At 72.2% G+C, this 46972-nt stretch carries 40 protein-coding genes (1 of these 40 only partly in view); 18 read left to right on the forward strand and 22 right to left on the reverse strand.

What is annotated here, in order from left to right; translation table 11 throughout:
- Nucleotides 1–960, forward strand: the 3' portion of a protein-coding gene (locus ACZ4XX_RS09125; protein WP_468507288.1) for an NAD(P)-binding domain-containing protein. 330 nt of this gene lie to the left of the window's left edge; only the last 960 of its 1290 coding nucleotides appear in the window; its start codon lies off the left edge, out of view; it ends in the stop codon at nucleotides 958–960.
- A gap of 6 nt (nucleotides 961–966) precedes the next feature.
- Here ACZ4XX_RS09125 and mltG read toward each other — a convergent pair whose 3' ends face one another.
- Together mltG and ACZ4XX_RS09135 are read right to left on the reverse strand one after the other, a co-directional pair.
- Nucleotides 967–1830: an endolytic transglycosylase MltG gene (gene mltG, locus ACZ4XX_RS09130; protein WP_468507289.1), complete on the reverse strand. Its 864-nt coding sequence runs from the start codon at nucleotides 1828–1830 to the stop codon at nucleotides 967–969.
- 306 nt (nucleotides 1831–2136) lie between these two features.
- Nucleotides 2137–4029: an ABC transporter ATP-binding protein gene (locus tag ACZ4XX_RS09135; RefSeq protein ID WP_468507290.1), complete on the reverse strand. Its 1893-nt coding sequence runs from the start codon at nucleotides 4027–4029 to the stop codon at nucleotides 2137–2139.
- A gap of 90 nt (nucleotides 4030–4119) precedes the next feature.
- On the opposite strand from ACZ4XX_RS09135, the gene ACZ4XX_RS09140 reads away from it, so the two are divergent.
- The 3 genes from ACZ4XX_RS09140 to ACZ4XX_RS09150 all read left to right on the forward strand — a co-directional run bounded on the left by ACZ4XX_RS09140 (nucleotide 4120) and on the right by ACZ4XX_RS09150 (nucleotide 9229).
- The gene (locus ACZ4XX_RS09140; RefSeq protein WP_468507291.1) at nucleotides 4120–4617 is read left to right on the forward strand and encodes a MarR family winged helix-turn-helix transcriptional regulator; all 498 of its coding nucleotides are present in this window, start codon (nucleotides 4120–4122) and stop codon (nucleotides 4615–4617) included.
- A 37-nt stretch (nucleotides 4618–4654) separates the two neighbouring features.
- Nucleotides 4655–7579 carry an FAD-binding and (Fe-S)-binding domain-containing protein gene (locus tag ACZ4XX_RS09145; RefSeq protein WP_468507292.1) on the forward strand — a complete coding sequence of 975 codons (2925 nt, stop codon included), beginning with the start codon at nucleotides 4655–4657 and terminating at the stop codon, nucleotides 7577–7579.
- A gap of 225 nt (nucleotides 7580–7804) precedes the next feature.
- Nucleotides 7805–9229: a Gfo/Idh/MocA family protein gene (locus ACZ4XX_RS09150; protein WP_468507293.1), complete on the forward strand. Its 1425-nt coding sequence runs from the start codon at nucleotides 7805–7807 to the stop codon at nucleotides 9227–9229.
- A 124-nt stretch (nucleotides 9230–9353) separates the two neighbouring features.
- Here the strand turns inward: ACZ4XX_RS09150 and ACZ4XX_RS09155 are convergent, their stop codons facing one another.
- The gene (locus tag ACZ4XX_RS09155) at nucleotides 9354–10970 is read right to left on the reverse strand and encodes a peptide-N4-asparagine amidase (protein WP_468507294.1); all 1617 of its coding nucleotides are present in this window, start codon (nucleotides 10968–10970) and stop codon (nucleotides 9354–9356) included.
- A 193-nt stretch (nucleotides 10971–11163) separates the two neighbouring features.
- Here ACZ4XX_RS09155 and ACZ4XX_RS09160 point away from each other — a divergent pair, with 193 nt between their 5' ends.
- Both ACZ4XX_RS09160 and ACZ4XX_RS09165 read left to right on the forward strand, forming a co-directional pair.
- Nucleotides 11164–13050, forward strand: a complete 1887-nt coding sequence (locus ACZ4XX_RS09160) for an ABC transporter transmembrane domain-containing protein (RefSeq protein WP_468507295.1) — start codon at nucleotides 11164–11166, stop codon at nucleotides 13048–13050.
- Entirely contained in the window at nucleotides 13047–14828 is a 1782-nt protein-coding gene (locus ACZ4XX_RS09165; RefSeq protein ID WP_468507296.1) for an ABC transporter ATP-binding protein, read from the forward strand. The genes ACZ4XX_RS09160 and ACZ4XX_RS09165 overlap by 4 nt, the downstream gene beginning before the upstream one ends.
- A 167-nt stretch (nucleotides 14829–14995) precedes the next feature.
- Here ACZ4XX_RS09165 and ACZ4XX_RS09170 read toward each other — a convergent pair whose 3' ends face one another.
- Nucleotides 14996–15787: a metal-dependent hydrolase gene (locus tag ACZ4XX_RS09170; protein ID WP_468507297.1), complete on the reverse strand. Its 792-nt coding sequence runs from the start codon at nucleotides 15785–15787 to the stop codon at nucleotides 14996–14998.
- Between the two features lie 131 nt (nucleotides 15788–15918).
- Here ACZ4XX_RS09170 and ACZ4XX_RS09175 point away from each other — a divergent pair, with 131 nt between their 5' ends.
- Together ACZ4XX_RS09175 and ACZ4XX_RS09180 are read left to right on the forward strand one after the other, a co-directional pair.
- On the forward strand, nucleotides 15919–18432 hold the full coding sequence (locus tag ACZ4XX_RS09175) for a DEAD/DEAH box helicase (protein WP_468507298.1): 2514 nt from the start codon (nucleotides 15919–15921) through the stop codon (nucleotides 18430–18432).
- Between the two features lie 14 nt (nucleotides 18433–18446).
- Nucleotides 18447–19310, forward strand: a complete 864-nt coding sequence (locus tag ACZ4XX_RS09180; protein WP_468507299.1) for an acyl-CoA thioesterase — start codon at nucleotides 18447–18449, stop codon at nucleotides 19308–19310.
- 91 nt (nucleotides 19311–19401) lie between these two features.
- Here the strand turns inward: ACZ4XX_RS09180 and ACZ4XX_RS09185 are convergent, their stop codons facing one another.
- Both ACZ4XX_RS09185 and ACZ4XX_RS09190 read right to left on the reverse strand, forming a co-directional pair.
- On the reverse strand, nucleotides 19402–20472 hold the full coding sequence (locus tag ACZ4XX_RS09185; protein WP_468507300.1) for an RNA ligase (ATP): 1071 nt from the start codon (nucleotides 20470–20472) through the stop codon (nucleotides 19402–19404).
- A gap of 116 nt (nucleotides 20473–20588) precedes the next feature.
- Nucleotides 20589–20825, reverse strand: coding sequence for a DUF6011 domain-containing protein (locus ACZ4XX_RS09190; RefSeq protein ID WP_468507301.1), 237 nt, complete (start codon nucleotides 20823–20825; stop codon nucleotides 20589–20591).
- Nucleotides 20826–20861: 36 nt separating this feature from the next.
- Between ACZ4XX_RS09190 and ACZ4XX_RS09195 the strand changes: the two genes are divergently transcribed.
- Entirely contained in the window at nucleotides 20862–21344 is a 483-nt protein-coding gene (locus tag ACZ4XX_RS09195) for a glutathione peroxidase (protein ID WP_468507302.1), read from the forward strand.
- Nucleotides 21337–22119, forward strand: a complete 783-nt coding sequence (locus ACZ4XX_RS09200) for a putative protein N(5)-glutamine methyltransferase (protein WP_468507303.1) — start codon at nucleotides 21337–21339, stop codon at nucleotides 22117–22119. The genes ACZ4XX_RS09195 and ACZ4XX_RS09200 overlap by 8 nt, the downstream gene beginning before the upstream one ends.
- Nucleotides 22120–22170: 51 nt before the next feature.
- On the opposite strand, the gene ACZ4XX_RS09205 is transcribed toward ACZ4XX_RS09200, so the two are convergent.
- On the reverse strand, nucleotides 22171–23382 hold the full coding sequence (locus tag ACZ4XX_RS09205) for an MFS transporter (protein WP_468507304.1): 1212 nt from the start codon (nucleotides 23380–23382) through the stop codon (nucleotides 22171–22173).
- 146 nt (nucleotides 23383–23528) lie between these two features.
- Between ACZ4XX_RS09205 and ACZ4XX_RS09210 the strand changes: the two genes are divergently transcribed.
- Entirely contained in the window at nucleotides 23529–24059 is a 531-nt protein-coding gene (locus tag ACZ4XX_RS09210; protein ID WP_468507332.1) for a CGNR zinc finger domain-containing protein, read from the forward strand.
- A gap of 28 nt (nucleotides 24060–24087) precedes the next feature.
- Here ACZ4XX_RS09210 and ACZ4XX_RS09215 read toward each other — a convergent pair whose 3' ends face one another.
- From ACZ4XX_RS09215 to ACZ4XX_RS09275, 13 genes are read right to left on the reverse strand one after another with little or no spacing between them, the layout of a single operon-like run.
- Nucleotides 24088–24927: a hypothetical protein gene (locus ACZ4XX_RS09215; protein ID WP_468507305.1), complete on the reverse strand. Its 840-nt coding sequence runs from the start codon at nucleotides 24925–24927 to the stop codon at nucleotides 24088–24090.
- A gap of 46 nt (nucleotides 24928–24973) precedes the next feature.
- On the reverse strand, nucleotides 24974–25516 hold the full coding sequence (locus ACZ4XX_RS09220; RefSeq protein ID WP_468507306.1) for a nuclear transport factor 2 family protein: 543 nt from the start codon (nucleotides 25514–25516) through the stop codon (nucleotides 24974–24976).
- A gap of 26 nt (nucleotides 25517–25542) precedes the next feature.
- Complete coding sequence (locus ACZ4XX_RS09225) at nucleotides 25543–26355, reverse strand: hypothetical protein (protein WP_468507307.1); 813 nt, start codon at nucleotides 26353–26355, stop codon at nucleotides 25543–25545.
- The gene (locus tag ACZ4XX_RS09230) at nucleotides 26352–26867 is read right to left on the reverse strand and encodes a hypothetical protein (protein WP_468507308.1); all 516 of its coding nucleotides are present in this window, start codon (nucleotides 26865–26867) and stop codon (nucleotides 26352–26354) included. The genes ACZ4XX_RS09225 and ACZ4XX_RS09230 overlap by 4 nt, the downstream gene beginning before the upstream one ends.
- Complete coding sequence (locus ACZ4XX_RS09235) at nucleotides 26864–28138, reverse strand: MCE family protein (RefSeq protein WP_468507309.1); 1275 nt, start codon at nucleotides 28136–28138, stop codon at nucleotides 26864–26866. Before ACZ4XX_RS09235 ends, ACZ4XX_RS09230 begins: the two co-directional genes overlap by 4 nt.
- Nucleotides 28135–29340, reverse strand: coding sequence for an MCE family protein (locus ACZ4XX_RS09240; RefSeq protein ID WP_468507310.1), 1206 nt, complete (start codon nucleotides 29338–29340; stop codon nucleotides 28135–28137). Before ACZ4XX_RS09240 ends, ACZ4XX_RS09235 begins: the two co-directional genes overlap by 4 nt.
- Nucleotides 29337–30434 carry an MCE family protein gene (locus tag ACZ4XX_RS09245; protein WP_468507333.1) on the reverse strand — a complete coding sequence of 366 codons (1098 nt, stop codon included), beginning with the start codon at nucleotides 30432–30434 and terminating at the stop codon, nucleotides 29337–29339. Before ACZ4XX_RS09245 ends, ACZ4XX_RS09240 begins: the two co-directional genes overlap by 4 nt.
- Nucleotides 30434–31480, reverse strand: a complete 1047-nt coding sequence (locus tag ACZ4XX_RS09250) for an MCE family protein (RefSeq protein ID WP_468507311.1) — start codon at nucleotides 31478–31480, stop codon at nucleotides 30434–30436. The genes ACZ4XX_RS09245 and ACZ4XX_RS09250 overlap by 1 nt, the downstream gene beginning before the upstream one ends.
- On the reverse strand, nucleotides 31477–32532 hold the full coding sequence (locus ACZ4XX_RS09255) for an MCE family protein (RefSeq protein ID WP_468507312.1): 1056 nt from the start codon (nucleotides 32530–32532) through the stop codon (nucleotides 31477–31479). The genes ACZ4XX_RS09250 and ACZ4XX_RS09255 overlap by 4 nt, the downstream gene beginning before the upstream one ends.
- Nucleotides 32529–33782 carry an MCE family protein gene (locus ACZ4XX_RS09260; protein WP_468507313.1) on the reverse strand — a complete coding sequence of 418 codons (1254 nt, stop codon included), beginning with the start codon at nucleotides 33780–33782 and terminating at the stop codon, nucleotides 32529–32531. Before ACZ4XX_RS09260 ends, ACZ4XX_RS09255 begins: the two co-directional genes overlap by 4 nt.
- A gap of 1 nt (nucleotide 33783) precedes the next feature.
- The gene (locus ACZ4XX_RS09265) at nucleotides 33784–34590 is read right to left on the reverse strand and encodes an MlaE family ABC transporter permease (protein WP_073902099.1); all 807 of its coding nucleotides are present in this window, start codon (nucleotides 34588–34590) and stop codon (nucleotides 33784–33786) included.
- Nucleotides 34591–34595: 5 nt separating this feature from the next.
- Nucleotides 34596–35360: an MlaE family ABC transporter permease gene (locus ACZ4XX_RS09270; RefSeq protein ID WP_468507314.1), complete on the reverse strand. Its 765-nt coding sequence runs from the start codon at nucleotides 35358–35360 to the stop codon at nucleotides 34596–34598.
- On the reverse strand, nucleotides 35357–36370 hold the full coding sequence (locus ACZ4XX_RS09275) for an ABC transporter ATP-binding protein (RefSeq protein WP_468507315.1): 1014 nt from the start codon (nucleotides 36368–36370) through the stop codon (nucleotides 35357–35359). Before ACZ4XX_RS09275 ends, ACZ4XX_RS09270 begins: the two co-directional genes overlap by 4 nt.
- A gap of 580 nt (nucleotides 36371–36950) precedes the next feature.
- Here ACZ4XX_RS09275 and ACZ4XX_RS09280 point away from each other — a divergent pair.
- From ACZ4XX_RS09280 to ACZ4XX_RS09295, 4 genes are all read left to right on the forward strand, one after another.
- Nucleotides 36951–37586 (forward strand): hypothetical protein, encoded by a 636-nt coding sequence (locus ACZ4XX_RS09280; RefSeq protein ID WP_468507316.1) that lies wholly within the window; start codon nucleotides 36951–36953, stop codon nucleotides 37584–37586.
- Nucleotides 37587–37717: 131 nt separating this feature from the next.
- On the forward strand, nucleotides 37718–39370 hold the full coding sequence (locus ACZ4XX_RS09285) for a DUF6801 domain-containing protein (protein ID WP_468507317.1): 1653 nt from the start codon (nucleotides 37718–37720) through the stop codon (nucleotides 39368–39370).
- Between the two features lie 120 nt (nucleotides 39371–39490).
- Entirely contained in the window at nucleotides 39491–40435 is a 945-nt protein-coding gene (locus ACZ4XX_RS09290) for a hypothetical protein (RefSeq protein ID WP_468507318.1), read from the forward strand.
- Nucleotides 40436–40652: 217 nt separating this feature from the next.
- Entirely contained in the window at nucleotides 40653–41861 is a 1209-nt protein-coding gene (locus ACZ4XX_RS09295; RefSeq protein ID WP_468507319.1) for a PucR-like N-terminal domain-containing protein, read from the forward strand.
- A gap of 59 nt (nucleotides 41862–41920) precedes the next feature.
- Here ACZ4XX_RS09295 and ACZ4XX_RS09300 read toward each other — a convergent pair whose 3' ends face one another.
- Nucleotides 41921–43294: a cytochrome P450 gene (locus ACZ4XX_RS09300; protein WP_468507320.1), complete on the reverse strand. Its 1374-nt coding sequence runs from the start codon at nucleotides 43292–43294 to the stop codon at nucleotides 41921–41923.
- A 142-nt stretch (nucleotides 43295–43436) separates the two neighbouring features.
- Here ACZ4XX_RS09300 and ACZ4XX_RS09305 point away from each other — a divergent pair, with 142 nt between their 5' ends.
- Complete coding sequence (locus ACZ4XX_RS09305; RefSeq protein ID WP_468507321.1) at nucleotides 43437–43904, forward strand: VOC family protein; 468 nt, start codon at nucleotides 43437–43439, stop codon at nucleotides 43902–43904.
- Between the two features lie 68 nt (nucleotides 43905–43972).
- On the forward strand, nucleotides 43973–44644 hold the full coding sequence (locus tag ACZ4XX_RS09310; RefSeq protein WP_468507334.1) for a DNA alkylation repair protein: 672 nt from the start codon (nucleotides 43973–43975) through the stop codon (nucleotides 44642–44644).
- Between the two features lie 78 nt (nucleotides 44645–44722).
- On the opposite strand, the gene ACZ4XX_RS09315 is transcribed toward ACZ4XX_RS09310, so the two are convergent.
- Nucleotides 44723–45940: an acyl-CoA dehydrogenase family protein gene (locus tag ACZ4XX_RS09315; RefSeq protein ID WP_468507322.1), complete on the reverse strand. Its 1218-nt coding sequence runs from the start codon at nucleotides 45938–45940 to the stop codon at nucleotides 44723–44725.
- 162 nt (nucleotides 45941–46102) lie between these two features.
- Between ACZ4XX_RS09315 and ACZ4XX_RS09320 the strand changes: the two genes are divergently transcribed.
- Nucleotides 46103–46750 (forward strand): TetR/AcrR family transcriptional regulator, encoded by a 648-nt coding sequence (locus tag ACZ4XX_RS09320; RefSeq protein ID WP_030316718.1) that lies wholly within the window; start codon nucleotides 46103–46105, stop codon nucleotides 46748–46750.
- Nucleotides 46751–46972 lie beyond the last annotated feature (222 nt).

Here is a 46972-nt window from a genome sequence, read left to right on the forward strand (position 1 = left end):
CGGATCCATCGCCCCGTCGACGTCACGGCCGTCCGGGAGGGGGACGGCGGCCGGGAGGACCAGGCCGGACGGCTCCTGGTCGAGACCTCGGAGGGTACGTACGCCACCCGTGCCCTGATCAACGCCACGGGCACCTGGGACCGGCCCTTCTGGCCGCGCTACCCGGGCCAGGAGACCTTCCGCGGGCGCCAGCTGCACACCGCCGGCTACCCGGGACCGGAGGAGTTCGCCGGGAAGCGGGTCCTCGTCGTCGGCGGCGGCGCGTCCGGCACCCAGCACCTCATGGAGATCGCGGACGTCGCCGCCGACACCTTCTGGGTGACCCGGCGCGAGCCGGTCTGGCGCGAGGGCCCGTTCGGGGAGATGGAGGGACGGGCCGCCGTCGCGATGGTGGAGGAGCGAGTCCGGCAGGGGCTGCCCCCGAAGAGTGTCGTCTCGGTCACCGGGCTCCCCCTCAACGACGTGATCCGCGCCGCACGCGCGCGCGGGATCCTGGACCGCCTCCCCATGTTCGACCGGATCACCCCGACCGGGGTGGCCTGGGACGACGGCCGGACCGTCGACGTGGACGTGATCCTGTGGGCGACCGGCTTCCGGGCGGCGATCGACCATCTCACCCCGCTGCGGCTGCGCGAGCCTGGCGGCGGGATCCGGGTCGAGGGCACTCGCGCGGTCCGGGACGAGCGCGTCCACCTCGTGGGGTACGGACCGTCGGCGTCGACGATCGGTGCCAACCGGGCCGGACGGGCGGCGGTCTCGGACATCCGGCGCCTGCTGCGCCATGAGACGTCCACCGCAGCGACCGAGCCGGGTGCCGGGCCCGTGACCGGGCCGGAATCCGAGCCGGAAGCCGCCGTGAAGCCGGTCCCGGAGGCAGCCGCGGAGACGGTCTCGGGTGCGACCGCGGAAACCCTCCCGAGGGCTGTCCCGGGGGCGGTCCCCGTGGCCGCCGCCGTGTGATCCGGCTCAGCCCTTCTCGGCCCCCCGGTTGGCGTTGAACTCGGCCACGTTGACCTGGTGGGCGGCGTAGTCGGCGGTGAAGCGGGTGTCCCCCGGGGTCACCGTGACGAAGTAGAGCCAGTCGCCGTCCGCCGGACGGATGACCGCGTCCATGGCCTGGTCCCCCGGGTTGCCGATGGGCGTCGGCGGCAGGCCCTTGCGCTCATAGGTGTTGTACGGGCTCCGGAGCCGTGTGTCCTGGAGCGTGGTGTCCACGGTGGTGCGGCCGAGCGCGTAGTTGAGGGTCGAGTCCATCTGGAGGGCCATGCCCCGGGCGAGCCTGTTGTGGACGACCCGGGCGACCTTGGCCATGTCCTCCGGGTTGTCGGCCTCGGCCTGGACGATGCTGGCCGCGGTCACCGCCTGGTACACGCTCATGCCGTGGGCCCGCGCGCCCTCGGCGATCCGGGCGGCGCCGAAGCGCTTCCCCGCCGTGTCGACCATGAAGCGGAACAGCTCCTCGGGGGTGGTGGCGTCGAGGACGGGATACGTCGCCGGGAAGAGGTAGCCCTCTGGGTTGCCTCCGGCGGCCGCGGGCAGCGGGAGGGCGGTGGCGGACGCCGTCGCGGCCTTCCGGGCGGCGCCCTCGGGCAGGCCGAGCGCCCGGTCGACCGCCGTGTAGACCTGGCCGGCCCGCCAGCCCTCGGGAACCAGGAGCGCCCGGGGCTGTTCGACAGCCGGTTCGTCCCGCGTCAGGAGCAGCGGCAGGGTGACGGCGGCAGCCGCGGCCACGGCGAGGGCGGCTCCGAGCAGGAGAGCCAGCCGGCCGCGCCGGGTGAGCCGGGGGCGGCGGCGTGGGGGTGCGTACGGTGAGGGCGGCCGGTACGTCATGGCCGCACGCTAACCCGCTGCGTACGGGAATCCCGGGAACCCGCGCACACGGCGGCGCCGCCGGTCCCCTGGGACGGGGGGCCGACGGCGCCGGGGCACTGCGTTCGTCAGACGAGCCAGCCAAGGAAGTGGAGGACGCCGGCGAGCAGGTCGGTGATGACGTTCATGGTGGTGCTTCTCCTCGTACAGGTACATCAGTGGGACTGATGCTTCATTGGGACAGCACGGTCACGGTCTGCAGCCCGTCGATCGCGCACCGCAATCATCCGACGTCGTACGGGAGTTGAGCAACGGATCCTGGAACGATCACACGTTCTGGGGAACAACCGCTCCCACGTTCGCCTGTTCGGCTTCGGTGGCGGCGGTGACGCCGGCGGCACCCATGACGTCCGCGGTGCTCCGTGCGTCCCGCCGGACCAGGGCGGCGTACTTCCCGTCCCGGGCGAGCAGCTCGTCGTGCGTGCCGCGCTCCGCGATCCGGCCCTCCTCCAGGACGACGATCTGGTCGGCGTCCCGGACGGTGGAGAGCCGGTGGGCGATGGTGATCGTGGTCCGGCCGGCCGAGAGGGCGTCGATGGCCTGCTGCACGGCGTGCTCCGTGCGGGTGTCGAGGGCGCTGGTGGCCTCGTCGAGGATCAGTACGGGCGGGTCGCGCAGGATGGTGCGGGCGATGGCGAGGCGCTGCTTCTCGCCGCCCGAGAAGCGGTAGCCGCGCTCGCCGACCAGGGTGTCGTACCCCTCGGGCAGCGAGGCGATGTGGTCGTGGATCTGGGCGGCGCGGGCGGCCGCCTCGATCTCCTCGTCGGTGGCGTCCGGCTTGGCGAAGCGGAGGTTGTCGGCGACGGAGGCGTGGAAGAGGTACGTCTCCTGGGAGACGACGCCGACCGCGCGGGCGAGGGTGTCGAAGTCGAGGTCGCGCACGTCGGCCCCGTCGAGGGTGACGCGGCCGCCGGTGACGTCGTAGAGCCGGGGCACCAGGTAGCTGAGGGTGGACTTGCCGGAGCCGGTGGGGCCGACGACGGCCAGGCTGCCCCCGGCGGGCACGGCCAGGTCGACGGCGTCGAGCGTCGGACGTCCGGTGCCCTCGGGGTCGTAGCGGAACTCGACCTTCTCGAAGGCGAGCTCGCCGCGGACCCGGGCGAGCCGGACGGGCTCGGCGGGCTCGGTGATGTCCACGGGCAGGTCGAGGTACTCGAAGATGCGCTGGAAGAGCGCGAGGGACGTCTGCATCTGCACACCGGTGGAGAGCAGGCTCACGGCGGGCCGGAACAGGCCCTGCTGGAGCGAGACGAAGGCGACGAGGGTGCCGAGCGAGAGGGCGGCCCCTCCGGAACTCAGGGCGATGCCGGCGACCCAGTAGATCAGGGCGGGCATGGCGGCCATGACGATGCCGATGGTGGACATCCGCCACCGTCCTGCCATGGAGGAGCGCACTTCGAGGTCGACGAGGCGCTCGGACTCCTCGGCGAAGGACCTGGTCAGGGAGTCGGCGCGGCCCATGGTGCGGCCCAGCAGGATGCCGCTGACCGAGAGGGACTCGGTGACCGTCGCGGCCATCGCGGCCATCTGCTTCTGCCGCTGGGTGGTGATCCGCTTGCGCTCGTTGCCGACGCGGCGGCTGATCCAGACGAAGACCGGCAGCAGGAGCAGCGAGACGAGGGTGAGCCGCCAGTCGAGGGCGAGCATCGCGGCGACGGTCGCGACGACGGCGGTGAGGTTGGAGACGAGGGAGGTGGCCGTGGAGGTCACGGTCGCCTGCATGCCGCCGATGTCGTTGGCGATGCGGGACTGCACCTCGCCGGTACGCGTGCGCGTGAAGAAGGCGAGCGGCATCCGCTGGAGCTGCTCGTAGACCCCGGTGCGCAGGTCGTGCATGACGCGCTGGCCGACGGTGGTGGAGATGAGGGTCTGGAGCACGCCGAAGACGCTGGTCAGCACGGCCGTGGCGATCATGCCGAGGGCGAGCAGGGTGAGCAGCCCGGTGCGCCCCTGGGGGATCGCGGTGTCGAGGATCTCCCTGAGCAGGAAGGGTGAGGCGACGGTGACGAGCGAGGCGGCGCCGACCAGGAGGCCGACGAGCACCAGGCGGGCGCGGTAGGGGCGGAAGAGCCGCAGGATGCGCCGTAGCTGCGCGGGCTCCTTCGGCTGCGAGGAGTCGCGGGGCGGGGGCGTCCAGTCGGACTGGTCGTGGGGGCGCATGGGCTCCTTCGAGGGTTCGGCGATGTCGATGAGAGCTTAGCTCATTGTTACCTATACTCACAATGAACAAGGTCCTGATATTGTTCCCGCATGAGCACCTCCGCCGTCCCGACCGGAACCGGCCGTTCGAGGGAACCCGACACCGAGGGCGCCGAGGGCGCCGACGGACTCCTCGCCGAGCAGCTGCTGCGCCTCACCCGGCGTCTGCACCGCATCCAGAAGCGCCACCTGGAGCCGGTCGGCATCACACCCGCCCAGTCCAGGCTGCTCCGCACGGTCGCGCACTTCGGAGATCCGCCCCGGATGGCCGACCTCGCGGCCCGGCTCGAGGTCGTCCCGCGCGCGGTGACCAGTCTCGTCGACGGTCTCGAGGCCGTCGACCGGGTGCGCCGGGTTCCCGATCCGAACAACCGCCGGGTGGTGCGCATCGAGCTCACCGACGCGGGCCGCGCCACGCTGCGCGAGCTGCGCAGCGCGCGCCGGGCGGCCGCAGAGGACATCCTTGCTCCATTGACCGCCGCACAGCGCGAGGTGCTCGGAGGTCTGCTGTCCGCCCTGGTCGACCCCGGCCCGGAGGGCGGCTGCTGACCCCCGGGGACGCGGACGCGCGAAGGGGAGCCGTGACATGCCGCTGTTCGAGCCGAACCCGCAGGCCCTACGCCCCGGTACGAAGCGGAGTCCGGCCCCGGACCGCGTGCCGGAGCTCCAGGCCCGGGGGACGCCGAGGCGGCTGCGCGAGGAACTCACCGAGCTCCTCGGCCCGGAGAAGGTCCTCTCGAAGATCTCCGACCTCGTGCGGTACGCCTCCGACGCCAGCCCGTACCGCTTCGTCCCGCAGGTCGTCGTCGTCGCCGAGGACATCGACGACATCTCCACGATCCTGTCGTACGCGCACGGCAAGGGCCGCGAGGTCGTCTTCCGGGCCGCCGGGACCAGCCTCAACGGGCAGGCGCAGGGCGAGGACATCCTGGTCGACGTGCGCCGCCACTGGGCGGGCGTCGAGGTCCTGGACGGCGGGACCCGGGCCCGGATCCGCCCCGGCACCACCGTCGTACGGGCCAACGCGGCACTCGCCCCGCACGGGCGGGTCCTGGGTCCCGATCCGGCCAGCGCCATCGCGTGCACGATCGGCGGGGTCGTCGCCAACAACGCCTCCGGCATGACGGCCGGGACGACGCGGAACTCGTACCGGACGGTCGCCTCCCTCACCTTCGTGCTGCCGAGCGGGACCGTGGTCGACACGGCAGACCCGGCCGCCGACGAGGACCTGGCGCACGCCGAGCCGAGGCTGTGCGCGGAGCTGATGGAGCTCAAGGCGGAGATCGAGGCGGACACCGACCTCACCGGCCGGATCCGCGCCAAGTACGCGATCAAGAACACCAACGGCTACCGGCTCGACGCCTTCCTCGACGGCGACACCCCGGTGAGCATCCTGCGGGGCCTCATGGTGGGCTCCGAGGGCACCTTCGGCTTCATCTCCGAGGTCGTCTTCGACACGCTGCCGCTGGACCGCGAGGTGTCCTCCGCCCTGCTCTTCTTCCCCTCCCTGCCGGCGGCGGCCGAGGCCGTGCCCCTCTTCAACGCGGCGGGAGCGCTGGCCGTCGAGCTGATGGACGGCAACACCCTGCGGGCCTCGGTGAGCGTGGCCGGCGTCCCGGCGGACTGGGCGGAGCTGCCCAAGGAGACGGCCGCGCTCCTGGTCGAGTTCCGGGCTCCGGACGCCGCCGCGCGGGAGGCGTACGAGCGGGCGGCGGCGGAGGTCCTCGGCGGGCTCGACCTGGTGGCCCCGGTGGCCTCCGTGGAGAACGCGTTCACCACGGACCCGGGGCGGATCGGCGGCTACTGGAAGGCCCGCAAGGCGTTCGTGACGGCGGTCGGCGGCTCACGCCCCTCCGGTACGACCCTGATCACGGAGGACTTCGCGGTGCCCCCGGCACGGCTCGCGGAGGCCTGCGAGGCACTGCTCGACCTCCAGTCCCGGCACGGCTTCGACGCCGCCGTGGCCGGTCACGCCGCGCACGGCAACCTCCACTTCCTGCTCGCCTTCGACGCGGGCGACCCCACCGACGTCGAGCGGTACGCGGCCTTCATGGACGAGTTCTGCAAGCTGACCGTGGAACGCTTCGACGGCTCCCTGAAGGCGGAGCACGCCACCGGCCGCAACATCGCGCCGTTCCTGGAGCTGGAGTGGGGCACCCGGGCGACCGACCTGATGTGGCGGGTCAAGGAGGCCATCGACCCCGACGGGGTGCTCGCTCCGCGGATCGTCCTGGACCGCGACCCGCACGCCCATCTGCGGGGCCTCAAGACGATCCCCACGGTGGAGCGGATCGCCGACCCCTGCATCGAGTGCGGCTTCTGCGAACCGACCTGTCCCAGCCACGACCTGACGACCACTCCGCGCCAGCGGATCGTGCTGCGCCGGGAGATGATGCGACAGCGCGACGGGTCCCCGGTCGAGGCCCGCCTCCTGGAGTCGTACGGCTACGACGCCGTCGACACCTGCGCCGGTGACTCCACCTGCAAGCTGGCCTGCCCGGTCGGCATCGACACGGGCGCGCTGATGAAGGAGTTCCGGCACGAACGGCACACCTCGCGCGAGGAGCGGATCGCCGCCCTGGCCGCGAAGAACTTCCGGGCGGCGGAGGCCTCCGCGCGGCTCGCGGTCGCCGCGGCCGACCGGATCGGCGACCGGGTCCTGGGGTCGGTGACGGGCCTGGCGCGCCGGGCGATCAGCACCGACCTCGTACCGGAGTGGCTGCCGGAGATCCCGGGGGCGGCGGCGCGGCGGCTGCCGCGCACCCACCGTCCCGCGGCGGTCGCCGTCTACTACCCGGCCTGTGTGAACCGGATCTTCGGCAATCCGGACGGCGAGCGGGGCCCCTCCCTCCCCGAGGCCGTGGTCGCGCTGTCGGCGCGCGCGGGCAAGCCGGTGTGGATCCCCGACGACGTGGCCGGAACCTGCTGCGCGACGATCTGGCACTCCAAGGGGTACGAGCGGGGCAACGAGGTGATGGCGAACCGGATCGTCGAGGCGGCCTGGGGATGGACCGCGGGCGGGACGCTGCCGCTGGTGGTGGACGCCTCCTCGTGCACGCTGGGCCTCGCGCACGAGGTCGTGCCGTACCTGACGGAGGACAACCGGACGCTGCACGCCGAGATGACGGTGGTCGACTCGCTGGTGTGGGCGGCGGACGAGCTGCTCCCCCGGCTCGACGTACGCCGCCGGGTCGGCTCCGCCGTGGTCCATCCGACCTGCTCGATGCTGCATCTGGGCGACGCGGAGAAGCTGACGGAGCTCGCGCGGGCCTGCGCGGAGGAGGTCGTCGTCCCCGCCGACGCGGGCTGCTGCGCCTTCGCGGGCGACCGGGGCATGCTGCACCCGGAGCTGACGGCCTCGGCGACCGCCAGGGAGGCGGCCGAGGTGACGGCGCGGCCCTTCGACGCGCATCTCTCGGCCAACCGGATGTGCGAGATCGGGATGGACCGGGCGACGGGCCGCCGGTACGGATCGGTGCTCCTCGCCCTGGAGCACGCGACACGGCCCTGACGCCTTTCGTGTTCTTGACGGCCCCTCACCCCCTGTGGTGAGGGGTCTTTCGTACGTTCGGGTGAGGGTGGGTGCCCGGTACGGCTCGGTCCGAGATCCGGAACAGTAAAGTCCAACCACCCGTCGCAAGAGTCCTATCGGCGCCCTTGCGCACCATCGGTCACCGGGGCCAGGGTCCTGAGCGGGATTCATGAAACAGCCGTGCCCACAGCTCCGGGAGGTTCCATGAACGAGCAGTCACCGCACGACCCGAGCCGCCGCAAGGTCCTCAGGACCACCGCCGCCGCGGCCGGGGCGGGTCTCGGTATCGGCGCCCTCGGCGTCCCGTCCGCGGAGGCGGCGACCCCGGCGGTCGCTCCGGCCGCCGGGCCGGCGGGCGCGGCCGGCGCCGCGCCGAAGCGCGTCGGGGCCACCATGGCCGGGGTCCCCTTCGCGGGCCGCTCCACCGTCCGGGTCGGCATCGTCGGCTACGGCAACCGGGGCGCCGGCATGATCGGCCACTTCCTCTCGCTCCCCGGGGTCCGGGTGAACGCCGTCTGCGATCCCGTGCGCGACAAGGCCGAGCGGGCCGCCGCAGCCGTCGTCGCCGCCGGACAGCCCGCACCCGCCGTCTACGCGAACGGCGAGAACGACTACGAGGACCTCTGTGCCCGCACCGACCTCGACCTCGTGTACGTGGCGACCCCCTGGGAGACCCACTTCCCGATCGCCCGGACGGCGATGCTCAACGGCAAGCACGTCGGCGTGGAGTGTCCGGTCGCGATGCGGCTCGACGAACTGTGGGCGCTCGTCGACCTGTCGGAGCAGACCCGGCGGCACTGCATGCAGCTGGAGAACTGCTGCTACGGCCGGAACGAGATGCGCGTGCTGCGGATGGCGCACGCCGGGAAGTTCGGCTCGCTCCTGCACGGGGCGGGGGCGTACAACCACGACCTGCGCGGCCTGATGTTCTCCCCGACGTACTACGAGGGCCCCTGGCGGCGACGCTGGCACACGCAGTTGAAGGGCGACCTCTACCCCAACCACGGCTTCGGTCCCGTCGCCAACTACATGGACGTCAACCGGGGCGACCGGGCGGTGAGCATCAGCAGCTTCGGCACCCCGGCGCTGGGCCTCGCCGAGTACCGCGCGGAGCACATGCCGCCCGGCGACCCCAGCTGGAAGGAGACGTACATCGGGAGCGACCGGACGATCAGCCTGGTCCAGACGGCCCAGGGCCGGGTCATCCGCCTGGAGCACGACGTCTCCACCCCGCACCCGTACAGCAGGATCAACAGCCTGGGCGGCACCCGGGGCGTCTTCGAGGACTACCCGGCCCGGATCTACCTGGAGCCGGACCACAAGGACGACCAGTGGGCCGACTTCTCGGCGTACGCGGGCGAGTTCGACCACTGGCTCTGGAAGGAGCACGCCAACCCGCCGGGCGGCCACGGCGGCATGGACTACATCATGGTCTACCGCCTGATGCAGTGCATGCGGCTCGGACTGCCGCCGGACTTCGACGTGTACGACGCCGCCACCTGGACGGCGCCGGTGCCGCTGAGCCACGCCTCCATCAAGGCGAAGGGCGCGCCGCAGGAGATCCCCGACTTCACGCGCGGCGAGTGGCGCAAGGCCCGCTCGGGCGTGGACTCGGTGAAGCCGGCCTGACGGCAGGGCTCCCCGCGTACGGTGCCCGGCCTCCGCGTACGCTGCCCGGCCTCCGCGTACGGGGGCCGGGCATCGCGTCCGGGAGCCTGCATCCCTCGCGTTCAGGGGCCCGGCACCGTCCTGGTCAGCAGCGTCGCAGGTCCTGGGTGACCGTTCCCTGCACGGTCGTCAGGCTCCGGTCGTGGCAGCCCTCGGAGCCGTACAGCCGGTAGCGCTCGTTCGTGGTGCCGACCGCGTGCCGCTGGTCGCGCGGGACGCCGGTGGTGTAGGTGGCGTCCCCGGTGTACGTGTCGTCGAGCCGCGACCAGGACAGGCGTCGTCCGTCGCGCAGCACGGCGGTGTCGGCGCGGTCCCCGAGGGTGAGGACGGTCCGCAGCCGGTCGCCCGCGCCGATCGTGGTCTCGCCGTCCATGGTGTACGTCCGGTCGGCGCGGGTGACGGTCCGGCCGCTGGTCACGGTCTCGCGGTCGGTCCAGCGCGCGGTGAACGCGTCCGGGTTCTCCCCCTCGCCCCAGCGGTGCACGGAGGTGTGGGCGACGGTCCGGTCGACGGTGGTGGCGACCCGGCCGTGCGAGGTGTTCAGGTGCCCGGCGACGGTGAGCCGGTGGCCGGCGTCGGTGTCGAGCCGGTGGAGGGAGTCCGCGGAGCCCGGGGTGTGGACGGAGGAGTTGCGCGGGGTGGTCTCCTCGTGGCGGTCGAGGCCGCCGGTGACGACCCGGCTGCCCTCGTCCTGCCAGAGGAGCACGTTCGTGGGGGTGGACCAGCCCGACTGCCCGGCCGGGACGCCGGCGACGCCGACCTCCACGCGGTGGGCGCGCCCGTCGTTGAGGACGGCGGCGAAGGGGGTCAGGTCGTAGAGGATCGGCTGGACGTCGAAGGCGCGCGGCCCCGGGGTGACGTACCAGAGGAAGGGGTTCGACCAGCCGCCGGTCCAGACCGTGGGGAAGGGCGCGGCGATCCCGGCGAGGCGTCCGTCGACGGAGACGCGGACCTCACGGTGCGGTCCGTCGGTGGCCCGGCAGGAGTAGGGGGCGGCGTCGGGGACGGAGAGGTACCAGTACTCCTCGCAGCCGCCGCCGGAGCCGGTGGCGTACACCTCGGCGAGGACGCGCTCGGTGTTGCGCGGGGTGGTGAGGGTGGGGCCGGTGAGGGGGATCACCCGGTCGGGCGTACCGGCGGCGGGCTTCACACGGCCCTGGGCGGTGTGGAAGGTGAGGGTGACGCGGACGTCAAGGACGCCGGTGTAGGTCTCGTTCACGACATTGCCGATGAGCATCTCGACGGCGCCGGGGCGGCTGAGGGTGTCGCGGTAGCGGGTGACGTCCTTCTCGACCGACCAGCTGATGCCGTCGGGCGAGGGCTGCGGTGTGGAGGTGCGGAGGATCTCCACCCCTCCGACGGTGAGGTACCCGAGGCGGTCGTACTGGCGGCCCTTCACGTTTCCTTCGAGGCGCAGGACGACCTTGTTCCAGCGTGTGCCGCACTCCTTCGGCGGGGTGTAGCCGCCCTGGTAGGGCGTGAAGTCGCGGAACCGGGCGGCGGCGAGGGTGACCTCGCAGCTGCGGGTGCCGGGGGTCTCGACGGGCGGGGCGGCGGTGACCGGGTCGTGCCAGTCGTTCGTGAACTCGGCGGGCGGCGTCGGGCCGTTCGGACCGTCGGCGGCGGCCGGGTGGACGGTGAGGAGCGCGCCGGCGGCGAGGACCAGACCGCTGAGCATGCTCATGATCTTGAGTGATCTCATGGGGCTGGAGTGAAGCGCGCTCGGCTCCGTGCGGTCCAGAGGACGATGAGCGGACATGGCGCGATCTGTTCCCCTCGTGCGGAAAATCGATTGCCGCCCCCGGGGGAAGACGCGAACCTTGCACGGCTTTCCCCGCCGTCGCACACCCCCGGCGCGCGTTCCCCCAGACAAGACCCGGAGACCCTGGGACGCCATGCAGATTCGAGATCTTCCCTATGCCGACCCAGGGGTCCCCGATGTCCGCTCGGGCACCCGGTTCCTCGTCTGGCTCGGCCGTCAGCAGCTCGGCGGGCAGGTGAAGTCCATGCTGTGGGGACTTCTGCACCACCTGGGCATCGCCGGACTGCCCCTCGGCATCGGCATCGCCGTGCAGTCGGTCGTGGACCGCGACGGCGGGCGCCTCGGACTCGCCGGAGTGCTGCTCGTGGTGCTGGGCGCCGCGATCTCCGTCGGTGACGTCATGCTGCACCGCACCGCCGTCACCAACTGGATCACGGCCGCCGCCCGCGTCCAGCAGCTCCTCGCCCGCAAGACCGCCGAACTGGGCTCCGTCCTGACCCGCCGGGTCGCCGCGGGCGAGGTCGTCGCCGTCTCCACCGGCGACGTCGAGAAGATCGGCTGGTTCGTCGAAGCGCTGTCGCGGTTCGCCGCGGGCGCCGTCGTGCTCGTCTTCGTCTGCGTCGGCCTCGTCGTCTACCAGCCCGCCCTGGGCGTCGTCGTGGCCGTCGGCGTGCCGATTCTCGCCCTCGCCGTGCTGCCGCTGCTCCCCCGCGCCACGCGCCGGGCGGACATCCAGCGCGAGAAGGCGGGCAAGGCCACCGAGCTCGCATCCGACACCGTCGCCGGGCTCCGTGTGCTGCGCGGCATCGGCGGCGAGGAGCTGTTCCTCGGCCGCTACCGCGCCGCCTCCCAGGAGGTCCGCGCGGCCGCTGTGCGCAGTGCCCGCATGTGGGCGCTGATCTCCGCGATCCAGGTCGTGCTGCCCGGCATCCTGCTCATCGTCGTGGTGGCGTACGGCGCGCGGCTCGCCTTCGACGGGCGGATCACGGTCGGCGAACTGGTCACCGTCTACAGCGCGGTGGCCCTGACCTACCACCCGCTGCGCAACTTCGAGGAGATCGCCATGGCCTTCTCCTTCTCCCGGCCGTCCGCTAAGCGGGCCGCCCGGGTCCTGGCGCTGGCCCGCACGACCAGCACGACCGCCGGGGAGGACGGGAGCGAGGACCGCAAGGCGACCGGTGACCTGTACGACCCGCTGACCGGGCTGCTCGTGCCGGCCGGCCGCTTCACCGCCGTCGTCTGCGGCGACCCGGACGTGGCCGGACGGCTCGCGGACCGGCTCGGCGGCCACCCGGCAGAACCGGGAGAGGACCACACCTCGGTGCTGCTCGGCGGGGTCCCCCTCGACGAGCTGCCGCTGGACTCGGCCCGTACGGCCGTCCTCGTCCAGGACAAGGACCCGGTCCTGCTCTCGGGCACCCTCCACGAGCTGCTCGACGTGCCCCGCTCCGGCGAGGTGCTCCCGGACCGGGCCCTGGCGGCCGCCCGGTGCGACGACGTCCTCGACGCGCTTGCCCAGGCGTCCGTGGACGCCGACGGCGATCCGATGCGCACCCGGATCACCGAGCGGGGCCGGTCGCTCTCCGGCGGCCAGCGCCAGCGGCTCGCCCTCGCCCGGTCCCTGGTGACCGACCCGGAGGTGCTCGTCCTCGACGAACCCACCTCGGCGGTCGACGCGCACACCGAGGCCCGGGTCGCCACCGGCATCGGCGCCCTGCGGGCGGGCAGGACCACCGTGGTCCTGGCCTCCTCGCCGCTGCTCCTGGACCGCGCCGACCGGGTCGTCCTGATCGACGAGGGCCAGGCCGTCGCCGTCGGCACCCACCGCGAACTGCTCGCCCGTGAACCCCGCTACCGCGCGGTCGTCACCCGCGAGACCGAGGAGGAGCTCGCCGCGACGGCGTCCTCCGCCGACGCGCTCGGCCCGGTCGACGGGGTCGACGGGGTCGACGGCGCCACACCGGTCGGCGCGCTCGACGCGACCGACGAACTCGAAGCACTGGAAGGGGAATCGGCATGATCGGCCTGGCGCCACCGGAGTACGACCCGGCGGCCCCGACGACGGCGACGACACTGCCCGTCGCCGCCGACGCGACCGTCCGCGGCTATGCACGCGAGCTGCTGCGCCGCCACCGCCGGGCGTTCGCGCTGCTCATCGGGGTGAACGCGGTCGCCGTGGTCGCCTCGATGGCCGGTCCGTACCTGCTCGGATCGGTGGTGGACAAGCTGGCCACGGGCGCGCGTGAACTCCATCTGGAGCGCACGATCGCCCTGTTCGCGGCCGCCCTGCTCGTCCAGACCCTCTTCGTCCGGCTCGTCCGGCTGCGCGGGGCCATGCTCGGCGAGGAGATGCTCGCCGACCTGCGGGAGGACTTCCTCGTCCGCGCGGTCGGCCTGCCGCCCGGCGTCCTGGAGCGGGCCGGTACGGGTGACCTGCTCTCCCGCATCACCACGGACGTCGACCGGCTCTCCAACGCGATGCGCGAGGCCGTGCCCCAGCTGGCGATCGGCGTCGTGTGGGCCGGACTGCTGCTCGGTGGCCTCGCGGTCACGGCGCCTCCGCTCGCGCTCGCCGCGCTGCTCGCCGCACCGCTGCTCATCGTGGTCTCCCGGTGGTACTTCCGGCGGGCGCCGGCCGCGTACCGCTCGGAGTCCGCGGGGTACGCGGCGGTGGCCGCCGCCCTCGCCGAGACGGTCGACGCGGGCCGCACGGTCGAGTCGCACCGGCTCGGCGCGCGCCGGATCGCGCTGTCGAACCGGCGGATCTCGGAGTGGGTCGCCTGGGAGCGGTACACGCTCTTCCTGCGCTCGGTGCTCTTCCCCGCCGTCAACCTCACCCATACGACGGTGCTGTGCGCCGTGCTCCTGTTCGGCGGGGTGTTCGTCCTCCAGGGCTGGATCGACGTCGGACAGCTGACGACGGGCGCGCTGCTCTCCCAGATGCTGGTGGACCCGATCGGCATCGTGCTCCGCTGGTACGACGAACTCCAGGTAGCCCAGGTGTCCCTGGCCCGGCTCGTCGGCGTACGCGACATCGAGCCGGAGGCGGGCGACGCGGAGGTACGGCCCGAGGGCCGGGCCGTCCGGGCGGACGAGGTCCGGTTCGGCTACCGCGAGGGGGTCGACGTGCTGCACGAGGTGTCCCTGAAGGTGGCACCCGGCACCCGGCTGGCCCTGGTCGGCCCGTCCGGCGCCGGCAAGTCGACCCTCGGCCGCCTCCTCGCGGGCGTCTACGCCCCGAGGACCGGATCGGTCACCCTCGGCGCGGCCGAGCTGGCGCGGATGCCCGCCGAGCGGGTCCGTGAGCACGTGGCCCTGGTCAACCAGGAGCACCACGTCTTCGTGGGCTCGCTCCGCGACAATCTGCTCCTGGCCAGGACCGGGGCCACGGACACCGAGCTGTGGGCGGCGCTCACGGCCGTGGACGCGGAGGTCTGGGCGCGGGGGCTCGACGAGGGCCTGGACACCGAGGTCGGCTCGGGCGGCCGTTCGCTGACCCCTGCGCAGGCCCAGCAGATCGCCCTGGCCCGGCTCGTCCTCGCGGACCCGCACACGCTGGTCCTGGACGAGGCGACCTCGCTGCTCGACCCGCGCGCGGCCCGGCATCTGGAGCGGTCACTCGGCCGGGTCCTGGACGGGCGGACGGTCGTGGCCATCGCACACCGGCTGCACACCGCGCACGACGCCGATCTGATCGCGGTGGTCGAGTCCGGCCGGATCAGCGAGCTCGGCAGCCACGCGGAACTGGTCGCGGCGGACGGGGCGTACGCGGCGCTGTGGAGGTCGTGGCACGGCTGACGGGTGGCGGGACAAGGGGAGGGGCCGCACCGGATCACCGGTGCGGGCCCTCCCGACCTAGGTCCTGTCGTCACACTCCCGTCGTCGCCCGGAGGGCGGCCCCGCGGCGTCAGGTGCGAGAGCGCGTGCATGGCGTCGCGGGGCAGGCGGGAGTGTGACGACAGGGCCTAGAAGAACCCGAGCGCCGAGGCGCCGCCGACCCCGCCGAGCACCATGAACGCGGGCATCAGGACCTTGAGCTCGACCCAGCTGCCGGCCCGGAAGCGCATGCCCTTCGGCGGGCCGATCGGGTACCAGCGCTTCCGGCCGACCGGGATGGGCCACAGGATGGGGCAGCCGGAGACGGTGAGCGCGTCGCCGATGTCGTGGACGAGTGCGCCGAGCACGATCGGGAGCCCGAGCCACAGGTACTCCTGGCCGGGGCCGGTGAAGAACCAGTCCGAGCCGTTGCCCGGCTTGTCGAGGACACCCGCCAGGATCCAGGCGCTGGTCGCGCCGAGCAGCCAGACCAGGACGTCGCTGGACATCCGGGCGGCCCGCCACAGCAGGCCTTCCACGGCGAGGACCAGGTGCACGAAGAGGATCGCGAGCACCGCCCACCGGCCGCCGGTGACCGCCGCGGCGGAGGCGCCGCCGCCGATCAGGACCGCCCAGAGCCAGGTGTGGGTGAGGGTCCGGTGACCGCCGGACCTGCGGGGGTCGGCGGTGGAGCGGGTCGCCTTGTAGACGGCGTACGAGAGCTTGTCGACGATCTCGCACAGGAGCTTGGAGACCGGTCCGAAGGCCCGCGAGATGGTCGCCGACTTGTGGTCCAGGTCGGGAGCCAGGGCCGCGCCCGCGCAGATGAGCGCGCCGACGACGAGAACCGGCCAGGGCATCGGGCGGTCGAAGGCCGCGGCGGCCGCTCCGACACCCAGCCAGGCCGCCGCTCCGGACAGCGAGTGTGCCGGTCCCATCATGGTTGGCCCGCCCCGTTTCTCCCCTGCCGGCGCTCAGTTGACGACCGGTCGACGGACGAGCCTATCGTCCGTGATCTTCGAACCGGTGGCCGGTTCCCTCATCCGAGCGGAATCCAGGCAAGATGGGGGGCGTGACCCTTATCGATCAGCTGCCGCCGACCGCCGACCCCGACGCCCTCTTCGAGGCCTTCTCCTCCTGGGCCGAGGACCGGGGCATCACGCTCTACCCGGCCCAGGAAGAGGCGCTGATCGAGGTCGTCTCCGGGGCCAACGTGATCCTCTCCACGCCCACCGGATCGGGAAAGTCGCTGGTCGCGGCGGCTGCCCACTTCACGGCGCTGGCGAACGACCAGGTGACCTTCTACACCGCGCCGATCAAGGCGCTGGTGTCGGAGAAGTTCTTCGACCTGTGCAAGATCTTCGGCACCGAGAACGTCGGCATGCTGACCGGCGACGCCTCCGTGAACGCGGACGCGCCGGTGATCTGCTGTACGGCCGAGGTGCTCGCCTCGATCGCGCTGCGCGACGGCAAGTACGCGGACATCGGCCAGGTCGTCATGGACGAGTTCCACTTCTACGCCGAGCAGGACCGCGGCTGGGCGTGGCAGATCCCGATCCTGGAACTCCCCCAGGCGCAGTTCGTCCTCATGTCGGCGACGCTCGGCGACGTGTCGATGTTCGAGAAGGACCTGACCCGGCGCACGGGCAAGCCGACCTCGGTGGTCCGCTCGGCGACCCGGCCGGTGCCGCTCTCGTACGAGTACGTGCTGACGCCGATCACGGAGACCCTGACCGAGCTCCTGGAGACCAGGCAGGCGCCGGTCTACATCGTGCACTTCACGCAGGCGCAGGCCGTCGAGCGCGCGCAGTCGCTGATGAGCATCAACATGTGCACGCGCGAGGAGAAGGACAAGATCGCCGAGCTGATCGGCAACTTCCGCTTCACCACCAAGTTCGGCCAGAACCTGTCGCGTTATGTGCGCCACGGCATCGGCGTGCACCACGCGGGCATGCTGCCGAAGTACCGGCGGCTCGTCGAGAAGCTGGCGCAGGCCGGTCTCCTGAAGGTGATCTGCGGCACGGACACGCTCGGCGTGGGCGTGAACGTTCCCATCCGTACGGTCCTCTTCACCGCCCTCACGAAGTACGACGGCAACCGGGTGCGGACCCTGCGCGCGCGTGAGTTCCACCAGATCGCGGGCCGCGCCGGCCGCGCCGGCTTCGACACCGCCGGTTACGTGGTCGCCCAGGCCCCCGAGCACGTCATCGAGAACGAGAAGGCGCTCGCCAAGGCGGGCGACGACCCGAAGAAGCGCCGCAAGGTCGTCCGCAAGAAGGCCCCGGAGGGCTTCGTCGCCTGGAGCGACACCACCTTCGAGCGGCTCATCGCGGCCGAGCCGGAGCCGCTGACCTCCCGTTTCAAGGTCACCAACATCATGCTCCTCTCGGTGATCGCCCGCCCGGGCAACGCCTTCGAGGCGATGCGCAAGCTCCTGGAGGACAACCACGAGCCGCGCAAGGCGCAGCTGCGGCACATCCGCCGGGCCATCGCGATCTACCGCTCCCTGCTCGACGGCGGAGTCGTCGAGCAGCTGGAGACGCCCGACGCCGAGGGCCGCACGATCCGGCTGACGGTCGACCTCCAGCAGGACTTCGCGCTGAACCAGCCGCTGTCGACGTTCGCACTCGCCGCCTTCGACCTGCTCGACCCGGAGTCCCCCTCGTACGCCCTGGACATGGTCTCCGTCGTCGAGTCGACGCTCGACGACCCGCGCCAGATCCTCGCCGCCATGCAGAACAAGGCGCGCGGCGAGGCCGTCGGGCAGATGAAGGCGGACGGCGTCGAGTACGAGGAGCGGATGGAGCGGCTCCAGGACATCTCGTACCCGAAGCCGCTCGAGGAGCTCCTCTGGCACGCGTACAACGTCTACCGGACGTCGCACCCGTGGGTCGGCGACCACCCGGTGTCGCCGAAGTCGGTCATCCGCGACATGTACGAACGGGCGCTGACCTTCACGGAGTTCACCTCCTGGTACGAGCTGGCGCGCACCGAGGGCATCGTCCTGCGGTACCTCGCGAGCGCGTACAAGGCGCTGGACCACACGATCCCGGACGATCTGAAGACCGAGGACCTGGAGGACCTGATCGCCTGGCTGGGCGAGATGGTGCGCCAGGTGGACTCCTCGCTGCTCGACGAGTGGGAGCAGCTCGCCAACCCGGAGATCCAGACGGCCGAGGAGGCCCAGGAGAAGGCCGACCAGGTCAAGCCGGTCACGGCCAACGCCCGCGCCTTCCGGGTCCTGGTGCGCAACGCCATGTTCCGCCGGGTGGAGCTGGCCGCCCTCGACAACCTGAACGCCCTGGGCGAGATGGACGGCGAGGCGGGCTGGGACGCGGACGCCTGGGGCGAGGCGATGGACGCGTACTGGGACGAGTACGACGACCTCGGTACGGGCCCCGACGCACGCGGCCCGAAGCTGCTCGCCATCGAGGAGGACGCGGCCCACGGCCTGTGGCGCGTCCGGCAGACCTTCGCCGACCCGAACAACGACCATGACTGGGGCATCAGCGCGGAGGTGGATCTCGCGGCCTCCGACGAGGAGGGCCGCGCGGTCGTCCGCGTGACGTCCGTCGGACAGCTGTAGAGGAGAGACCTGACGTGACCAATCCCGCCGAGAGGCTCGTCGATCTGCTCGACCTGGAGCAGATCGAGGTCAACATCTTCCGCGGGCGGAGCCCGCAGGAGTCGCTGCAGCGGGTCTTCGGCGGGCAGGTCGCCGGGCAGGCCCTCGTCGCGGCCGGCCGCACCACCGAGGGCGACCGGCCGGTGCATTCGCTGCACGCCTACTTCCTGCGGCCGGGGCGGCCCGGGGTGCCGATCGTCTACCAGGTGGAGCGGGTGCGGGACGGCAGGTCGTTCACGACCCGCCGGGTCACCGCGGTCCAGGAGGGCCGGACGATCTTCAATCTCACGGCCTCCTTCCACAAGCCGGAGGAGGGCGCCTTCGAGCACCAGCTGCCGCCGAGGCACCTGACGGACCCGGAGAGCCTGCCGAACCTCGCGGACGAGATCCGCGAGCACCTGGGGGCACTGCCGGAGGCCCTGGAGCGAATGGCCCGTCGGCAGCCCTTCGACATCCGGTACGTGGACCGGCTGCGCTGGACCCAGGACGAGGTCAGGGGAGCGGATCCGCGCAGCGCGGTGTGGATGCGGGCCGTGGGGCCGCTCGGGGACGACCCGCTGATCCACACCTGCGCCCTGACGTACGCCTCGGACATGACGCTCCTCGACGCGGTACGCATCCCGATCGAGCCGCTGTGGGGCCCGCGGGGCTTCGACATGGCGTCGCTGGACCACGCGATGTGGTTCCACCGGCCGTTCCGCGCGGACGAGTGGTTCCTGTACGACCAGGAGTCCCCGATCGCGACGGGCGGCCGGGGGCTCGCGCGGGGCCGGATCTACGACCGCGAGGGGCAGCTCCTGGTGTCGGTGGTCCAGGAGGGCCTGTTCAGGAAGCTGTGAGCCGGGCCGCGGGCGGAGCCGCTCGGCACGGTCGGGCCCGGCCGTTCCCGGCCGGGCCACGCCCCGCCCTGGCCGCCCCAGCCCGGCCCGGTCACTCGTACTCGGTGCCGTTCTTCCGCGTCAGATAGGCCGGGCTGATCGCCTTGGCGATGGCCCTGCCGCCGACGATCGGGCTGTACCGCTCGGTCGCGGGCCGGATGACGACGCCCTCCCGCAGGTGAGCCTCCCGTCCCGAGACGGTCTCCCGGCCGCTCGCGTGGGCGAGGACCGTGTCCAGGTCGTACGGGCCGGAGTACAGCCGTGGGACGAGCGGGACCTCGCCGGCCTCCAGGACCTCGGCCGGGTCCAGCCACTCCACCCGCCCGTCGATCTCGGCCGACACGTCGAACAGCGCGTAGCCGACGGTCTCGGAGCGGGCGTCGGCGCCGTAGGCCAGGTCCTGTACCCCGGAGCCGTAGACCTCGCCGAAGAAGCCGACCCGGCGGGCGCCGAGACGTTTCGCCAGCCGCTCGGCGACGGCGGGCAGGCCATGGCCGTGGACGGCGCGCCAGTACAGGTTGCGCGGGTCCTCCTGGAGGGCGAGGCCCTTCGACCCGAAGCCCTTGGACGAGACCTGGACCCGTCCCTCCTCGGCGAGGAAGGTGAGCAGACAGGCCGAGCCGTGCAGCTTCTCCGTCAGGACGACGGTCTCGCCGGGCTCGAAGATCTCCGGGTAGCGCTGGAGGTTCTCGATGTCGACCCAGGGCAGCAGGTCGGGCGCCACCTCCACGTCACCGTTCATGGTCGGCGGTATCGGCGGCACCCACTTGGTGATCCCCAGCGTCTCCGCGAAGTCGGTCCGCTCGGCGGCCGCCAGGGTCAGATCGGCACCGGCGAGCGCGCCGGGCAGGCACACGATGCCCTGCGACAGCTCCCCGCGCAGCCGCACGGCCTTGACCCGGTCCGACTTCCCTCCGGCGAGCCGCCCGGTGAGCCCGAGCTCCTCGATGAGCCCGGCGGGCAGCACGGCCTGCTCCGGGATGTAGACGGCGGCGTCCCCGGTCCGGTACGCGCCCTTGGCGACGACGGCCCGGTAGAGGCCGACCTGCGCGAGTTCCAGGGCATCGGCGTTCGGGTGGGGATGGACGGTCAGGACTTCGGCGGTGACGCGCAGGGTCGACATCTCAGGACTCCGGGTGCTCGGGTTTCGGTCTCATCGGGCCCACTGTGCCGACCGGGGAAACGGCTGGGCGATCTTTTTTCGGGCTGGTAGCGTCGCCGGGTTCCGGCGCAATGGCCCTACAGGGCCTGGTCGATGCCCGGAAGGGTGTCCTGGTCCACGTCGTGGCGGCGGGTGCGGATGTCCGGGGCCGGCGGGTGCAGTCTGGCGTCGCAGGTCGGTCCCAGGCCCGTGCGGCGGGAGTCGGCTCCGGTGAGGGGACGGCCGCACAGACGGCAGGGGATCCGGCGCGGTCGGACCCCGGGTTCTGCCTCCGGTGCGGAATCGATCGAGATTGCCAGTGGTTCGTCTCCCATGCTGAGATCAAACCCTATTCCGACGAGGAGCAGTCCATGAGCCTGTACGACATCCCGCTGAAGACCCTGACCGGCGAGCCGGTCTCCCTTGCCGACTACCGGGACCGCGCGGTCCTGGTCGTGAACGTGGCCTCCAAGTGCGGCCTGACGCCGCAGTACGAGGGTCTGGAACGGCTACAGAAGGAGTACGGCGACCGCGGCTTCACCGTGCTCGGCGTGCCCTGCAACCAGTTCGCGGGCCAGGAGCCCGGCAGCGCCGAGGAGATCCAGACCTTCTGCTCGACGACGTACGGCGTCTCCTTCCCGCTCCTGGAGAAGATCGACGTCAACGGTGAGGCCCGTCACCCGCTCTACACGGAGCTGGTGAAGGTCGCCGACGCCGAGGGCGAGGCCGGTGACGTCCAGTGGAACTTCGAGAAGTTCCTGATCGGCCGCGACGGCCTGGTCACCCGCTTCCGTCCGCGGACCGAGCCCGGCGCCCCCGAGATCGTCTCCGCGATCGAGGCGCAGCTTGTCTGACGTCGTGAGCGGCGCGGGGGTCGTCGAGCGGCTGCGGGCCGCGGGCTGTGTCTTCGCGGAGGAAGAGGCGGAGATGCTGCTCGCGGCGGCGGCCGGGCCCGCCGACCTCGACCTGATGGTCGAGCGGCGGGCCGCGGGCCTGCCTCTGGAGCACATCGTGGGCTGGGCCGAGTTCGCCGGGCTGCGCATCGAGGTGGACGGCGGGGTGTTCGTCCCCCGGCGGCGTACGGAGTTCCTGATCGAGCACGCGGTGGGCCTGGCCCGGCCGGGCGCCGTCTGCGTCGACCTGTGCTGCGGCTCCGGCGCGGCGGGCGCGGTCCTGCTCGACCGGGTCGAGGGCGCGGAGGTGCACGCCTCGGACATCGAGCCGGCGGCGGTGCGCTGCGCCCGCCGGAACGTCGAGCCGCGCGGCGGCCGGGTGTACGGGGGCGACCTCTTCGCCCCGCTGCCCCCTGAACTGCGGGGCCGGGTCGAGATCCTGGTCGCGAACGTGCCGTACGTCCCCACCGGGGACATCGGGCTGCTGCCCCCGGAAGCCCGCGACCACGAGCCGCTCGTCACGCTCGACGGCGGCCCTGACGGCCTCGACGTGCTGCGACGGGTCGCCGCCGAGGCACCGGAGTGGCTGGCGCCGGGCGGGCGACTGCTGGTCGAGACGAGCGAGCGGCAGGCCGAGCGGGCGGTGGACGTGGTCACCGCGTGCGGTCTCGAGGGGCGTGTCCTGAGCTGCGAGGAGCGGTACGCGACCGTACTCGTCGCGACCTGGGCCGGCTGACGGGGGTTCCACCCGTCGGCGGCCGGGCTCCGCTCTCCCGGCCGCCCGCACTCAGCGGCTCAGGGTCTCCTCGACCGCGACCGGCTCCTTCCGGGAGCCGGGTTGCCGCCGGATGCCGGCGTAGATCACCACCGCCACGAGTTGCAGGGCCGCGATGGCGGCCAGATCCCAGGTGCCCGAGCCCGAACCGGCCCCTCCCACGAGGGCGGCCCCGAGCGCCGCGGCGGAGATCTTCAGCCCGGCACCGACGGTGAACACCTGGGTCCGGCGGTGCGGCGGTGCGTGGTCCGCGCGCAGGCGCAGGGTGGCGGTCAGCAGGAGGCCGTCGCACGCCCCGGCGGCCGCGAAGGCGGCCGCGCAGGTGAGCGGCCCCGGGGCGACGGCCGCCGCCGCGAGTGCGAGTCCGGTGCCGGTCATCCCGGTCACGGCGAGGCGGACGGGGGCCGCGGCCGGCCGCAGCTTCGCGAGTGCGAGGGAGCCGGCCAGGGCGCCTACGGCGAATGCGGTCACCAGCCAGCCGCCTGTTCCCGGGCGGCCCTGACCGTCGGCGAGCAGGACGGCGGTCGTGGTCAGGGCACCGAGGCCGACGAAGGCCAGGCAGGTGGCCGCGGTGATCGCCCGCAGTTCCCTGCTGACCCACACCGCCGCCAGACCTGCGCTCAGTTCGCCCCGTACCGGAGTGGTGTCCGGGCGGGCGGCCGGGCCCTGAGGCAGGGGCAGCGCGCAGGCCAGCGCCGCCGCACAGGCCGCCGCCACGGCCAGGGCGGCCAAGGCCGTGCCGGCGCCCGCCGCCGTGGCGGCGAGCCCGGCCGCCGCGGGGCCGGCGACGCCGGCGGCGTTGTGGACGGAGGCGTCCAGGGCGTAGGCGCGATCCTGCTCCGGACCCGGGCCGAGCATCAGGGCCGGCAGGCTGGACAAGCCGCCGGAGACGACCGGGCCGCAACAGCCGCCCGCCGCGGCGACGACCAGCACCGCGGGCAGGGGGAGGTGGCCGACGCTCACCGCCAGGGCGGCGATGGCCCCGGCGAAGCCCGTGAGAGCGCACGCGTAGAACACCCCGGGCCGCCGCGCCCGAGCTGCCAGGGCGCCTGCGGCCGGGGCCGCCAGGACGTGCGGGGCCATCCACGCCGCCAGGATGAAGGCGCCCTGCGCCGCGCTGTCGAGGCGCTGCGCGGCGAGCATCACCACGGCCACCGCCATGCCTTCCTCGGCCGTCCGGGCGCAGAACGCCGTCGCCAGGTAGAGCCGTACGCCTCCGGGCACGCCCGCCCCCACTTCGTAACGGGTTATCGAGATAAGACGTTACAGTAGGAGGGAGACGCCGGGCCGGGCACCCACGGCAGGCACTACCGCCAGGAGGGAGCACCGTGAACCAGCACGGTTTTCAGCCCGCTCAACGCCTGATCGACATGGCGAACGCGGTTCGGACCACCCCGGACCTCTCCAGGGCGGCGCTCGCGGAGCTCCTCGCCCGCCATGACGAGAGCCCTGACGACCTGACCGATGCCGCGTTCTCGGAGGGCGACGCCCAGGAACTGCGGTACGCGGCCGAGCGGATGTCCGGGATCCTCGCCGAGGCCGACATCGACCGGGCCGCGCTCGCCCTCAACGGCGTGCTCGCCGAGCACGCCGCCGCGCCCCGCCTCTCCCGCCACGACGGACACGCCTGGCACCTGCACATCGACCACGGTGACGACGCGGGCTGGGGCGACTGGTTCCTCGCCTCGAGCGCCCTGGCACTCGCGCAGATCCTCAGTGAGCACGGACGCGTCACCTGGGGTGCGTGCGAAGCCTCGAACTGCCGGAACTTCTATCTCGGCACCGGTCCCGGAAGCCCCCGCCGCTACTGCTCCCCCACCTGCGCGTCACGCGCACGGGTCGCGGCCCACCGCCGCCGCAGGCAGCAGGCGGCCCCCACGAACGACGGGTCCGGCCGATAGCGGCCGTACGGACGTCCCCCGGGCCGGCTCAGCGGCCGAAGGTGTCGATGTTCTCGACGAGCCAGCGCCCCTCGCGGAGCACGACGTCCACGGCGAACATCGCGCCCGCGTAGACACCCTGGTCCCTGGCCTCGGCCGCCTTGCCCTTCGACGGCCTGCCCGCCGTGCTCACGCTGCTCTGGTCCGCGTAGACCAGGACGCGGGCGCGGTCGCCGTCGATCCGCTCCACCGCGCTGTCGGTGACGGTCGTGGTGATCACCGTCTTCTGCCGGCCCGCCTTGGCGAGCACCCCGCCCAGCAGCGTCCGGTGCTGGGCGACGGCCTTGCCCGTCAGAAGCGTCCTGCCCGCGCGTTCGAAGGGGGCGGTGTCGGCGTGGTCGTACGAGAAGAGCGCGGCGACGGCGGCGCCCGTCTGGCCCTTGATCTCACTGGTGCGGGCGAGATCGGTGAGCGCGGTGTTGCCGCGCGCGGGGTCGTCACGGAGCTCACCCGCCCTGCTGTACGCCCATCCGGCGAAGCCGCCGAGCAGGAGCGTCAGGACACACAGGACGACGAGGGGGACGCGGCCGGTCCTCTTCCTGTCGGACTTCTCCCGGCCGGTCGTCTCGCTCGCGGTCGTCACACCGCCGGTCCTGTCGCCGCCGGTCCTGTCGCGGCCGGTCGTCTCGCTCCCCGTCGTGTCGCGGCGCCCCTTCGGCTGCGCGGCAGCTTCCCGTACGGACGTCACCGCCGGTCGTTCCGCCGTTCGCGGGGCGGGTTCCGTGAGCACATCCCCAGGCGTACGGGACGTGCCGCCGGGCGCCGGCCGGTCGGCGAGGGCGGCCCGGCGGCGGCGCTGGCGGTTGAGGTGGTGGCGGGGCGTCGGCATCGTGCGTGTCCTTTCGGGTGCGGGCGGCTGTCGCGGGACGGACCGGTCAGCCGGTCGCCGTGCCGCCCACCGGGGCCTGCCCCAGCGCACTGAGCTTCCAGTGGCCGTCGGTGCGCGTGAGTTCGCCGAGCATGCGGCTGTCCTTGTCGGTGCTCTTGCTGTCGGGGGTCGTGACGGTGATGCGCAGCGCGACGAGCAACCGGGCCCGCCCCGCCCGGTCGTCCAGTTCCGTGACGGCCCCCGACAGCACCCGGGCGGTGGTCACCGTCCTCGCCGCCCTCACCTGACCGGTGAACTCCTCGCGCCCCTCGACCAGTTGCTTGTGCAGCTCGCCGGTCGTGGAGGACTCCCAGAGGTCGAGCCCCTGCTCCACCCGCTGGTGATCCAGGGTGTTGAGGTTCTGCACGGCCTGCTCCCCGGCCGCGAGCGCCTCGTCGCGTTGCACGGCGTACGCGGCGGAGCCGTCGTGAGCGGCGGCGTACCAGTCCCGGCCGGTCCAGGCCGCGGAGGCACCCGCGGCGAGGGTGAGCACGAGGGCCACGGCCAGGGCCGGGCGGATGCCCACCGGGGTGCGGACCGGGCGTGTCATGGGGTGCTCCCGTCTCCCGCTCATGGTCAGCGGGCCTTGATGTCGACGATCAGCCACCGGTCGCCCTGGAACGTCGCGGTGACGGTGAGCTGGGCCGCCGCGGACGTGGCGGTCGGCTGGTCCTGACGCGCCCTGTCCTTCGGCGCCTTGTCCTTCTGCGTCTCGTCCCGAGGCGCGTCGCCCCGGCGTGAGGTCTGGTCGAGGAACACGAGGAGGCGCGCGCTGTCCCCGTCGAGTTCGATCACGCCGGTGCGGACGGTCTGGGTGCTGAGGGTGATGCGCTGCTCGACGAGCTTCGCGCGGACCTGGGCGAACAGGTCCGTGTACTGGCGGGCGGCGCGTCCGGCGAGGACGGTTCCGGCGGAACGCTCGACGGCGTCGTCGCTCGCGGGCGTGTAGGAGAAGATCCGGGCGAGGCCCTCTCCGACGTCACCGCCGACGCGGGCGGTGGCCCCGGCGTCGGTGAGCGCGTGGTTGCGCGCCGAGGGGGTGGACCGGAGCTGGTGGGCGCCGTAGAAGAGGGCGCTCCCGGTGAGGAGCAGCACGGCGACGGCCGCGGCCAGGGCGGCCTTCTGCCAAGCGGCGGGAAAGCGGCGGGCGGCGGCGTCCGCGGGTGCCTCGCCGTCCTCTTCGGTGGCCTGCGGGTCGCCCTCGCCGGTGACCTCCGGCTCCGTCCCTTCCGTGGCCTCCGGCTCGCCCTCGTCGGTGGCCTGCGGGTCGCCCCCGTCCGTGACCTCCGGCTCCACCTCGTCCGTGGCGTCCGGCTCCATCTCGTCCGTGGCCTCCTCGGCGGGTTCGGGTGCCCGGGACTTCGTCGTCCTGCGCAAGAGTCGCGTCATTCGTTCTCGTTCTCCTCGGCTCCGGCGACGGGGACCGCACTCAGCGCCGCGACCTTCCAGGTGTCCTCGCCGGTGCGCGTCAGGACCGCCTCCAGGCGCTTGCGGTCGGAGCTCGCGGCGCCGCCCCCGCGCGGGGTGACGTCGACGCGGACGGTCGCGATGAGTTTCGCCGTACCGGCTCTCGCGTCGAGCGCGGTGAGGGCCGCCTCGGTGACCGTGGCGCGCGCCGAGGCGCCCACCGCGGGTGCGGTGCGCCCCAGTTCGGTGCGGAGCGGTCCGGTGGACGCCTCGCGCCAGGCCCGGATGCCCGCTTCGGCGCGCTCGCGGGTCGAGGCGTCGAGCGAGTTGAGGACGGTGAGGCGGTCGCGGCCCTCGGCGAGTGCCGTGTCCCGCTCGCGGCCGAACGCGAGCCCCTCGTCGTCACGGGCCTGCGCGTAGGTCCAGGCGCCGGTGCCGCAGAAGCCCAGGGCGACGACGAGGGCGCCGGCCCCGAGGATCCGGCCGCGCCTCATCGGCTGCCTCCGGTGTTCAGGCCGAGGAGGCCGGCCATGTCCGTCGGCCCGCCGTTCTGGCCGGGCAGCGCGAGCGCGCCCGGCAGTGTCTGCCGGGTGTCCTTCGTGGTGCCGGCGCCGCCCGAGGGAAGGGACCCGGGCCGGGCCGGTACGGGCACTCCGCCGCCCTTCGGAGCGTGGGCCGAGCCGCGTACGTTGACCCCGGCCGCGGCGGAACCCGTGCAGGAGGCGCCGGTGTTGAGGGCGGGCGCGGTGCCCAGGTCGAGGCCGTTGCGGTAGCGCGTGGCGCCGTATCCCGTGGTGCAGGGCAGTGGCTTGAAGAAGGTGACGGCCATGCCGAAGTTCATGCGGCCTCCTTCGACGGCGGTGGCTCCGGCCGAGACGGCCGCCGGGTACTTCACGAACAGTTCCTCCATGCCGCGCTGCCGGGTGACGGCGATCTCCGAGGTGGTCAGGAGGTTGGCGAGGACGACGCTCAGGCTCGGGTCGAGATCGCGCAGGAGCCCGCTGATCTGGCCGGTCGCGTCGGGGGTGACGGCGAGGAGGCGGCGCAGGTCGCCGTCGGAGCCCTTGAGGGTGGTGGCCAGGGTGCGCGCGCCGGTGGCGAAGTCCCGGATGGCGCGGCTCTCCTCGGCCTGGGTGCGCAGGACGACCTCGCCGTCGTCGATGAGCCGGGTGGTGGCCGGCAGCGACGTGTCGGCCGCCTGGACGAAGCGGCTGCCGCTGTCGAGGAGGACCTGGAGGTCGTCGCCGTGGCCCTGGAAGGCCTTGCCGAGTTCGTCGACGACCGTGCGCAGGGAGTCCAGGGGTACGGAGCCGGTGAGGTCGTTCATGCTCGCGAGCACGTCGGTGACCGGCGCCGGTACCTGGGTGTCGGTCTGTTCGATACGGGCGCCGTCGGCGAGGAAGGGGCCGTCGTCGCTCTCGGGGCGCAGGTCGATGTACTGCTCGCCGACGGCGGAGAGTCCGGCGACCACGGCCCGCGCGTCGGCGGGGATCCTCGGAGCGGACTTCTTGATGCGCAGTTCGGCCACGACGCCTTCGGCGGTCAGGCCTATGTCGCCGACCCGTCCGACGGAGACGCCCCGGTAGGTGACGTCGGAGTGGGTGAACAGGCCTCCGGTGCGGGCGAGATGGACCCGCACGGTGTAGTGGTCGGCGACTCCGGCGTACCGGCCGAGGTCGGCGTAGCGGACGCCGACGAAGCCGAGGACGAGGACGGCGATGACGAGGAACGCGAGGTTCTTCAGCCGTGTGGTGCGGGTGATCACCGGGTCTCGCCTCCGTCCTTCGGCGGGGTGGCCGGGGGCAGCGGCAGGGGCGGGTTCGTGCTCGGGATCCCGGTGTTCGTGCCGGTTCCCCGGCGGGCGGCCGGGCCCGGGTCGGGTGTGGGCGTCGGGGTGGGGGTGGGCTCGGCCTTGGGGATCAACGGCGGGATCACGTCGGTTCCGGGGGCGGCGGCGAGGTGCAGATAGGTGTTGAGGTAGTCGCCCTTGACGCCCCGCAGCACCTCGTCGGTGAAGGGGTACGTGAGCAGCACCTGGAGCGATTCGGGCAGGTCGGCACCGGCGTCCGCGAGTGCCGTGAGGGTGGGCGCGAGGGCCTTGAGGTCGGCGACCATGTCCTTCTTGCTCGCGTCGATGGTGGTGACGGCGACCCCGGACAGGGTGTCCAGGGCGCGCAGCATGGTCAGCAGGGAACCCCGCTGGTTCTCCAGCGTCCTGAGTCCGGGCGAGAGTCCGGTGAGGACCGTGTCGACGTCCTTCTTGCGGCCGGCGAGGGTGGCGGAGAGCCGGTTGAGGCCGTCGAGGGCGCGGGTGATGTCGCCGCGGTGGGCGTCGAGGGTCGTCACGAGGGTGTTGACCCGCCTGAGCATCGAGCGGACCTCGGGTTCGCGTCCGCCGAGCGCCGCGTTGAGTTCGCGGGTGATGGTCTTGAGCTGGTTGACGCCGCCGCCGTTGAGGAGCAGGGACAGTGCGCCGAACACCTCCTCGACCTCGGTGTTGCGGCTGGTGCGGGCGAGCGGGATGACGCTGCCGTCGGTGAGCCGTCCGCCGTCGTTCTTCGGCGGGGCGACGAGCTGGATGTACTTCTCGCCCAGGAGGCTCGACTGTTCCAGGCGGGCGCCCGCGTCGGCGGGCAGCCGGACGTCGCCGTTGATCTTCAGGGTGACGCGGGCGGACCAGGTGTCGGTGCCGAGTTCGATGGCGGTGACGCGGCCGACGGCGACGTCGTTGACCTTCACCGCGGACTGCGGCACGAGGCTGAGGACGTCGTCGAGTTCGGCGGTGACCGTGTAGGGGTGGGAGCCGAGGTCGGCGCCGCCGGGCAGGGGCAGGTCCTCGATGCCGTCGAACCGGAAGGGGTTGCCGGGGGTCACGCCGAGGACGACGGCGAGTCCGACGCCGAGCGCGACCACGCCGACGGCTCCGGCTCCGGCCGCCCGCCGGGTGGGCGGGGTGGGGCGTCTCATCGCTCCCCCTCTCCGGTGGTCGTGGAGGCCGTGCCGGTCGGCGAGGCGCCGCCGGGTCCCATCGGGCCGCCTGCTCCCGGGGAGCCGCCGGTCGACGCGGAGCCGCCGCTGACCGGCAGCGGGAGCAGCGGTCCGCCCATGCTGATCTCGTTGAGGTTGGCGCGGCCGTCGAGGGTGCGGGTGTCCTTGTTGTACGCGTTGACGACGTTGCTGGCGGCGAGCGGGGCGACGTCGAGGGCCTCGGCGAGGGAGGCGCGCTGGTCGACGAGGGTCTGGGTGAGGGGGACGAGCCGGTCGACGTTCTTCTTGAGTTCGCCGCGGTTGTCCTTGATGAACGCCTTCACCTGGACGAGGGCCTTGCCGAGTTCCTTGAGGGCGCCGGCGAGGTCGTCCTTGTTCTCCGCGAAGTAGCCGACGACCTCGTCGAGGCGTTCCTGCGCGGTGCGGACGTCGCCGTCCTTCTCCTTGAGCATGGTGGTGAAGGTCTGCAGCCGGCCGAGGGTGGTGAAGAGGTCCTCGCTGCTGCCGTCGAGGGTCTTGGCGGCCTTGCCGAACTCCTTGATGGAGGTGCCGATGGATGCGCCGTTGCCCTTGAGGTTCTTCGCGCCGGTGTCGAGGAGTTCGGACAGGGCGCCGGTGGAGTTGGCGCCGTTCGGTCCGAGTGCCCGGCTCAGTTCGGTGATCGAGGCGTAGAGCTGGTCGATCTCGACGGGGGTGCGGTTGCGGGCGGCGGGCAGTTCCGCGCCGTCGGCGAGGGTGGGGCCGGTGCTGTACGCGGGGGTGAGCTGCACGTACCGGTCGGCGACGATGCTCGGGGCGACGACGAGGGCCCGGGCGCCGGCGGGGACGCGGACGCCCTCGTCGAGGAGGAGCCGGACGCGCACCCGGGTGCCCTGCGGCTCCACGGACTCGACCTCTCCGACCCGTACGCCGAGGACGCGCAGGTCGGAGCCGGCGTAGATGCCGACCGTACGGTCGAAGTAGGCGGTGATCCGGGTGCCGTCGTCGTCGAGGACGCGGACGGCGACGAGACCGCAGGCGGCGAGCAGCGCGAGGGCGAGCCCGGCGACGAGGGGTTTTCCGGGTCTGGTCATCATTCACCGCTCCCCTTGGCCGTCGCCTTCTGTTTCGGCGGCAGGCATCCGGTCGTGGGCTGTGAGGTCTCGGGCAGATAGGTACGGGGCACCACGCCGCACAGGTAGCTGTCGAACCAGCGGCCGCTGCCGAGGGTGTTGCCGACGAGCCGGTAGTACGGGCCGACGAGCGCGAGTGTCCTGTCGAGTCGGCCGCTGTTCTTCTCCAGGACTCCGGTGACGCGGCTGAGGGCCTTGAGGGTGGGGCCGAGCTGCCGGTCGTTGTCGCTCACGACGCCGCTGAGTTCGGCGCCGAGCGCCCTGCTGCCCTTGAGGAGGGCGCGGATGGCGTCGCGGCGCTTCTGGAGTTCGCCGAGCAGGGACCCGCCGTCCTCGATGAGGGTCTCGAAGCTGGACTTCTTGTTCTCCAGGGTCTTGGTGAACTTGCTGCTGTTCTCCAGGAGCCGGGCGAGTTCGGTGTCGCGCGCGGAGACGGACTTCGACAGTTCGGAGAGGCCGGTGGCGGCGTTGCGGACGTGCGGCGGTGAGTTCTTGAAGGTGTCGGAGATCGTCTCGAAGCTCTCGGCGAGCTGGGCGGTGTCGATGGCGTCGACGGTGCCGCTGAGGTCCTCGAAGGCCTGGGTGACGTCGTACGGGGAGGTGGTGCGCGACTGCGGGATGCGGGTTGCCGGGTCCTGCCGGTCGGCGCCCAGCGGGTCGAGCGCCAGGTACTTCTCGCCGAGGAGGGTCTTGATGGCGATGGCGGCGGTGGAGCGGTCGCCGACCCAGGCGTCGCCGACCTCGAACGTCACCTTGACCTTGGCCCCGTCGAGGGAGACCTCGGTGACCTCGCCGACCTTGACGCCGGCGATGCGTACCTCGTCGCCGGCGTCGAGTCCGGCGGCCTCGGAGAAGTCGGCGCTGTAGGTGGTGTCGTCGCCGACGAGGGGAAGGCGTTCCACGTTGAACGCCAGGGCGGCGAGCAGGGCGAGGAACAGGAGTCCGGCGACGGCCACGGCGACCGGGTTGCGTTCCCTGACCGGCTTGAACCGGGGGCGGGGGCTCATCCGCGGCACCTCGGTTCGGTCACGGCGATCCCGGTCGGCGGCTTCGAGCCGTCGGAGGTTCCCACGCCGGTCACGCGCGCCTCGCAGAGGTAGAGGTTGAACCATGATCCGTACGAGGAGAGCCGGGCCAGGGCGGTCATCTTGGCGGGGGTGTTGGCGAGGAAGGACTCGATGGCGGGGGTGTGCTCGCCGAGGGTGCCGGAGAGCCGGCCGAGTTCGCGGATGTCCTTCTTGAGGGGGGCCCGCGCCTCCTGGAAGAGGCCGGCGGTCGTCGTGGTGAGGGCGCCGACGGCCTGGACCGCCTCGCCGAGGGGTTTGCGGTCGGTGTTGAAGCCGGTGACGAGCTTCCGGAGGGTGACGACGAGGTCGTCGAAGGCGGCCTCGCGGTTGTTGAGGGTGGTGAGGACGGTGTTGAGGTGGGTGACGACCTGGCCGATGACCTTGTCCTTGGCGGCGACCGTCCTGGTGAGGGAGCCGATGTGGCGCAGCAGGCTGTCGACGGTGCCGCTCTCTCCCTGGAGGACCTGCACGAGTGATCCGGCGAGGTCGTTGACGTCGGCGGGCGAGAGGCCTTCGAAGAGCGGCTTGAACCCGTTGAAGAGCAGGGTCAGGTCGAGGGCGGGCGTGGTGCGGTCGAGCGGGATGGTGTCTCCGTCGTGCAGGGTGCCGGCCAGGTCGCCGCTGCCCCGGCCGAGGGAGACGTAGCGCTGGCCGACCATGTTGAGGTACTTCACGGCGGCGGTCGCGGAGCGGGGCACGGAGCGGTCCTCGCGGACCGCGAAGGTGACCTGGGCGGTGCGCCGTTCGACGACGCGTACGTCGGTCACCTCGCCGACCTTCACTCCGGCGATGCGCACGGAGTCGCCCTTGACGAGCCCGGTGACGTCGGTGAACAGCGCCTTGTACGAGCGGGTGGCCGAGCCGACGCCGGTGTTGGCGATGCTGAGGCCGAGGAGGGTGGTGGCCAGCGCAGTGACCAGGACGAACGCGAGGGACTTCAGGAGCGTGCCGGTCAGTCCGCGCCGGCGGGTGTGGGTGGGCCGCTTCGTCATCGGAGGGTCACCTCCGCGCCGCGGAACGCCGGGCCGACCAGGGTGCTGCTCCAGTCCGGGAGGTCGCCGGGCCGCTTCTTCGCCCCGGGGGCGAGGAGTTCGTTGACGAGGTCGTTCTCCTGCGGGGAGTTGGCGGGGCCGAGGTCCTGGCCGGCCGCGGCGGAGGCCCGTGCGGCGGGTGCGACCGGGATGCCGAGGTAGGGCACGGGGTAGCAGCGCGGGCCGCCGCCGGAGCCGTACGACGGTGTGTCGCGGCCGGGGACGTACGCACCGCGGGAGGGGACGGTGGTGACGTCGACGTGCAGTCCGGGCTGGTTCGTTCCCTTGCCGAGGGCCTTGTCCATCGCCGGTACGAACTGGGCGAGGGTGCGCAGGGTGCACGGGAAGGACGGCGCGTACTCGGCGAGCAGCTCCACGGTGGGACGGCTGGTGGCGCTGAGCCTGATGATGTTGTTCTTGTTCTGGCGCAGGAAGGCGGTCAGGTCCTGGGCCGTCCTGGTGGTGGCGCCGAGGGTGCCGGCGAGGTCGGCCTCCTTCTCGGCGAGGGTGCCACTGGTGGTGGTGAAGTCGGTGAGCGCCGTGACGATGTCCGGGGCTGCGTCGGCGTAGAGATGGCTGACCTTCACGAGTTCTTTCAGGTCGCGGGTGAGGGTGGGCAGTTGGGGGTTGAACTTCCGCAGGTGGGCGTCGAGCAGGGTGAGGGTGTCGCCGAGCTTGTCGCCGCGCCCCTCCAGTGCCTGGGAGACGGCCGACAGGGTCGCCGAGAGCTTCTGCGGCTGGACGGCGGTGAGCAGGGGCAGGACGTTGTCGAGGACCTGCTGGAGTTCGACGGCGTTGCTGGAGCGGTCCTCGGGGATGACGGCACCGGGTCCCAGCGGCTCGGCGGTGGAGCCGCCGGGCGGTACGAGGGCGACGAACCGTTCGCCGAAGAGGGTCGTGGGCAGCATCTGGGCGCGGACGTCGGACGGCACGTGGCGGAGGGTCCCGGGCCGCATGGCGAGGGTGAGCCTGGCTCCGCCGTCGGTGGCGTCGATGGCGCGGACCTCGCCGATGACGACGCCGCGGAGCTTCACCTCGGCGCCGAGGTGCATCTCGTTGCCGACGCTGCCGGTCTCGACGACGATCGGGTCGGAGTCGGTGAACTTCTTGTCGTAGACGGCGACCGCGAGCCAGGCGAGCAGGGCGGGTACCAGGAGGAAGACCACGCCGGCGAACCGGCGGCGCAGGGTCTCGGCACGTGAGTCGCTCATCTCACCCCGCCACCTTCACGGTCGTGGTCGCGCCCCAGAGGGCCAGCGACAGGAAGAAGTCGGTGACGCTGATCAGCACGATCGCGTTGCGTACGGAGCGGCCGACCGCGATGCCGACGCCGGCGGGCCCACCGGATGCCCGGAAGCCGTAGTAGCAGTGGGCGACGATCACCATCACGCTGAAGATCAGCACTTTCAGCACCGAGAGCAGGACGTCCGTCGGTGACAGGAAGAGGTTGAAGTAGTGGTCGTACGTGCCCTGGGACTGGCCGTTGAACAGGACCGTCACATAGCGCGAGGCCAGGTAGGAGGAGAGCAGGCCGATCGCGTACAGCGGGACGATGGCGACGACCCCGGCGATGATGCGGGTGGTGACCAGGTACGGCATGGAACGGATGCCCATGCCTTCCAGGGCGTCGACCTCCTCGTTGATGCGCATGGCGCCGAGCTGGGCGGTGAACCCGGCGCCGACGGTCGCGGAGAGGGCGAGTCCGGCGACGAGCGGGGCGATCTCGCGGGTGTTGAAGTAGGCGGAGACGAAGCCGGTGAACGCCGCGGTGCCGATCTGTTCGAGGGCGGCGTAGCCCTGGAGGCCGACGACGGTTCCGGTGAAGAGCGTCATCGCGATCATGACGCCGATGGTGCCGCCGATGACGCCGAGGCCGCCGGAGCCGAAGGCGACCTCGGCGAGCAGCCGTTGCACCTCCTTGAGGTAGCGGCGCAGGGTCCGCGGCACCCAGAGCAGGGCCTTGACGTAGAACAGGAGCTGGTCACCGGACCGGTCGAGCCAGACGAACGGGGAGGCCATCGGTCTCAGCCTCCCTTCGGCGGGACGATCTGCAGGTAGATGCCCGTCAGCACCATGTTCACGAAGAACAGCAGCATGAAGGTGATGACGACGGACTGGTTGACGGCGTCGCCGACCCCCTTGGGTCCGCCGCGGGGGTTGAGTCCCCGGTAGGCGGCGACGATGCCGGCGATGAACCCGAAGATCAGCGCCTTGAGTTCGCTGATGTAGAGGTCGGGCAGTTGAGCGAGCGCGGAGAAGCTGGAGAGGTAGGCGCCGGGGGTGCCGCCCTGGAGGATGATGTTGAAGAAGTAGCCGCCGAGCGTGCCGACGACGGAGACCATGCCGTTGAGCAGCACGGCGACCGCCATGGTGGCGAGGACGCGCGGGACGACCAGCCGCTGCACGGGCGAGACGCCCATGACCTCCATCGCGTCGAGCTCCTCCCGGATCTTGCGGGAGCCGAGGTCGGCGCAGATCGCGGAGCCGCCGGCGCCGGCGATCAGGAGGGCGACGATGAGGGGGCTGGCCTGCTGGATGACGGCGAGGACGCTGGCACCGCCGGTGAACGACTGGGCCCCCAACTGCTGGGTGAGGGAGCCGACCTGGAGGGCGATCACGGCGCCGAACGGGATGGAGACGAGCGCGGCCGGCAGGATGGTGACGCTCGCCACGAACCAGAACTGCTCGACGAACTCCCGGAACTGGAAAGGGCGTCGGAAGACGGCCCCGGCGACTTCGGCGGCGAGGGCGAAGAGCCGGCCGGTCTGCCGCAGTGCGCCGGTGATCACGAGCCGCTCCCGGTGAGCCGCTGCCGCTGGGGCAGGGTGTACGCCGCGTCCCTGGCGTAGGTGTCGCGGATGGCGGCCTGGGCGGCGGGCGGCAGCCGGTCGAGCATGCCGAGGACGCGCTCCCGGCGGCGTCCGACCGCCGCGCGCGTCGGGAGACCGGGCGAGGGCTCCAGCTGCGGGACGATCACCCGGGGCGCCGCCGGGAAGGTGGCGGGGTTGTCCAGTTCGGCGGCGAGCAGGGCGGCGTCCTTCTCCTCGGACATGCCGATGGGGCCTTCGCGGCGGCCTGCGAGGAACTGGGTGACGACCGGTTCGTCGCTGGTGAGGAGCACCTCGCGCGGGCCGAAGGTGACCAGGTTGCGCCGGAAGAACATCCCCATGTTGTCGGGGACCGTGGCGGCGATGTCCAGGTTGTGGGTGACGATCAGCATCGTCGCGTCGATGCGCGCGTTGAGGTCGATGAGCAGCTGCGACAGGTACGCGGTGCGGACGGGGTCGAGCCCGGAGTCCGGTTCGTCGCAGAGGACGATCTGCGGGTCGAGCACCAGGGCACGGGCCAGGCCCGCACGTTTGCGCATGCCGCCGCTGATCTCGCCCGGCAGCTTGCCCTCCGCGCCCAGCAGGCCGACGAGTTCGATCCGCTCCATGACGATGCGCCGGATCTCGGACTCCCGCTTGCGGGTGTGCTCGCGCAGCGGGAAGGCGATGTTGTCGAACAGGGTCATGGAGCCGAAGAGGGCGCCGTCCTGGAACATGAGGCCGAAGAGTTTCCGGGTCTCGTAGATGTCCCGTTCCGGGCTGCTCACCATGTCGACACCATTGATGAGAACGCGGCCCTGTTGAGGTTTGAGCAGTCCGATGAGCGATTTCAGGAAGACCGTCTTACCGGTACCGGAAGGGCCGAGCATCACGCTCACCTCTCCGGCCGGCAAGGTCAGGGTCACGTCCTGCCAGATATTCTGCTTGCCGAAGGACATGGTCAGCCCCTCAACGACTACCTCGATTCCCATCCCACCTCCAGCAAGCATGCGTCGGGGGTGCGCCGCGGGCGCACGTTAAGTCGGTGCGGATCACTTGGACAAGAGGTGTGGCGCAAAATCCTTGATCCGCTCCTGTATTTGTCACCGCGGAGACAAAGCCCTGGTTCGACTTTGTCTGCACGGAGATACACGGACGGGCCGACCTGCGACTCTGGTCGTCGCCCCGGGAACGTTACGACCGAGTAACCTCCCCCGGCAATACCGGATCCGGAGTTTTCGGCGACAGATGGCGGAAGGCCGGGCATTTATCAGGCGGGAGACAATCTCATTCCGCCGCTTGTCACCGGGGAGAGCAATGCTGAATCCAGCCACCCCTGATCGATCATAATTGTCGACATTGCGCACCGCGGAACCAAGGCGATTCCGGCCACCGCTCACCCGCTTGACAGGCAATTAGCCTTCTTCAAAGAATCATGGACAGCGGCATTGTTCAGCTAAGTTTCTCGCAAGTAACGTCTGGTTTCGCGGCCGAGAAATACCGGGCCGCCGGCCGCTCCCCCACCGCGGTCGCACCCTCAGCTGGTCAATCCCCAAGGAGAGTCCGGGACCCATGAAGAACCAGATCAGAAACTTCGCCGTCGTCGCCGGGGCGGCCACCGCCGCGTTCGCCCTCGCCGCCGGCCCCGCCTCGGCCGTGCCCTCGACGGTCTGGACCGTCAACCCGACGCCCGCCAGCTTCACCGCGACCAACAGCGGCAACGTCGTCCTGAGCGTCAACGGCATCGCCATGACGTGTACGAACTCGAAGGCCTCGGGCACCATGGCGAGCGCCACCGGCAACCCGGCGACCGTCGCCTCCATCAGCGCCATCGCCTTCGGCGCCACCGGCGCGCCCTGCACCAGCGTCCTGGGCAACGTGACCACCGTCGCGACCACCCCGTGGACCGTCGTGGCACAGGACTACACCGCCGCGACCGGGGTCACCAAGGGCTACGTCGGCAACGTCGACGCCAAGGTGACGGTCGGCGCCTGCGTCTTCCGCGTGACGGGCAAGGCCTCCGGCACGTACACCAACTCGACGGGCAAGCTGGCGGTCAACAGCGTCACCGGCGAGCTCACCGTCGTCTCCTCGACCAACTGCGGCTCCGCCGTCCCGGTCGGCGCCAAGCCGCTCTTCAAGGGCGACTACCTGGTCAAGGTGGCCAACACGACCACCATCCCGACGATCGTCGGCTCCAACCCGTAGGGCGCGAGAGCCCGCGTCCGCCCGGCCGGTGACCCCGGCCGGGCGGACGCGGGCCGTCCGTGCCCCCGACGGCCTTCCCTTCGCGCCCGCGCACCCGACGCTCGCGCGCACAATTCCGAGCGGAGCACCAGATGAGAGGCCAGCGAGCCGCCCTGCGGCCCTCCCGCGCCCAGACGCGTGGCGCGGCGATCGCCGCGCTCGTGGCACTCGCCCCCCTTCTCCCCGCGGCTGCCGTGGCCCTGGGCTCACACGAGGTCGACACCCGGCTCCCCTACCTCTGCACCCTGCCCTCGGGCCCGCAGACCGCGACGGTACGGATCAGGGCGACCGTCCCCGACCGGGCGACCGTCGGCGAGACGATCGAGGCCGCCGACGTCAGCACGACACTGGAACTCCCGGCCGCGGTCGCGGCCGAGCTCACCGCCCTCGAGGCCGCCACGGTACGGGCGGAGACGACGCTCACGGTCGGCGTGGGCCAGAACGGCGCGCGTACGGACGTCACATGGCTCGGCACGGCCCGACCCGCCGCCGTCCCCGCCGAAGGCCCGCTCACGCTCACCGGCACCGGCGACGTCCCCGCCCTCACGACGGGCACCACCGGCGACCTGACCCTCACCGCAGGAAACCTCGTAGTCGGCCTCGCCCCGAGCAAGGCCGACGGTACGCCCACCAGTCCGGCGTCCCTCTCCGTCAGCTGCGTCCCCGGGCCGGACACGGAAGGCCGGACGGCGCTCGCCGCGATCCCCGTCACGCCGGGCTCCGCCGCCACCACGAGCCCTGGCACGCCGTCCACTCCTCCGACCGCCCCGTCCTCGCCCGCGCCCCCCTCCCCCTCGTCCTCGTCCTCGTCCTCGGCCGCCCCCTCCGGACGGCCGTCGTCGACCCCGGCCGGCCGGGAGACCGCGGGCGGAGCAACCGGAGCACCGCCCGACCCGGCGTCCGCCACGGACGCAGGCAAGGGCCCGAGGGTGGCCACCGAGAACCCGCCCGGCACCGCCGGACGCCCGAAGGCACCGCCCTGCGTCACCGAGAAGCCGACCTCCACCTCGCTCTCCGCGTACATCACCGGCTACTCCAACGTGCGCAAGCTCGACGGAGCCTCGCTCATCCCGGTGTCCTGCGTGCAGCTCGAACAGGGCGAGCCGGTGATCGACTTCCGCCCGGACGGCACCCTGCACCTGCTCCAGAAGTCGGAGGGCTCGCTCCGGTACCAGGGGCGCAGGCAGTCCCCGCCCTTCACGTCCACCTTCCTGACCTTCGGCTTCGCGCCCACCACGGCGACCCTGGTGCTGGAGCAGGCGGGACCCCTGATCGTCGAGTCGGACGTCCTCCTCGTCTTCCCCGACAACATCGCGGAGACCTACATCCGGGTCCCTCTCGTCCTGCGCGTTCTCGCCGTCGAGGTCAACGGCACCCCGCTGGACGTCGGCCCCGACTGCCGCACGGTCACACCGCTCAGCTCCCCCGAGCCCCAGCCCTCCAAGTACCCCGGTGACCACCTGGTGCTGCTCGGCAAGGGACAGCTCCTCAACGGCACCGACGCCACCGGCTACGTCCTCACCAGTGGCGGCCCGCTCACCGGCGAGGTGACGGTCCCCGCGTTCAAGGGCTGCGGCGCCGGCGGCGAGAACCTCGACCGCCTCCTCACCGCTTCCATCTCCGGCCCCGGCAACCACATCAGGCAGATCCAGGGCCAGACCTGCGCGGTGGGCGTGGAGGTGCCCACCGAGGGCCAGTGCACCGCGGACCGCCAGCCGTACGTGGTCCCCAAGCCCGAGCGCTGAGCCCGCGCACCCGGTCAGCCCCGGCCCGCCCCCGGTCCGTCGCCCCCCGCGCTCCCTCGCTCCACCCCCCGTACCCCCGTACCCCCGTACCCCCGTACCCCCTCGACGAAAGGCACCGTCATGCCCCTCGCCTCCTCCCGTACGCGCCTCGCCACGCTCTCCGCCCTGACGGCACTCGGCGCCTTCGCCTCCATCGGGTCGGCCACCGCCGCCGACCCGCAGCTGAACGGCAGTTGGGGGCCGTCCAGCCGCTGCCCCGTCGACGCGGGGGCGATGCTCGCCGCGGACGGCCTCGACACCTCGCCGCAGTGCGTCGTGTCGTACTCCACCAGTGGCTCCATCAAGCTGGGCAACACGACCGTGACGACCGGGAGCACCAACCTCCAGATCGGCGTCGTCCAGAACCCCGACGGCACCAGCACCGTCGCCGCCCCGGCCGGCGGCGCGCTCATCGCCGCCCCGGCCACCGTCCCCGGCGGGCTCCTGGGCCTGATGTGTCCCAGTGACATCCCGTTCATCTCCGACATCTGCCGGCAGCTGACCGACGCCAGACTCAACAAGATCACCGCGACCATGGAGTCGGTCGGCACCCCCTCGGACTTCGACCAGATCGCGGGCGTCCTCACCGACAAGCCGATCGTCTCCATCCCGGTCCGCATCCGCCTGGAGAACCCCTTCCTCGGCGGCAACTGCTACATCGGGACGAAGGCGAACCCGATCATCCTGCGCCCGAGCAACCTCACCTCGCCGGACTTCGGCGTGGAACGCTTCAACGGCGACGGCTCCCCGAACGAGGAGGGCGACATGAGCCGCCTCAACATCCTCGGCTCCACCCAGAGCGACAAGACCTTCGCCGTCCCCGGTGCCAGCGGCTGCGGCCTCGGCTGGTTCGGTCTGATCGACGCCGCCGTCAACCTCAAGACCGGGCTGCCCTCCGCCGCAGGCAAGAACAGCCTCACCCTCAACAACACCCAGACCCACCTGACGGGCCTCTTCGCCCCCGGTCTCGCCGCCCCCGACGCGGGCAGGACGCTCTCCCGGAACTGGCACTCGGCAGTCCGGTAACAGCCACCCAAGGGCGATTCCCGGCCTACTAGGTAAGCGCGTACCCCTCCGGCACGCCAACTCTTGCTCAACGTGTGTACAGCACACAGCAGTTGACTTAGCTTCAGCATTCCACGTAGGTACGCACCTGACGACCACGGCGGCGCCCACCACGCCAGGCTTGGGCTCCGCACCGTCGCTCCCCCACCGGTCGCGTAGGAGAGCAAGGGATCGGTTCATGCCCGCAATCACCCAGTCGCCGGACATCGGTGAACCGCTCGAACCGCTCCCCAGGGAGTTCGCCGCCCTGATGAGGCCGGAGATCCCCGGTCTCATCAGGGAGATCGGCATGGAGGTCCAGCGGACCTACCCCGTGTACGCCCATCTCTTCAACGGGCCGCACTCGGACGCGATCCGACAGGGTGTGGAGCAGGCGCTCGCCGCCTTCGTGGAGCGGGTCGCCGACCCCGGGACGAACTCGGCCCTCAGGGACGAACTCCTCCGCAAGTTCGGCCGGGTGGAGGCCTACGAGGGCCGCGACCTCGACACGTTACTGGGCGCCTACCGCCTGGGCGCGCGCGTCGCGCTGCGCCGGGCCAAGATCATCGGACGTACGTACAACCTCTCCCCCACCCTGATCCTCGCCTTCGCGGACGCCCTCTTCGCCTACGTCGACGAGCTGGAGGCCCTGTCCCGCGAGGGCTACGTCATGGTGCAGACCCGCGCGGTGTCCGATGTGGCCGCGCTGCGAAGACAGTTACTCCACCTGGTCGTCGCCGGCCCCCCGCTGCCCCGGGCGACGATCGCCGAGCTGTGCCGGGACGCCTCCTGGCAGCTCCCCGCCGAGTGCACCCTGGTAGCCCTCCGCCCGCCGCTCGCCGAACTCGTGCAGGCGGGGCTCGACCGGGACGTCCTCGCCGACCTCAGCCTGCCCCAGCCGTATCTGCTGATCCCCGGCCCGCTGACCGCCGACCGCCTCGCGATGCTCGGCTCCGCCCTGGCCGGCACCCCCGCCGTCGTCGGTCTGACCGTGCCCCCGGCGCAGGCCGCCCACTCCATCCGCTGGGCCCGGCGCGTCCTCCAGCTGATCGACGACGGCGTCGTCGCCGACGCGCCCCTCGTGCACTGCGAGGACCACCTGACAACGTTGTGGCTACTGTCCGACCCGGCCCTGGTGACCCAGCTCGCGCAGCGTGAACTCGCCCCGCTCGACGAGCTGTCCGGCACCCGGCGCGACCGGCTGATCGAGACCCTGCGGGTCCACATCTCCACCCGGGCGCCCGCCGAACAGGTCGGCGAGATGCTCGGCGTGCACGCCCAGACGGTCCGCTACCGGCTGCGGAACCTGGACAGCCACTTCGGCGACCGGCTCCTCGATCCCGAGCACCGGTTCGCCCTCGAAGCGGCCCTGCGCGCGCTCCATCTCGGCGGGAAGCGGAGGGACTGAGCCAGGGCCGGGGCCGCGGCAGCGTCCGCGCGTCGCGGCCCGGCCGTCACGACGCCCGTCTACGCCGTCCTGGGCGTGAGGCGGCAGCGGGCCGGGCCCGCCGCCCGCAGGGTGATCGCGGGCACGACGGGCACCACGGTGTCGACGGCCTCGACGTCGTACCGCTGGAGGATCATCGCCAGGGCGATCACCGACTCCAGCATCGAGAAGTGCTGGCCGATGCACGCGCGCGGGCCGCCGCCGAAGGGGAACCAGGCGTAGCGGGGGCGGGCGGCCTCCGCCTCGGGCGTGAAGCGGTCGGGGTCGAAGCGCTCCGCGTCCTCCCAGTAGTCCGGGTGGCGGTGGGTGACCCAGGGGGCGACGATGACGTCCGCGCCGGCCGGGACGGCGACGCCGCCGATCCGGGTGGCGGCGACGGCGCGGCGCCCGATGGCCGGGGCGGCCGGGAAGAGCCGCATGGCCTCCTTGAGGACCCGGGTGACGTACGGCAGGGCGTCGAGGTCCGCGGCGCCCGGGGTCCGGCCGGCGAGGACGCGGTCGACCTCCTCGTGGGCGCGCTTCCGCTCCTCGGGGTGGAGGGCGAGGAGGTGGAGGGCGAAGCCGAGGGAGGTGGCGGTGGTCTCGTGGCCGGCGAGCAGGAAGACGAGGACCTGCTCGCGCAGCTCGGTCGCGTCGAAGCTGCCGTCCTCGGCGCTCTCGGCCTCGACGAGGAGGGTCAGCAGGTCCTGGCCGTCGCCGGACGTCGGGCCGGAGCCGCGGCGCTCGGCGATGATGCGGTCGCAGACCTCGTACAGCGCCCGGTGGACGGCGGCGGCGCGGCGGTTGCCGGGGGTGGGCCAGTCGCGGGGGACGTTGAGCGGGGAGTAGCCGCGGCGCAGGACGTAGGCGCCGACGTCGGGGAAGTTGTCCTCGACGATCTGGACGGCCGCGTCGACGTCCGTGCCGAAGAGGATGCGGGCGACGGCGCGCAGGGAGAGGCGGGTCATGTCCTGGAGGACGTCGACGGACTCGGCGCCGGCGTCCCGCCACTCGTCGGTGAGGGTGGTGACCTCGGTGGCGACGGCGGCGGCGTAGCCGTCGACCCGGCGGCGGGTGAAGAGGGGCTGGACGAGCCGGCGCTGGCGGAGGTAGTCCTCGTCCTGACTGGTGAGCAGCCCGTTGCCGAAGGACTCGCGGACCTCCTGGTAGAAGGCGTTGTCCTTGCGGAAGTTGGCCGATTCCCCGGCGAGGACCTGCTGGACGCCCTCGGCGGAGAAGACGCAGTAGACGGTGGCGCGGATCCCGGGCGGGCCTGCGGTGATCCGTACGACGTCGCCGTGGTCGCGGCGGGCGCGGAGGAAGGTGCCCAGGGAGTCGTTCTTGAGGTCGAACAGGGAGCCGAGCAGCGGAAGTCCCCCGAGTTCGGGCGCTTCGGTACCGGTGGTGATGGCCATGAACGGTTCTCCTCGATCGTCACCTGACGGGCGATTGTCCCGCAGTAAGTGACTCACGGGTAGCGAAGCCGGAACAGCAGACCGAATGTGGCCTGTTGGCTCGATCCGGGCGGCTGTCAGTGGTCTCTGAGAGGCTCGCCCCATGGAGCGACCCGAGATGACCCTGCAACTGACCATCGACTGCGCGGACCCGCAGCGCCTGGTGCCGTTCTGGCTGGAGGCCCTGCGCTACATCCCCGATCCGCCGCCCGAGGGCCACGCCAGCTGGCGGGCCTACTGGGAGGCGATCGGCGTCCCCGAGGACGAGCTGGGCGAGGACGCCGGAGAGCTCCCGGAGTCCATCGTGGACCCGAAGGGCGTGGGCCCCCGGGTCTGGTTCCAGCGGGTCCCTGAGCCGAAGACGGTCAAGAACCGCGTCCACCTGGACCTGAAGGTCGGCGGCGGCCGCGGGGTGCCGCTCGCCCTGCGCCGCGAGCGGGTGGACGGCGAGGTGACGCGGCTCACGGCCCTCGGCGCGACGATCCTGTACGCGATGGACGAGCCGAACGGCATGGACTACTACGCGGTGGTCCTCCAGGACCCCGAGGGGAACGAGTTCTGTCTCGTCTGACGTCCGCCCGGCAGGGCCGGACGGGGTTCGTGACGGCATCGCTGGATGACGAGGAACAGGAGACCGAGGTGGCCGGGACGACGGTGGCCGAGGTGATGGCCGAGCTGGCCGCGCTGGAGGACCCGAAGGCGCGCGCGGTGAACGAGAGACACGGTGACGACCACGGTGTGAACCTCGGGAAGCTGCGCGCGCTCGCGAAGCGGCTGAAGACTCAGCAGGACCTCGCGGAGCGGCTCTGGGAGACGGGCGACGGCGCGGCGAGACTGCTGGCGCTGCTGATCTGCCGCCCGAAGGCCTTCGGGCGGGACGAGCTGGACGCCATGGTCCGTGAGGCGCGCACGCCCAAGGTGCACGACTGGCTCGTGAACTACGTGGTGAAGAAGAGCCCGCACGCCGAGGAGCTGCGCCTGGCGTGGACCGCCGATCCGGATCCGGTGGTCGCGAGCGCCGGGTGGGCCCTGACCACCGAGCGGGTCGCGAAGAAGCCCGACGGTCTCGACCTCGACGGGCTGCTCGACGTCGTCGAGGCGGAGATGAAGGAGGCCCCGGACCGTCTGCAGTGGGCGATGAACCACTGTCTGGCCCAGATCGGGATCGAGCACCCCGAGCAGCGCGGCCGCGCGCTGGACATCGGTGAGCGCCTGGAGGTCCTCAAGGACTACCCGACGCCCCCGGGCTGCACGTCTCCGTACGCGCCGGCCTGGATCACCGAGATGGTGCGCCGCCGAGAGGGGGCGTGACGCGGTCCGGGTCCGGGCGGCTCCGCGGTGGACGGGAAGGGTGACACCCTCCGCGGAGCCGGACCGGCCTCGGCCAGGTCACCTGGCGATGGCGCGGCTGATCACCATGCGCTGGATCTCGCTGGTGCCCTCGAAGATCGTGTAGATGGCCGCGTCGCGGTGCATGCGCTCCACCGGGTACTCGCGGGTGTAGCCGTTGCCGCCGAGGATCTGGATGGCCTGGGCCGTGACCGTCTTGGCGACCTCGCTGGCGTACAGCTTGGACATGGAGCCCTCGGCCGCCGTGAAGGGCTTGCCGGCCGTCGCCATCCAGGAGGCGCGCCAGACGAGGAGGCGGGCCGCGTCGATCTGGGTGGCCATGTCGGCGAGCTGGAAGGCAACGCCCTGGTTCTCGATGATCGGGCGGCCGAACTGGACGCGGGTCTTCGCGTAGTCCAGGGCGACCTCGTACGCGGCGCGTGCGGTGCCGACGGCCATGGCGCCGACCGCCGGGCGGGAGGCCTCGAAGGTGGCCATGGCGGCGTTCTTCACGCGCTCGCCGCCACCGGACCTGGCCTTCTCGCGGGCCCGGGCCAGGCGCTCGTCCAGCTTCTCCTTGCCGCCGAGGAGGCAGTGGCCGGGGACGCGGACGTCCTCCAGGACGACCTCGGCGGTGTGGGAGGCGCGGATGCCGTGCTTCTGGAACTTCTGGCCCTGGGAGAGACCGGGGGTGTTCGGCGGCACGATGAAGGAGGCATGGCCCTTCGAGCCGAGCTCGGGGTCGACGACCGCGACGACGACGTGGACGTTGGCGATGCCGCCGTTGGTGGCCCAGGTCTTGGTGCCGTTGAGCACCCACTCGTCGGTGGCCTCGTCGTACACCGCGCGGGTGCGCATCGAGGCGACGTCCGAGCCGGCGTCGGGCTCGGACGAGCAGAACGCGGCGACCTTGACGTCGTTCGCGTCGCCGTACATCTGCGGGACCCAGGTACCGATCTGCTCCTCGGTGCCGTTGGCGAGGACGCCGACGGCGGCGAGGCCGGTGCCGACGATGGAGAGCGCGATGCCGGCGTCGCCCCAGAAGAGCTCCTCCATCGCCATCGGGATGCCGAGACCGGTCGGGTCGAAGAACTGCTGGGCATAGAAATCGAGCGAGTAGATGCCGATCTTGGCCGCTTCCTGGATGATCGGCCAGGGAGTCTCCTCACGCTCGTCCCATTCGGCGGCCGCGGGGCGCATCACATCGGCGGCGAAGCCGTGGAGCCAGTCGCGGACCTGCTTCTGGTCATCGTTGAGTTCGAGCGTGAACTCGCCCATATTCCCTCCCAGCTGTACGTTACTTGCGGTAACACCAGTGTGTTACCGGTGGGTATGGGCTGTCAACCTGCGGTGGAGCGGTTCGGCCCGACCGGCAGCGGACACCGGCCGGGTGTTACGTTGCGACAGCCTCACGAATCGCACGGGCGGGGAGACACGCATATGGACATCGCACACCGGACCACCGACCAGCAGACGCCCGCCGAACAGCGGCGACGCGAACTGCTGGAGGCGGCGGACCGGGTGGTGCTCCGGGACGGCCCCAAGGCGTCCATGAACGCGATCGCGGCGGAGGCGGGCATCACCAAGCCGATCCTCTACCGCCACTTCGGCGACAAGGGCGGCCTCTACCGCGCCCTCGCCATCCGGCACACGGACGCCCTCCTCGCCGCCCTGCGGGCCGCGCTCGACGCGCCGTCCGACCGCCGCCGCCGCGTCGAATCCACCCTCGACACCTACCTCGCCTCGATCGAGGCGCTGCCCCAGGTCTACCGCTTCCTCATGCACCCGGCGGAGGAGTCGCACCAGACCGAGCAGGGCTTCGACGTCGGCCGCCACTCCGCGCCGCTGCTCCGGCGGATGGGCGAGGAGCTCGGCCAGGTCATCGCCGAGCGCGTGGACCTCGGCCCCGGCGCCGACGCCCAGGCCCGGATCTGGGGGCACGGCATCGTCGGCATGATGCACGCGGCCGGCGACTGGTGGCTCGGCGAGCGCCCCTGCTCCCGCGCCGACCTCGTCCGCAGCCTGGCCGACCTGCTGTGGGGCCGCCTCGCGCAGGCCCCGGACCTCCCCGGCGGCCCGGGCTTCTAGCCGATCGCCGGGGCCCCACGGGCCCCGGCGCGCCAGAGCCGACGCCCGGAGACCCCGGCCCGGGCCCGGCGCCCAGGACCCCCGGCGCCCCGGGGCCCGTGGGGCCGACACCGTACTGGCGGGGGGTGGGGACCCCGGAAGGAAGGGGGGACAGACCCACCAGAACCCCCAACCCCCCCACCACCCCCCCCACAGATGTCCGTAGGGCGGAAAGGGTAGAAA

The sequence above is a fragment of the Streptomyces sp. NPDC029956 genome (genome assembly GCF_055574655.1).

Excerpts from the sequence above, each read along its gene's own strand:
- mltG (WP_468507289.1), bottom strand. The coding sequence starts at position 1,830 with ATGACGTACCGGCCGCCCTCACCGTACGCACCCCCACGCCGCCGCCCC.
- ACZ4XX_RS09135 (WP_468507290.1), bottom strand. The coding sequence starts at position 4,029 with ATGCGCCCCCACGACCAGTCCGACTGGACGCCCCCGCCCCGCGACTCC.
- ACZ4XX_RS09140 (WP_468507291.1), top strand. The coding sequence starts at position 4,120 with ATGAGCACCTCCGCCGTCCCGACCGGAACCGGCCGTTCGAGGGAACCC.
- ACZ4XX_RS09145 (WP_468507292.1), top strand. The coding sequence starts at position 4,655 with ATGCCGCTGTTCGAGCCGAACCCGCAGGCCCTACGCCCCGGTACGAAG.
- ACZ4XX_RS09150 (WP_468507293.1), top strand. The coding sequence starts at position 7,805 with ATGAACGAGCAGTCACCGCACGACCCGAGCCGCCGCAAGGTCCTCAGG.
- ACZ4XX_RS09155 (WP_468507294.1), bottom strand. The coding sequence starts at position 10,970 with ATGAGATCACTCAAGATCATGAGCATGCTCAGCGGTCTGGTCCTCGCC.
- ACZ4XX_RS09160 (WP_468507295.1), top strand. The coding sequence starts at position 11,164 with ATGCAGATTCGAGATCTTCCCTATGCCGACCCAGGGGTCCCCGATGTC.
- ACZ4XX_RS09165 (WP_468507296.1), top strand. The coding sequence starts at position 13,047 with ATGATCGGCCTGGCGCCACCGGAGTACGACCCGGCGGCCCCGACGACG.
- ACZ4XX_RS09170 (WP_468507297.1), bottom strand. The coding sequence starts at position 15,787 with ATGATGGGACCGGCACACTCGCTGTCCGGAGCGGCGGCCTGGCTGGGT.
- ACZ4XX_RS09185 (WP_468507300.1), bottom strand. The coding sequence starts at position 20,472 with ATGTCGACCCTGCGCGTCACCGCCGAAGTCCTGACCGTCCATCCCCAC.
- ACZ4XX_RS09190 (WP_468507301.1), bottom strand. The coding sequence starts at position 20,825 with ATGGGAGACGAACCACTGGCAATCTCGATCGATTCCGCACCGGAGGCA.
- ACZ4XX_RS09195 (WP_468507302.1), top strand. The coding sequence starts at position 20,862 with ATGAGCCTGTACGACATCCCGCTGAAGACCCTGACCGGCGAGCCGGTC.
- ACZ4XX_RS09210 (WP_468507332.1), top strand. The coding sequence starts at position 23,529 with ATGGCGAACGCGGTTCGGACCACCCCGGACCTCTCCAGGGCGGCGCTC.
- ACZ4XX_RS09215 (WP_468507305.1), bottom strand. The coding sequence starts at position 24,927 with ATGCCGACGCCCCGCCACCACCTCAACCGCCAGCGCCGCCGCCGGGCC.
- ACZ4XX_RS09220 (WP_468507306.1), bottom strand. The coding sequence starts at position 25,516 with ATGACACGCCCGGTCCGCACCCCGGTGGGCATCCGCCCGGCCCTGGCC.
- ACZ4XX_RS09225 (WP_468507307.1), bottom strand. The coding sequence starts at position 26,355 with ATGACGCGACTCTTGCGCAGGACGACGAAGTCCCGGGCACCCGAACCC.
- ACZ4XX_RS09230 (WP_468507308.1), bottom strand. The coding sequence starts at position 26,867 with ATGAGGCGCGGCCGGATCCTCGGGGCCGGCGCCCTCGTCGTCGCCCTG.
- ACZ4XX_RS09240 (WP_468507310.1), bottom strand. The coding sequence starts at position 29,340 with ATGAGACGCCCCACCCCGCCCACCCGGCGGGCGGCCGGAGCCGGAGCC.
- ACZ4XX_RS09245 (WP_468507333.1), bottom strand. The coding sequence starts at position 30,434 with ATGACCAGACCCGGAAAACCCCTCGTCGCCGGGCTCGCCCTCGCGCTG.
- ACZ4XX_RS09250 (WP_468507311.1), bottom strand. The coding sequence starts at position 31,480 with ATGAGCCCCCGCCCCCGGTTCAAGCCGGTCAGGGAACGCAACCCGGTC.
- ACZ4XX_RS09255 (WP_468507312.1), bottom strand. The coding sequence starts at position 32,532 with ATGACGAAGCGGCCCACCCACACCCGCCGGCGCGGACTGACCGGCACG.
- ACZ4XX_RS09260 (WP_468507313.1), bottom strand. The coding sequence starts at position 33,782 with ATGAGCGACTCACGTGCCGAGACCCTGCGCCGCCGGTTCGCCGGCGTG.
- ACZ4XX_RS09265 (WP_073902099.1), bottom strand. The coding sequence starts at position 34,590 with ATGGCCTCCCCGTTCGTCTGGCTCGACCGGTCCGGTGACCAGCTCCTG.
- ACZ4XX_RS09275 (WP_468507315.1), bottom strand. The coding sequence starts at position 36,370 with ATGGGAATCGAGGTAGTCGTTGAGGGGCTGACCATGTCCTTCGGCAAG.
- ACZ4XX_RS09280 (WP_468507316.1), top strand. The coding sequence starts at position 36,951 with ATGAAGAACCAGATCAGAAACTTCGCCGTCGTCGCCGGGGCGGCCACC.
- ACZ4XX_RS09285 (WP_468507317.1), top strand. The coding sequence starts at position 37,718 with ATGAGAGGCCAGCGAGCCGCCCTGCGGCCCTCCCGCGCCCAGACGCGT.
- ACZ4XX_RS09290 (WP_468507318.1), top strand. The coding sequence starts at position 39,491 with ATGCCCCTCGCCTCCTCCCGTACGCGCCTCGCCACGCTCTCCGCCCTG.
- ACZ4XX_RS09295 (WP_468507319.1), top strand. The coding sequence starts at position 40,653 with ATGCCCGCAATCACCCAGTCGCCGGACATCGGTGAACCGCTCGAACCG.
- ACZ4XX_RS09300 (WP_468507320.1), bottom strand. The coding sequence starts at position 43,294 with ATGGCCATCACCACCGGTACCGAAGCGCCCGAACTCGGGGGACTTCCG.
- ACZ4XX_RS09305 (WP_468507321.1), top strand. The coding sequence starts at position 43,437 with ATGGAGCGACCCGAGATGACCCTGCAACTGACCATCGACTGCGCGGAC.
- ACZ4XX_RS09315 (WP_468507322.1), bottom strand. The coding sequence starts at position 45,940 with ATGGGCGAGTTCACGCTCGAACTCAACGATGACCAGAAGCAGGTCCGC.
- ACZ4XX_RS09320 (WP_030316718.1), top strand. The coding sequence starts at position 46,103 with ATGGACATCGCACACCGGACCACCGACCAGCAGACGCCCGCCGAACAG.